57 protein-coding genes, 1 pseudogene and 1 riboswitch (1 of these 59 cut by a window edge) are annotated in these 57,671 nt (G+C 33.1%); of the genes and pseudogenes, 32 read left to right on the top strand and 26 right to left on the bottom strand.

What is annotated here, in order from left to right:
• Positions 1-380 precede the first annotated feature (380 nt).
• Together KA824_RS06630 and KA824_RS06625 are read right to left on the bottom strand one after the other, a co-directional pair.
• On the bottom strand, positions 381-1,661 hold the full coding sequence (locus KA824_RS06630) for a homocysteine synthase (protein ID WP_107504494.1): 1,281 nt from the start codon (positions 1,659-1,661) through the stop codon (positions 381-383).
• Between the two features lie 228 nt (positions 1,662-1,889).
• Positions 1,890-2,447 (bottom strand): MFS transporter, encoded by a 558-nt coding sequence (locus KA824_RS06625; protein WP_226956023.1) that lies wholly within the window; start codon positions 2,445-2,447, stop codon positions 1,890-1,892.
• Positions 2,448-2,614: 167 nt separating this feature from the next.
• Here KA824_RS06625 and KA824_RS06615 point away from each other — a divergent pair, with 167 nt between their 5' ends.
• Genes KA824_RS06615 through KA824_RS06605 form a run of 3 tightly spaced genes read left to right on the top strand, consistent with a single transcriptional unit; the run spans position 2,615 to position 5,124 of the window.
• Positions 2,615-3,319 carry an ABC transporter ATP-binding protein gene (locus KA824_RS06615; protein WP_145372648.1) on the top strand — a complete coding sequence of 235 codons (705 nt, stop codon included), beginning with the start codon at positions 2,615-2,617 and terminating at the stop codon, positions 3,317-3,319.
• A 2-nt stretch (positions 3,320-3,321) separates the two neighbouring features.
• Entirely contained in the window at positions 3,322-4,455 is a 1,134-nt protein-coding gene (locus KA824_RS06610; protein WP_181187330.1) for an ABC transporter permease, read from the top strand.
• A gap of 18 nt (positions 4,456-4,473) precedes the next feature.
• Complete coding sequence (locus KA824_RS06605) at positions 4,474-5,124, top strand: TetR/AcrR family transcriptional regulator (RefSeq protein WP_107383554.1); 651 nt, start codon at positions 4,474-4,476, stop codon at positions 5,122-5,124.
• 75 nt (positions 5,125-5,199) lie between these two features.
• Here the strand turns inward: KA824_RS06605 and KA824_RS06600 are convergent, their stop codons facing one another.
• Positions 5,200-5,670 (bottom strand): thioesterase family protein, encoded by a 471-nt coding sequence (locus tag KA824_RS06600; protein ID WP_107383555.1) that lies wholly within the window; start codon positions 5,668-5,670, stop codon positions 5,200-5,202.
• A gap of 453 nt (positions 5,671-6,123) precedes the next feature.
• Between KA824_RS06600 and KA824_RS06595 the strand changes: the two genes are divergently transcribed.
• Both KA824_RS06595 and KA824_RS06590 read left to right on the top strand, forming a co-directional pair.
• The gene (locus KA824_RS06595; RefSeq protein WP_181187331.1) at positions 6,124-7,215 is read left to right on the top strand and encodes a YkvI family membrane protein; all 1,092 of its coding nucleotides are present in this window, start codon (positions 6,124-6,126) and stop codon (positions 7,213-7,215) included.
• Between the two features lie 103 nt (positions 7,216-7,318).
• Positions 7,319-7,525 (top strand): hypothetical protein, encoded by a 207-nt coding sequence (locus KA824_RS06590; RefSeq protein ID WP_019469950.1) that lies wholly within the window; start codon positions 7,319-7,321, stop codon positions 7,523-7,525.
• Positions 7,526-7,912: 387 nt separating this feature from the next.
• On the opposite strand, the gene KA824_RS06585 is transcribed toward KA824_RS06590, so the two are convergent.
• From KA824_RS06585 to KA824_RS06555, 7 genes are read right to left on the bottom strand one after another with little or no spacing between them, the layout of a single operon-like run.
• Positions 7,913-8,755, bottom strand: coding sequence for an urease accessory protein UreD (locus tag KA824_RS06585; RefSeq protein ID WP_107383557.1), 843 nt, complete (start codon positions 8,753-8,755; stop codon positions 7,913-7,915).
• Positions 8,755-9,369 (bottom strand): urease accessory protein UreG, encoded by a 615-nt coding sequence (gene ureG, locus KA824_RS06580; RefSeq protein WP_107385730.1) that lies wholly within the window; start codon positions 9,367-9,369, stop codon positions 8,755-8,757. Before ureG ends, KA824_RS06585 begins: the two co-directional genes overlap by 1 nt.
• A gap of 13 nt (positions 9,370-9,382) precedes the next feature.
• Entirely contained in the window at positions 9,383-10,072 is a 690-nt protein-coding gene (locus KA824_RS06575) for an urease accessory protein UreF (protein WP_107383559.1), read from the bottom strand.
• The gene (ureE, locus tag KA824_RS06570) at positions 10,065-10,517 is read right to left on the bottom strand and encodes an urease accessory protein UreE (RefSeq protein ID WP_107385732.1); all 453 of its coding nucleotides are present in this window, start codon (positions 10,515-10,517) and stop codon (positions 10,065-10,067) included. Before ureE ends, KA824_RS06575 begins: the two co-directional genes overlap by 8 nt.
• 11 nt (positions 10,518-10,528) lie before the next feature.
• Positions 10,529-12,244, bottom strand: coding sequence for an urease subunit alpha (gene ureC, locus KA824_RS06565; RefSeq protein ID WP_119535418.1), 1,716 nt, complete (start codon positions 12,242-12,244; stop codon positions 10,529-10,531).
• Positions 12,241-12,654, bottom strand: coding sequence for an urease subunit beta (locus KA824_RS06560; RefSeq protein ID WP_107383562.1), 414 nt, complete (start codon positions 12,652-12,654; stop codon positions 12,241-12,243). The genes ureC and KA824_RS06560 overlap by 4 nt, the downstream gene beginning before the upstream one ends.
• Before the next feature lie 13 nt (positions 12,655-12,667).
• Positions 12,668-12,970: an urease subunit gamma gene (locus KA824_RS06555; protein ID WP_019469957.1), complete on the bottom strand. Its 303-nt coding sequence runs from the start codon at positions 12,968-12,970 to the stop codon at positions 12,668-12,670.
• A 211-nt stretch (positions 12,971-13,181) separates the two neighbouring features.
• Between KA824_RS06555 and yut the strand changes: the two genes are divergently transcribed.
• The 10 genes from yut (at position 13,182) to KA824_RS06505 (ending at position 22,204) form a co-directional block, all read left to right on the top strand.
• Positions 13,182-14,081, top strand: coding sequence for an urea transporter (gene yut, locus KA824_RS06550; protein ID WP_107383563.1), 900 nt, complete (start codon positions 13,182-13,184; stop codon positions 14,079-14,081).
• Between the two features lie 107 nt (positions 14,082-14,188).
• Positions 14,189-15,673 (top strand): nickel ABC transporter substrate-binding protein, encoded by a 1,485-nt coding sequence (nikA, locus tag KA824_RS06545; protein ID WP_394860490.1) that lies wholly within the window; start codon positions 14,189-14,191, stop codon positions 15,671-15,673.
• Complete coding sequence (gene nikB / locus KA824_RS06540; RefSeq protein ID WP_181187333.1) at positions 15,670-16,650, top strand: nickel ABC transporter permease; 981 nt, start codon at positions 15,670-15,672, stop codon at positions 16,648-16,650. The genes nikA and nikB overlap by 4 nt, the downstream gene beginning before the upstream one ends.
• Positions 16,647-17,468, top strand: coding sequence for a nickel transporter permease (gene nikC / locus KA824_RS06535; RefSeq protein WP_181187334.1), 822 nt, complete (start codon positions 16,647-16,649; stop codon positions 17,466-17,468). Before nikB ends, nikC begins: the two co-directional genes overlap by 4 nt.
• Entirely contained in the window at positions 17,461-18,246 is a 786-nt protein-coding gene (locus KA824_RS06530; RefSeq protein WP_119517593.1) for an ATP-binding cassette domain-containing protein, read from the top strand. Before nikC ends, KA824_RS06530 begins: the two co-directional genes overlap by 8 nt.
• Positions 18,239-18,931 (top strand): ABC transporter ATP-binding protein, encoded by a 693-nt coding sequence (locus KA824_RS06525; protein ID WP_119517592.1) that lies wholly within the window; start codon positions 18,239-18,241, stop codon positions 18,929-18,931. The genes KA824_RS06530 and KA824_RS06525 overlap by 8 nt, the downstream gene beginning before the upstream one ends.
• Positions 18,932-19,050: 119 nt before the next feature.
• Positions 19,051-19,965 carry an ABC transporter substrate-binding protein gene (locus KA824_RS06520; protein ID WP_181187335.1) on the top strand — a complete coding sequence of 305 codons (915 nt, stop codon included), beginning with the start codon at positions 19,051-19,053 and terminating at the stop codon, positions 19,963-19,965.
• A 416-nt stretch (positions 19,966-20,381) separates the two neighbouring features.
• Positions 20,382-20,795 (top strand): MarR family winged helix-turn-helix transcriptional regulator, encoded by a 414-nt coding sequence (locus KA824_RS06515; RefSeq protein WP_181187336.1) that lies wholly within the window; start codon positions 20,382-20,384, stop codon positions 20,793-20,795.
• 148 nt (positions 20,796-20,943) lie between these two features.
• On the top strand, positions 20,944-21,324 hold the full coding sequence (locus KA824_RS06510) for a VOC family protein (protein WP_107504483.1): 381 nt from the start codon (positions 20,944-20,946) through the stop codon (positions 21,322-21,324).
• 58 nt (positions 21,325-21,382) lie between these two features.
• Positions 21,383-22,204: a Cof-type HAD-IIB family hydrolase gene (locus tag KA824_RS06505; protein WP_107504482.1), complete on the top strand. Its 822-nt coding sequence runs from the start codon at positions 21,383-21,385 to the stop codon at positions 22,202-22,204.
• Positions 22,205-22,264: 60 nt separating this feature from the next.
• Here the strand turns inward: KA824_RS06505 and KA824_RS06500 are convergent, their stop codons facing one another.
• A complete protein-coding gene (locus KA824_RS06500; RefSeq protein ID WP_107385026.1) occupies positions 22,265-22,687 on the bottom strand; it encodes a universal stress protein in 423 nt (140 codons plus the stop codon).
• Positions 22,688-22,793: 106 nt separating this feature from the next.
• The gene (locus KA824_RS06495) at positions 22,794-23,858 is read right to left on the bottom strand and encodes a quinone-dependent dihydroorotate dehydrogenase (protein WP_181187337.1); all 1,065 of its coding nucleotides are present in this window, start codon (positions 23,856-23,858) and stop codon (positions 22,794-22,796) included.
• Positions 23,859-24,063: 205 nt separating this feature from the next.
• Between KA824_RS06495 and KA824_RS06490 the strand changes: the two genes are divergently transcribed.
• Complete coding sequence (locus KA824_RS06490; RefSeq protein ID WP_107385028.1) at positions 24,064-24,921, top strand: fructosamine kinase family protein; 858 nt, start codon at positions 24,064-24,066, stop codon at positions 24,919-24,921.
• Positions 24,922-25,129: 208 nt separating this feature from the next.
• Here the strand turns inward: KA824_RS06490 and KA824_RS06485 are convergent, their stop codons facing one another.
• Positions 25,130-25,363, bottom strand: a complete 234-nt coding sequence (locus KA824_RS06485) for a DUF896 domain-containing protein (protein WP_107385029.1) — start codon at positions 25,361-25,363, stop codon at positions 25,130-25,132.
• Positions 25,347-26,318: an LLM class oxidoreductase gene (locus KA824_RS06480; protein WP_107385030.1), complete on the bottom strand. Its 972-nt coding sequence runs from the start codon at positions 26,316-26,318 to the stop codon at positions 25,347-25,349. Before KA824_RS06480 ends, KA824_RS06485 begins: the two co-directional genes overlap by 17 nt.
• A gap of 246 nt (positions 26,319-26,564) precedes the next feature.
• Between KA824_RS06480 and KA824_RS06475 the strand changes: the two genes are divergently transcribed.
• Positions 26,565-27,332, top strand: a complete 768-nt coding sequence (locus KA824_RS06475; protein ID WP_107385747.1) for a trypsin-like serine peptidase — start codon at positions 26,565-26,567, stop codon at positions 27,330-27,332.
• A 121-nt stretch (positions 27,333-27,453) separates the two neighbouring features.
• On the opposite strand, the gene KA824_RS06470 is transcribed toward KA824_RS06475, so the two are convergent.
• Positions 27,454-28,023 (bottom strand): TetR/AcrR family transcriptional regulator, encoded by a 570-nt coding sequence (locus KA824_RS06470; protein WP_107385032.1) that lies wholly within the window; start codon positions 28,021-28,023, stop codon positions 27,454-27,456.
• A gap of 88 nt (positions 28,024-28,111) precedes the next feature.
• Positions 28,112-29,080, bottom strand: a complete 969-nt coding sequence (locus KA824_RS06465) for a DMT family transporter (protein WP_107385033.1) — start codon at positions 29,078-29,080, stop codon at positions 28,112-28,114.
• A 309-nt stretch (positions 29,081-29,389) separates the two neighbouring features.
• On the opposite strand from KA824_RS06465, the gene KA824_RS06460 reads away from it, so the two are divergent.
• Both KA824_RS06460 and KA824_RS06455 read left to right on the top strand, forming a co-directional pair.
• Positions 29,390-30,328, top strand: a complete 939-nt coding sequence (locus KA824_RS06460; RefSeq protein ID WP_181187338.1) for a nucleoside hydrolase — start codon at positions 29,390-29,392, stop codon at positions 30,326-30,328.
• A gap of 373 nt (positions 30,329-30,701) precedes the next feature.
• On the top strand, positions 30,702-31,277 hold the full coding sequence (locus KA824_RS06455) for a M23 family metallopeptidase (RefSeq protein ID WP_107385310.1): 576 nt from the start codon (positions 30,702-30,704) through the stop codon (positions 31,275-31,277).
• Between the two features lie 120 nt (positions 31,278-31,397).
• Here the strand turns inward: KA824_RS06455 and KA824_RS06450 are convergent, their stop codons facing one another.
• Both KA824_RS06450 and KA824_RS06445 read right to left on the bottom strand, forming a co-directional pair.
• Positions 31,398-32,063, bottom strand: coding sequence for a DNA-3-methyladenine glycosylase family protein (locus KA824_RS06450; RefSeq protein ID WP_107385311.1), 666 nt, complete (start codon positions 32,061-32,063; stop codon positions 31,398-31,400).
• Between the two features lie 12 nt (positions 32,064-32,075).
• Complete coding sequence (locus KA824_RS06445; RefSeq protein ID WP_107385312.1) at positions 32,076-32,429, bottom strand: DUF488 domain-containing protein; 354 nt, start codon at positions 32,427-32,429, stop codon at positions 32,076-32,078.
• Positions 32,430-32,560: 131 nt separating this feature from the next.
• Here KA824_RS06445 and KA824_RS06440 point away from each other — a divergent pair, with 131 nt between their 5' ends.
• The 5 genes from KA824_RS06440 to KA824_RS06420 all read left to right on the top strand — a co-directional run bounded on the left by KA824_RS06440 (position 32,561) and on the right by KA824_RS06420 (position 38,073).
• Complete coding sequence (locus KA824_RS06440; protein WP_107385313.1) at positions 32,561-32,992, top strand: 6-carboxytetrahydropterin synthase; 432 nt, start codon at positions 32,561-32,563, stop codon at positions 32,990-32,992.
• Positions 32,993-33,299: 307 nt separating this feature from the next.
• Complete coding sequence (locus KA824_RS06435; RefSeq protein ID WP_181187339.1) at positions 33,300-34,343, top strand: PTS sugar transporter subunit IIC; 1,044 nt, start codon at positions 33,300-33,302, stop codon at positions 34,341-34,343.
• 512 nt (positions 34,344-34,855) lie between these two features.
• A complete protein-coding gene (locus tag KA824_RS06430; protein WP_107386263.1) occupies positions 34,856-35,596 on the top strand; it encodes an aggregation-promoting factor C-terminal-like domain-containing protein in 741 nt (246 codons plus the stop codon).
• Between the two features lie 125 nt (positions 35,597-35,721).
• Positions 35,722-35,834: riboswitch (SAM riboswitch) on the top strand.
• A 62-nt stretch (positions 35,835-35,896) separates the two neighbouring features.
• Complete coding sequence (locus KA824_RS06425; protein ID WP_181187340.1) at positions 35,897-37,060, top strand: aminotransferase class I/II-fold pyridoxal phosphate-dependent enzyme; 1,164 nt, start codon at positions 35,897-35,899, stop codon at positions 37,058-37,060.
• Positions 37,061-37,074: 14 nt separating this feature from the next.
• A complete protein-coding gene (locus KA824_RS06420) occupies positions 37,075-38,073 on the top strand; it encodes a D-lactate dehydrogenase (RefSeq protein ID WP_107384340.1) in 999 nt (332 codons plus the stop codon).
• A 68-nt stretch (positions 38,074-38,141) separates the two neighbouring features.
• Here KA824_RS06420 and copZ read toward each other — a convergent pair whose 3' ends face one another.
• The 3 genes from copZ to KA824_RS06405 all read right to left on the bottom strand — a co-directional run bounded on the left by copZ (position 38,142) and on the right by KA824_RS06405 (position 42,417).
• Entirely contained in the window at positions 38,142-38,348 is a 207-nt protein-coding gene (copZ, locus tag KA824_RS06415) for a copper chaperone CopZ (protein ID WP_181187341.1), read from the bottom strand.
• A gap of 56 nt (positions 38,349-38,404) precedes the next feature.
• A complete protein-coding gene (locus KA824_RS06410) occupies positions 38,405-40,789 on the bottom strand; it encodes a heavy metal translocating P-type ATPase (protein WP_107384338.1) in 2,385 nt (794 codons plus the stop codon).
• 176 nt (positions 40,790-40,965) lie between these two features.
• Positions 40,966-42,417, bottom strand: a complete 1,452-nt coding sequence (locus tag KA824_RS06405; protein WP_107384337.1) for a SulP family inorganic anion transporter — start codon at positions 42,415-42,417, stop codon at positions 40,966-40,968.
• A gap of 234 nt (positions 42,418-42,651) precedes the next feature.
• On the opposite strand from KA824_RS06405, the gene KA824_RS06400 reads away from it, so the two are divergent.
• From KA824_RS06400 to KA824_RS06390, 3 genes are all read left to right on the top strand, one after another.
• A complete protein-coding gene (locus tag KA824_RS06400) occupies positions 42,652-43,413 on the top strand; it encodes an ABC transporter ATP-binding protein (protein WP_107384336.1) in 762 nt (253 codons plus the stop codon).
• Positions 43,403-45,289: an FtsX-like permease family protein gene (locus tag KA824_RS06395; protein WP_107384335.1), complete on the top strand. Its 1,887-nt coding sequence runs from the start codon at positions 43,403-43,405 to the stop codon at positions 45,287-45,289. Before KA824_RS06400 ends, KA824_RS06395 begins: the two co-directional genes overlap by 11 nt.
• Positions 45,290-45,442: 153 nt before the next feature.
• Positions 45,443-46,312 carry an SDR family oxidoreductase gene (locus KA824_RS06390; RefSeq protein ID WP_107384334.1) on the top strand — a complete coding sequence of 290 codons (870 nt, stop codon included), beginning with the start codon at positions 45,443-45,445 and terminating at the stop codon, positions 46,310-46,312.
• A 479-nt stretch (positions 46,313-46,791) separates the two neighbouring features.
• On the opposite strand, the gene KA824_RS06385 is transcribed toward KA824_RS06390, so the two are convergent.
• On the bottom strand, positions 46,792-46,998 hold the full coding sequence (locus KA824_RS06385; protein WP_019469992.1) for a hypothetical protein: 207 nt from the start codon (positions 46,996-46,998) through the stop codon (positions 46,792-46,794).
• Between the two features lie 139 nt (positions 46,999-47,137).
• On the bottom strand, positions 47,138-48,559 hold the full coding sequence (locus KA824_RS06380) for an SLC13 family permease (protein WP_107384333.1): 1,422 nt from the start codon (positions 48,557-48,559) through the stop codon (positions 47,138-47,140).
• Positions 48,560-48,712: 153 nt separating this feature from the next.
• On the opposite strand from KA824_RS06380, the pseudogene KA824_RS06375 reads away from it, so the two are divergent.
• The 3 genes and pseudogenes from KA824_RS06375 to KA824_RS06365 all read left to right on the top strand — a co-directional run bounded on the left by KA824_RS06375 (position 48,713) and on the right by KA824_RS06365 (position 51,962).
• A pseudogene (locus tag KA824_RS06375) lies at positions 48,713-49,908 on the top strand (DUF819 family protein).
• Positions 49,909-49,991: 83 nt separating this feature from the next.
• On the top strand, positions 49,992-50,555 hold the full coding sequence (locus tag KA824_RS06370; RefSeq protein WP_107384332.1) for a sugar O-acetyltransferase: 564 nt from the start codon (positions 49,992-49,994) through the stop codon (positions 50,553-50,555).
• Between the two features lie 390 nt (positions 50,556-50,945).
• Positions 50,946-51,962 (top strand): PTS sugar transporter subunit IIC, encoded by a 1,017-nt coding sequence (locus KA824_RS06365; RefSeq protein ID WP_019469996.1) that lies wholly within the window; start codon positions 50,946-50,948, stop codon positions 51,960-51,962.
• Positions 51,963-52,154: 192 nt separating this feature from the next.
• Here KA824_RS06365 and KA824_RS06360 read toward each other — a convergent pair whose 3' ends face one another.
• Positions 52,155-52,940, bottom strand: a complete 786-nt coding sequence (locus KA824_RS06360) for a putative hydro-lyase (protein ID WP_107384331.1) — start codon at positions 52,938-52,940, stop codon at positions 52,155-52,157.
• A gap of 225 nt (positions 52,941-53,165) precedes the next feature.
• Complete coding sequence (locus KA824_RS06355; protein ID WP_107384330.1) at positions 53,166-54,857, bottom strand: BCCT family transporter; 1,692 nt, start codon at positions 54,855-54,857, stop codon at positions 53,166-53,168.
• 172 nt (positions 54,858-55,029) lie between these two features.
• Between KA824_RS06355 and KA824_RS06350 the strand changes: the two genes are divergently transcribed.
• Both KA824_RS06350 and pruA read left to right on the top strand, forming a co-directional pair.
• Entirely contained in the window at positions 55,030-55,467 is a 438-nt protein-coding gene (locus KA824_RS06350; protein WP_181187342.1) for a DUF4064 domain-containing protein, read from the top strand.
• A 335-nt stretch (positions 55,468-55,802) separates the two neighbouring features.
• Positions 55,803-57,347, top strand: a complete 1,545-nt coding sequence (gene pruA, locus KA824_RS06345) for an L-glutamate gamma-semialdehyde dehydrogenase (RefSeq protein WP_019470000.1) — start codon at positions 55,803-55,805, stop codon at positions 57,345-57,347.
• A 248-nt stretch (positions 57,348-57,595) separates the two neighbouring features.
• On the opposite strand, the gene KA824_RS06340 is transcribed toward pruA, so the two are convergent.
• On the bottom strand, positions 57,596-57,671 hold the end of the coding sequence (locus tag KA824_RS06340; protein WP_107384328.1) for a TetR/AcrR family transcriptional regulator. 479 nt of this gene lie beyond the right edge of the window; the window shows 76 of its 555 coding nt (coding positions 480-555); its start codon lies beyond the right edge, outside the window — the gene reads right to left on this strand; its stop codon occupies positions 57,596-57,598.

Raw genomic sequence — 57,671 nt, 5'->3', positions numbered from 1 at the left:
GTATAGCTAAAGTTAGTCTTCGGGTTGTCTGAGGTTACCCTTGCGAGGTGTCTGAAAGATGGATGTTTAGCAAATTGAAGTACAAAGATTTATAGGAGTTAAGTAAGTGAAGTAAGTGAAGTAAGTACATAAAAACATATTGAATTTGTATGCTCATACAAATAGACATTATGCTGTTGAAGAAAACCAACTGTCTCAACTTCTTTAAACATTTAATTGGCAATTAAAGCCCCACTGCTCATGTTATTTGAGTTAATGGGACTTTGCATAAGCTTTAGTTCAAATGAATATTCACTAATCTACCTTATTAACGGAGTCGACATAATCGTTTTAAATGATTTAGATTTCTGTTTTCTGCACTAAAAGCAATGTATTTATTTTTATAATACTTGTAATCCCTGATCAAGATCTGTAATGATATCTTCAATGTTTTCAGTACCAATCGATAATCTTACTAATTCTGGTAAAACTCCAGATGCTTTTTGTTCTTCAGGTGACAGTTGTAAATGAGTCGTACTAGCAGGATGAATAACTAACGATTTTGAATCGCCTACGTTTGCTAAATGTGAGAATAAATTTAAAGATTCAACAAATTTTGCAATATCTTCAACTGAACCATCTACACCAAAAGTTAAAATTGCACCTTGGCCATTAGGTAAATATTTTTCGGCTAGATCATGATATGCATTACTTTCTAAGCCGGGATAATTCACCCAGGAAATTTTAGGATGTTTCTCTAGATATTGGGCAACTTTAAGTGCATTTTCTGAATGACGTTCTAAACGAAGATGTAATGTTTCTAAACCAATTAAAAATTCATGTACATTAAATGGTGACACAGCAGAACCAAGATCGCGTAATAATTGCACGCGTGCTTTTGTAATATAAGCAGCTTCACCTACATCATTTGCGTATGAAACGCCATGATAACTTGGATCTGGTTCGACTAAACCAGGGAACTTTCCATTATTCCAATTAAATTTACCACTATCGACAATGATACCACCGATGGAAGTACCATGTCCGCCTATAAATTTTGTAGCTGAGTGTATTACAATATCAGCACCATATTCAAATGGACGCAATAAATAAGGAGTTGGGAAAGTATTATCAACAATTAAAGGTATCTCATGTTCATGCGCAATATGAGCAACCTTTTCAATATCCAAGACATCTATTTTTGGGTTACCAATCGTTTCGGCATAAACTGCTTTGGTTTTATCTGTTAAGGCTGCTTTGAAATTTTCGGGATCACTTGGATCAACAAAGTGTACTTTAATACCTAGTTTTTTGAAAGTGACATTAAATAAGTTATAGGTACCACCATAAAGGTTTGAAGATGCTACTATCTCATCGCCACTTTCAACAATATTTAACAAAGCTAAGTGAATCGCAGCTTGTCCAGAAGATGTGGCTAAGGCACCCACACCACCTTCAAGCGCAGCAAGGCGTTCTTCAAAAACATTTTGTGTAGGATTCATAATTCTGGTATATATGTTTCCAGGTTCCTCTAAAGAAAAAAGTTTTCTTGCATGTTCAGTATCATCGAATACGTAACTTGAGGTCTGATAAATTGGTACTGCTCGTGATTTTGAGAATTCATCTACTACTTGACCGGCATGGATTGATAAAGTATCTAAATGCCAATTATTTTGAGACATACATTGTCCCTCCTATATATATTTGAATTTTCTGATAATTAACACTATACAAGAGCAATTTTTTATTTTCAAGTATTCTTACTAAAAAAGTAAGAATTAAGTTTACAGTTATAGCAATAATGTATGCCCACTAGTGTTAACAAATAACAAAATTAGTGGGGAAGTTTATAAACAAAGTCTTTTTTTCTTGTTTACAATCATTATTTCCTAGGCAATTTCATCCATATATTAGTAATGTTGATGATGTGTATATTGATCGTGTGTGTCATTCATACTTTCATGAGTTAAAATTTCAGCGTTTTGTTGTTGAAGTTGACTGTAATCTCCATCCGGTAGTTTGCTTTCTAGAACTTCGACTTTAGGATAAATGAATAGGGGGATGAAACCAATTAAACCGTAAATAATGAATGTATACATAAAATTGAACATATCAATGAATAAACCTGCTAATGAAGACCCAATAACTTGTCCAATAGCTAACATTAAAAAGGGAATGCCGATGCCTAAAGAGGCATTTTTAACAAATATTTTAATTCCCCAAACTAAAAGCACACCAGTTAAGAATATATAGCTTAAGCCAAATAATGAAGCTGATATAAATGGTATGATCCAAATTTTTGGCGTGAAAGCAAGGGCAATTGTTGCGAGGGCAAGTGCAATAACACCTAAATTAAATGCATAACGAAGCCCCCGTTTGTCAATAATTGCACCAGATATACCACGAAACCCATATTCATAAAATAATCGTTCAGCAGTTGATAATATATCTTGTCGCTTTTGTGACAATCGTCTCACACTTTCTAAATAGAATGACCGTTCTACTTGGAATTAACAGTTAAATAGCAAAATGTCAAAAAGCTATAAAAATAATATGATTTTACATTTAGTATATCAAAGTGTAATATAACAATAAAGTGAGTATTCACTCACTATTAGTGAGGTGAGGTGTAAAGATGATTGAAGTGAATAATTTAAGTAAATCTTTTGGTGATAAACAAGTATTAAAAGATATAAATGTTGCTTTTGAAAAAGGTGAAATCGTCGGTTTAATTGGTCCATCTGGAACTGGTAAAACAACATTAATTCAATGTATGTTAGGTATGGAGCGTATTGATGTAGGTTGGGTAACGATAGATGACGTTGAAATGCCCAATAGAAAAATTTTAGGTGATATTGGATATATGGCTCAAAGTGATGCACTTTATACTGACTTGACGGGGAGAGAAAACTTAGAATTTTTTGGCAGTATATACATAAAAAAAAGAAAAGACATCAAGAAACGTGTGGAAATATGTAGTAATATGGTGAAACTTCAAGAGGCATTAGATAAAAAGGTATCGACATATTCTGGAGGCATGAAACGTAGGTTGTCATTGGCTATTAGTTTTTTACAAGATCCTAAAATATTAATACTAGATGAACCTACCGTTGGTATTGATCCTAAACTTAGACAAGCGGTATGGAAAGATTTGGATGCGGCAAAATCAGAAGGAAAAAGTATTCTTGTCACAACACATGTGTTAGATGAAGCTACACGCTGTGACAGACTATTACTTATGAACCATGGTGAAATTATTGCAATGGGCTCACCGCAAGATATTAAAACCCAGTATCAATCTGAATCAATTGAAGAAGTGTTTTTGAAAATGGAGGACTAAATATGAATGCATTTTATATTACTAAACGAATTTTCAAACAAACAATCAGAGACATACGTACGTTGATGTTATTGCTAGTAGCACCGTTGTTAATATTAACGCTACTGTATTATATATTTACAGTTTCAGACAACTCAAATGGTGTGAAGGTAGGTGTTCATGATATTCCTGAATCACTGAAACAAGAATTACAATCACAAGACATCACGATTGAAAATTTTAAAAATCATAACAATATAGATGACAAGATAAAAGAAGATAATTTGACTGGGTTTATACACATGCAAAATCATGAGTTAGAAGTCACTTTTGCTAATGATAATCCTACAGATAAGGGAGTCATGGCTTCTACAAACCAAAAGTGGTTAACCAATCATAATATGAGTCAAATGAAAGAAAATACGAAATCATTAAAAAAAGCATTAGAGCAAGTTCAATCGCAAATACCTGACAATGCTAATACAGGTCAAAGTATGACCGAGAATCGTGAACCGATAAAAATTAATACACATTATTTATATGGGGATAAAGATGCTACATATTTTGATACGATTAATCCAATTTTAATAGGATTTTTCGTCTTCTTCTTCACATTTTTAATTTCTGGCATCGGTTTATTAAAAGAGAGAACCTCAGGAACGCTAGAACGATTATTATCTTCTCCTATTAAGCGAAGCCATATTATTTATGGCTATATTATGGGATATGGTATTTTTAGTGTTATTCAAACGTTTGTAGTAGTTATTTATGCCATATATGTATTAAATATAGCTGTTGAGGGGTCGATTTGGTTAGTTCTAGCTACAACAGTATTAACAGCACTCGTAGCTTTAACGTTTGGCATACTGTTGTCTACTTTTGCATCTTCAGAATTTCAAATGATTCAATTTATACCACTTGTAATCGTACCGCAAGTATTATTTGCAGGTTTAATACCAATATCATCGATGAATATAGGCTTACAATACTTTGCACATTTGATGCCATTATTTTATACCGGACAAGCTATGCAAGATGTAATGATAAAAGGATTTGGTGTGCAGGATATTTATATCAACTTGGGTGTATTATTTGGTATTTTTGTAGTATTACTAATATTGAATATTTTAGGAATGAAGCGTTATAGAAAAGTTTAAATATAGGTGGTATCATACATGAATCGGAATATTAAAGATATCGTGGAAGAAATTGTACCTAAATTAGAGCATTTAACTGAAAAGCAACGTTTAGTGATTGAAAGTGCCCTTATACTTTTTAGTGAAAAAGGTTATAAACAAACAAGTACAAGTGATATTGCTAAGCGGGCAGGTGTTGCTGAAGGTACAGTATATAAACAGTTTAAAAATAAAGAATCATTACTCTATGCAGGCCTGGTGCCAATTATAAAAGATAACATAGCGCCTACTGTAGCAGAGGAGTTCTTAAGTGAATTGAATCGCGCAAGCAACTTGGAATCATTTATAAATACATTTGTAGACAATCGTTCTAAATTTATTTATGAAAATAGAATGCTGTTAAAAGTATTCTTTAATGAAGCGATGACAAGTAAAACATTTCAGTCGGTGTTATTAGAAGTATTTAATAAGCGTTTAGTCTCTCATTTGAAACCAATGATCAATAAGATGATAAGTTGCAATGAAATGCGGCATGTTGAATCGGAGTTTTTTGTACGTAGTTTAATTGCTCAAACGATCAATTTAAATATTGGTTATTTAATTGATTTGAATTATAAACATGACGATGTGTATGAAAACCATTTATTATTTACAAAGGAAAGTCTTTACTACATGTTTACAGCAAAATAACAAAAAGGGTTAGTTAAAATAATGAAAGTAGAACAGAAATGAAAGTTGGATTTCCGTTCTACTTTTATTTTTTTTCTATTTTCTAGGTATGCCAATAACATGACCTAGTTGTGATGGCGCGTTAAATGGCTTTTGCATATTAAAAGCTGCTTGTATTTTCTCTAGAATAGGCTGTGGGAATGCCATGCTACGACGTGTAACTTTACTAACGCCTATCATGATCACTTCATATGTAGCAATACGCTCATCATTATTGTTGTACATTGTCAGGAATAAATGTACTCTTTTCGCATCATAATCATAAATATGTACTTTAACATAAAAGTCATCTTCTAATACGAGTTCTTTTAAAAAGGAAATATGCGCTTCCAAACTAAAAATAGTAATTTCATGTGTTTGTCGATAAGAAACATATAAGTCGACTGATTCGAAAAATCCAACGACGACATCACTGAAAATGGAATAATATTGTGCATCATGCATATGGTTATTGTTATCTATCCAAGATGGTTGCACGGTGTTTTTATAAATGTATTCCTCTGCCACAAAATCACTCCTAAAGTATAAATTTAATAGTAGCCTATATTATTGTAACAACATTAAACATTTTAAGTTAGTAATTTGATTGAATCTGTACATAATTCAATATTACTTATTGAAAATGTGGAATTGATAAACAAATTCAAGTAAGTTATCATAAAAATGTAAACGCTTGCATTTCGAATGTTTTGAGTTTATATCTTTATTTATAAATTTAAAATAAAAGGTACAGAAATTTTGAATTCAAACAAATTTCAGTATCGTACTAAGGTTTGGATGGTAAGGATAAAAGGGTACAGGATTAGGGTCCTGTGAAAATAGTATGTTAAATTCACAAACATATTTGAAACTTGCGCATCCTTTGCCAATATCAAAGATGCATGCGAGTGAAGTGATATTATAGGCGTTTGCGAATGCTTATAAATGAAATTCAATGTAACTTTAGCGAAGGGGATTTATATGAAAAGGATATTTTTAATAGGTAGTGCATTCATCGGTATTATCGTGGGTGCAGGTTTTGCTTCAGGGCAAGAAATACTACAGTATTTTACTAGCTTTGGAACGGTGGGCATACTCGCGGGTATTGTTTCTACCGTGTTATTTGCTTATGTAGGTATGATGCTAGTATGGTTAGGCAGTATATTTAAAGCTGAAGGGCATAACGACGTGATACATAAATTGACTGGTGGTACAATGTTTGGCAAAGTCATTGCTTGGTTAGTAGACATTGTGCTCATTATTGCATTATTTGGATTTGGTGTCGTTATGCTTGCAGGTGGAGGTTCAAATTTTGAACAACAATTTGGCATACCTGCTGTGTACGGTACTGCACTTATGGTTATATTAGTACTCGTATTTGGTATGTTACGTGTGGATAACGTTGTTAAAGTAATCGGTAATATTACACCTTTATTGATTATCTGTATTGTTATTGTTGCTATATATTGTTTGTTTACGATGTCAGGTTCGTTTAGCGAATTAGATGCATTGGCTAAAAGTCATACATCTGCTGTTCCGCATTGGTTTATCGCAGGTGTAAATTATGTTTCGCTTAATGTAGGATTAGGTGCATCAATGTCAATTGTTATGGGAGGTAATGAGAAAAATAGTAAAGTTGCTGCATGGGGTGGTTTAGCCGGTGGTATTGTCTTAGGGTTAATGATTATGATTAGCCATTTGGCAATTTTTTCTAAGATTGAAACAGTTGGCCACTTACCGTTACCAATGTTAGGACTAGTCAATGATATTTCACCTATTTTAGGCGTGTTTATGTCAATTGTTATTTATTTAATGATTTTTAATACATGTTTAGGTATGTTTTATTCATTAGCTACACGTTTCACTGAAATAGAGACGAAACAATTCAAAATATTTTATACGATATTTACTTTAATCGGTTTTGCAATTAGTTTTGCAGGTTTTACAGATTTAATGACATTTTTCTATCCGGTAATAGGTTATATGGGTATCATTATTATAATCGTATTAAATTATGCACCATTTAAGGTGAGAAGAATAAAAAAACAAGGTAAATCATTACAAGATTTGTAAAACATCATTTAGAAATAACTATATATTTTTTGTAGCGTAAATATTAAGATAAAATGTACGGATAAGAAATAATAACTATTGAAATCCGAAAGGAGCCAATCGCATGGTTTATGTTGCATTAATCGTATTAATTATAGCGATTATATTACTGATTTATTCTATTGCATTACTAATGGGAAAAGATGGATCATTATTTAGCTTATTTACGCATGAAGAAAAATCATTAAAAAAAGGGCAAAAGTTAGCGATTTATATCGCGACAATTTTATTGTTAGTCATTAGTATCGTATGGTTGCTAAATATTATTTAAAGTAAATGGTATGAAAGTTGTTATAACATTATAAGTTTTTTCAGACTGTCGACAAAGTCTCCGACTTTGTTGGCAGTTTTTTTGTGCACGCTTTCCACGGGCACTGCCTTAGCCTGTAGTCTTCGGCTAGTGCGCTTACCGCAGGACTCGGCCTAAATAATTGCCAATATTATACGAAGAACATTATATATATATAAATTAAATAGTGTTGGTAATGGTCTGAAAGACCACTGCTATTTGAAAAACAACTATATAAATAAAAATAAACAAACCCTACGCATTAATTTGCACAGGGTATGTCTAAGTTCTTTTTATTGAGTATAAATTGTATGTTTCATGCTCTTTGAGGTTGGAATTACTATTTCATAATATACGACATGATTAAGGTTAATATTTTCTTAAGAAATTGACTTCTCTGTCAAAGATATGCTGTGCAACGTACGTTTGAACAGCATTTAAAATGCGCTCGATAATTTGTGTTTTATTTGATAAGATTCGAATGCTGAAACCATGCGTTGGTAATTGCGTAATACCAAAACGACAATTATATAGTTTATGATAATGCTTGATGTAATCATAAACGTCATCTATAAAAGTTTGATTGACTTCAGGATGTATGAAATAGCATGAACCTAAATGTGTATAGTCTTCCATATATCCTAGGCCATCAACTTTATTTTTAGTTGGATCAAGTAACAAATTATCAAATGTTACGAGTTCATTTTCAACATAAATTTCATTAAGTAGATGCATATACGTATATGTGAAGGCTTTATCTTCTTTTGAATAACCGGGTGTCAGTATATCTGTATAGAATAGTGAACCGCTAGCACTCAAATTAAACGTATTATGTTGGAAAAACTTAGCGTTTTCAAAGGCAATAATAGGATCGCCGACATATTCAATATAAGCATTGTCTTTAATTTTAAAACTTTGATATTGTTCGACATGATCATTTAATGTTTTATAGATTTTTGTCGCACCTTGTGAAGTTAAAGTCACATTTGCATTTTCTTCTGCTGTGAAATCCATTTTGTAACGGTCACCATCTAAATAACCACCACCTACATTTACAATATAAAATGTAGGTATATCTGAGCCGTTTAAGTAGACTGGGCGTATGACTTTTAATGCCTTCTCAAAAAAGATATCACGCGCAACAGATTTTCTACCATTATTAAAAACAGTTAAATCTAATACGCCAGTCCATTTTTGCTGTGCATTTGCCATTAAGCTAAACCTTTAAGAAAGACATCCTGATCTATCCATTCGATAACCTTATCTAAGCCTTCATCTGTTTTAAGATTAGTAAATGCAAATGGTCTTTTGCCTCGGAATGTTTCAGTATCTTCAGCCATACGTTCTAATGAAGCGCCGACATACGGAGCCAAATCAGTCTTGTTAATTACAAAGAAATCAGATTTAATCATGCCTTGTCCGCCTTTGCGAGGGATTTTTTCCCCTTGAGCAACGTCGATAATATATATAGAAAAATCGACTAACTCTGGACTGAAAGTCGCAGCAAGGTTGTCGCCACCAGATTCGATAAAGATTAAATCGATATCTTCATTGCGTTCTTTTAATTCATCGATAGCAGCAAAGTTCATTGAAGCATCTTCACGAATTGCTGTATGTGGGCAGCCACCTGTTTCAACACCTATAATGCGATCTGCAGGTAACACGCCTGAATTAACTAAAATCTTTTCATCTTCTTTTGTATAAATATCGTTGGTGATGACACCTATGCTAAATTCTTTAGATAATTGTTTCACTAATTTTTCAATAAGTTGTGTTTTCCCTGCACCTACAGGGCCACCAACACCTATTTTAACTGTCTCTGTCATTGAAAATGCCCTCCTAAGATATGAATATTCTTACATTTACGTTCTCATGTTCCATCTGGTTGATTTCTAATCCGGGTGCAGTGATACCTAATTGTGACTCCTCTAATGTCATAATATGATTTCTTGTTTCTTTCATAAAGGGAATCATTTCATGGACGATTCTTTGACCAGCAGTTTGTCCTAAAGGAATCGCACGAACTGCGTTTTGTGTTAAACTCGATACATTTTGATATAAATAGTAATCGATAATCATTTCAATATCGACACCTAAATAATGACCAAGCATTGTAAAACAAATCGCCGGATGCAATTTTGCTTTTTTATTTTTGTTTTGCGTTTGATACCACTTTATCCATTCACTATCGTAAAGTTCTGCTGCTAGTTTGACCATGCGATTACCCATTTGTTTTGAACCTTGTCTGGTTTCTTTAGGCAGGTTTTGTACAAAAAGTATGCGATCTAAATACAATATTTTTTCAGTGTTATGATGATTTAGTGCATCGTAGACTAAGCGCATCGTTAAGCCGTCAGCAAATGAAAGTTGTTCATTTAAGAATAATTCAAGCCATTGTTTAAAAGATGCTTCATCATGGACAATATCTCTTTGGATATATGTTTCAAGACCGAATGAGTGACTGAAAGCGCCAGTCGGAAATTGAGAATCACAGAATTGGAATAAGCGTAAATGTGCGTGATCAATCATGTGAATGACCTATATGTCTAAATGCTTGGTTTACTTTTCTATCTTCGTGGCTGTAGGGTATGCCTAAGTCTTTCAATAAATCTTCTACGAGATAGTCATATTGTACAAGCATCTCTGTTTCTGTGAATTGTGCTGGCAAGTGTCGATTGCCCAACTGATGAGCAATGTCACCCATTTCTTGTAATGTACGTGGCTTGATAACTAATAAATCTTCTGAATTGACGTCTACAATAATCATATTTGTATCGTCTTGATATAGAATATCACCATATTGTAAATCGATTGGCTGTTTTAAACGAATGCCAATTTCATTACCATGATCTGTTGTAACACGTTGAATACGTTTCACTAAGTCAGAATTTTCAAGGTAAACTTTTTCAACATGTTTGTTTTTTTCATTTTGCGCAAGATTTGCAATATTACCTTTAATTTCTTCGATGATCATACTTTATCCTCCTAGAATAAGAAATAACGTTGCGTTAGTGGTAACTCAGTAGCTGGTTCACTTGTTATTTTCTCACCATCGACAAATACTTCATAAGTTTGCGGGTCTACATCTAGTTTAGGTGTAGCGCTATTATTTTTCATATCTGCTTTAGTTAAATTACGAATATTTTTAACTGGTCTTAATTTACGTTTTAAGCCTAAACTTCTGCCAATATCATTTTCATAAGCAGTGGATGAAACAAAAGTGATAGCAGTACTTTGCATATTACCACCTAATTGTCCATACATATTACGATACTTGAGTGGTTCAGAAATTGGAATAGAGCCGTTAGCATCGCCGTTGATTGCTGTACTGATCATGCCACCTTTAAGCACTATCTCAGGCTTAACGCCAAAGAACGCTGGGTCCCACATTACAATGTCTGCAAGTTTACCTTCATCAATAGATCCAACATATTCTGAAATACCATGTGTGATTGCAGGATTGATTGTGTACTTCGCAATATAACGTTTGATACGGTTATTATCGTTATATTCACCGTCTCCTTCAAGTGCACCACGTTGTTCCTTCATACGATGGGCCACTTGCCATGTACGTGTGATTACCTCACCAACACGACCCATAGCTTGGGAGTCGGAACTTACCATACTAAATACCCCTAAATCTTGTAATACGTCTTCTGCAGCAATTGTTTCTTTACGAATACGAGAGTCAGCAAAAGCAACATCTTCAGGGATAGAAGCGTTAAGGTGATGTGTGATCATAACCATATCTAAATGTTCATCTATTGTATTGTGTGTGTATGGTAAAGTAGGGTTAGTGGATGATGGCAAAATGTTTGAGTAAGAGGCTGACTTAATTAAGTCGGGTGCGTGCCCGCCACCAGCACCTTCAGTATGGTACATGTGTAATACACGGTCTTTAACTGCTGCCATTGTTTCTTCCATAAATCCAGCTTCGTTTAAAGTATCTGCGTGTAAGGCAACTTGAATATCGTAGTCATCTGCGACTTGTAAAGCGTGATCTAAAGCAGATGGTGTTGCCCCCCAGTCTTCATGGACTTTAAGACCAATGACACCTGCATGAATTTGTTCGACGAGGGCAGTGTGGTTAACAGCTTGTCCTTTCCCAGTAAAACCAATGTTTAATGGAATTTGTTCTGCTGCTTCCAACATGCGATGAATATACCAAGGTCCAGGCGTAACAGTTGTTGCTTTTGAGCCTTCAGAAGCTCCAGTACCACCACCGATTAATGTAGTTGTGCCACTTTCTAATGCAACGAGTGATTGCTCTGGGTTGATAAAGTGGACATGTGTATCAATGGCACCAGCAGTTATAATTTTACCTTCTGCAGCAATGACATCAGTCGTTGCGCCAATAACGATATCAACATTATCCATAATGTCTGGGTTACCCGCTTTACCAATTTTCATAATATAGCCATTTTTCACACCAATATCTGCTTTGATTACTTTGTCATAATCAAGGATTAGCGCATTAGTAATAACTAAATCTGCAACTTTTTTGTCGTCTCTTGTTACGTTAGGGTTTTGAGCCATACCGTCTCGGATGGATTTACCGCCACCGAAAGTAGCTTCGTCACCATATGTAGCGAAATCTTTTTCGACTTTAGCGAATAGGTTTGTATCACCGAGTCTTACTGAATCACCAATTGTTGGTCCATAAAGACTCGTGTATTGAGATTGCGTCATTTTGAAACTCATCTTTTATACCCACTTTCTTTATTAGCATTATCTTCTGATAAATTGGACTCATCGATAATTTCTGATTCTTTAGTGTAATCATCTGGTTTAAATACACGTGTGTCGTCTATAGGACCATTTATTTTTCCGTGGAAACCAAAAATATTACGATTTCCTTTATATTCTACTAATTGAATTTCTTTTTCATCACCTGGTTCAAAACGAACTGCAGCACCTGCGGGTATATCTAAACGTTTGCCATAGGCGTGTTCACGATTAAAATCTAATGCAGGATTCACTTCGAAAAAGTGAAAGTGAGAACCAACTTGTATAGGCCGATCGCCTGTGTTTTTTACAGTGATGACTGTGGCATGAAGCCCTTTGTTAACATCGATTTCTGTACGTTTAACAATAATTTCACCTGGTTTCATCATGTATCCTCCTTTAGACTATCGGATGATGGACAGTAATTAATTTTGTACCATCAGGGAATGTTGCTTCAATTTCTAAATCAGTTAACATATCTGCAACACCTTCCATGACATCATCTGCGCTTAATATTTGTTTTCCATAACTCATAAGTTCTGCTACTGATTTCCCATCGCGCGCCCCTTCTAACAATTCAAAACTGATGATAGCGGCTGCTTCAGGATAGTTTAATTTTAATCCTCTTTGTTGACGTCTACGTGCTAAATCGGATGCAATGACTAACATTAACTTATCTTGCTCACGTTGTGTAAAATGCACGTTGTTCACTCCTTTTCCAAAACTGTTAAAACCAATACCAATGTGTATGTGTCTACATTTTAATAATAAAGGGTTGCTAGGCTAACTACAAGAATTACACATTAAGGAAAGGTGTGGAAATAGCGAATTTAGTAAAATTTGAAAGGCTTTTAATTATAGGTTGTATGATATAAGATGAATAACGTAAATTTTATAGAAATCAGGTGACATTGTGAATGCGATTCAAATATTATTAAAAAATATCGCACAGGTTTTATTGTTGAACAATGCATGGACAGGTTTATTTATCTTAATAGGTCTATTTATAGGTAGTTGGAAAGTCGGTTTAATGGCCCTCATCGCTAGTTTAACATCACTATTATTAGCTAAATATACAAATTACTCGGACGAAGAGATTAATAGTGGTTTAGCAGGTTTTAATCCAGTATTGACAGCAATTGCATTAACGTTATTTTTAGTACCTGAATGGTATAGCTTATTGATAGTCATCGTTGCAATAATTATAACGATGCCGTTAGGATCTGCATTTAGAGAGTTTTTCAAACCTTTTGGTGTACCTATGTTAACGATGCCATATGTATTTGTAAGCTGGGTTGTTTTATTAATGTCTTTTCAATTCAAGTTTGTAAATGCAGATGTAAAAATATTGCCTAATACAGTCAAAGAAATTACATATTCCGGACATCATATCGATTTTATTAGTGCCTTTTTATCAGGTTTTAGTGAAGTATTTTTATTAAAAAGTGTTTTAGCAGGTATTTTCATTTTGACTGGGATATTTATTGCTTCAAGAAAAGCAGGACTCTACGCAATGATTGCTAACGTCATTGGCTTTGCAGCTGTTACAGTGCTCGGTGCAAATCATGATCAGATTAATGATGGTTTATTTGGTTATAATGTCATTCTTACAGTTTTAGCGTTAGGAGTGGCATTTAAAACTAGAATTCCGCGATATATGAGTATTGTGCTTGGTGTCTTACTCACGGTAGTTATACACGCAGGCATGATTACATTGCTAACACCATTTGGCTTACCTGTCTTTACCTTACCGTTTATTATTGCTACATGGATTATGTTATTCGCAGGAAATAGTATGCGTGTACAAAAATAAGTAACCTCTGAAGCATGAAGTTTAATTAAATGTACAAACTAAGTATAATAAAAGAGGGTGTGCTTTGTGGATAGATTATTATTCAATAAAAATTGTTGGAAAGAGGTATGTTTATGAAAAAAATCATCACAGTATTAGCTTCTACAGCAGTAATTTTGGCTGGTTGTAGTGGCTCTAGCAGCCAGTCTAAAGGAAAAACTTTAGATATAGAATTACCTTTGAAAACGACATCTATCGCACCATATGAAACAGATGTACCTGTGAAGGTAGGTGCTGCAGAATCATTATTTAAAGCGACAGCAGATGGTAAAGTTCAAAAGTTGCTAGTTAAATCTTACGAACAAACATCACCGACTCAATTAGATTTAATATTAAAAGATAATATTAAATTCCAAAACGGAAAAAAAGTGACAGGTGAAGCAGTTAAAGCCAGCTTGGAGAAAAGCATTCAAAAAAGTGATTTAGTCAAAGGTTCACTGCCAATCAAAGATATCAAAGTGGATGGACAAAAATTGCAAATCACAACTAAAACTGCATATCCTGAACTCATTTCAGAATTAGCTAGTCCATTCTCAGCTATTTATGATACTGAAGCTAAAGGAGATATAAATAAAACCCCTGTAGGCACTGGTCCATATCAAATTAAAGATTATAAGCAATCACAGAAAATTCAATTGGACCGAAATAAAGATTATTGGCAAGGGAAACCAAAACTAGACCACATCAATGTTACATATCAAGAAGACGGCAATGCCCGCACGAGTGATTTAGATTCTGGAAAAGCAGATGTTATTACGGATGTACCTGTTGAAAAAGTTAAATCATTAAAAGAGAGTGATAAGACGAAAATTTCATCTGTCTCTGGTTTCAGAACTGGATTATTATTATACAATCATACAAGTGATAAAATGACAAAGCAGGTTCGTGAAGCATTAGATAAAGTCATTGATCGTAAGCGTATAGCAGATAACGTTTCAAAAGGCTATGCAACACCTGCAACTGGACCATTTAATAAAAAACTGGACTTTATAAAAAATAAAGATGTGCAAAAACAAGATATTGCTCAAGCTAAAAAAATAATGGAAGATGCAGGTTACAGTGAAGCACATCCATTAAAACTGACGATATCTACGTATAATGGACGTCCAGAATTACCTAAAATTGCACAAGTAATTCAGTCAGATGCTAAAAAAGCTAATATTGATATCCAATTACGTAATGTGGATGACATACAGGGTTATTTAAAAGATAAAGATCAGTGGGATGCCTCACTTTACAGTTTTGGTACAATTCCTAGAGGGGATACGGGTTATTTCTTTAACCAAGCTTACAAACCAAAAGGCGCAATTAATGCAGGTGGCTATGATAATCATAAGGTCACAGCATTAATAGATGAGTTAAATAAAACAGTAAACAAAGAAGAACGTAATAACATTACTAATCAAATCATTGATATTACAAGTGATGACATTGCAAACAGTTATATTTCTTATAACGATAATATCGTTGGAATGAATAATGATGTAGAGAATTTAACTTCAACACCAGAAGGTATTTATCTTATTGACTATAAGGTTGATAAAAAAGAATGATATTAAAACATATACTTTCTAGAATTGGACAAATGATCATTGAATTGTTTGTCCTTTCTACTATCACTTTTATATTAATGAAACTCACGCCTGGAGACCCTGTTGATAAAGTTTTGCACTTAGATGTAGCGAATGTTTCAAGTGAACAAATTGAAGCTACGAAAGAACGATTAGGAATCAATCAATCCCCGGTAGTGCAATATTTTCAATGGTTAGGTCAGATAATACAGTTAAACTTCGGTACAAGTTATCAAACTGGAGAGCCTGTGATTAAAGAATTGATTTTTTACACACCTCCAACGTTAATCATTGCAGTATTAACGATTGTTATCGTATTTCTAGTTGCTATTCCTTTGGGGATATTAGCAGCAAAACGATATCATACATGGATAGACACTTGGATAAGAATATTGACTTCATTTACGGTGAGTGTGCCTTCCTTCTTTTTAGGAACGATATTAATTTATATATTTGCACAACAACTAAATATACTGCCTTCATCAGGTTTAGACTCTATCGCCGGTTATATATTGCCTGTAATCGCATTAAGTATTGGCATGAGTGCATATTATGTAAGGTTAATGCGTTCGACTTTAGTTGAACTATATCAATCTAAAGAAGTAGAAGCGGCTAGACTGAGAGGAATGTCAGAGCACTACATCTTATGGAAAGACTTATTTAAGCCAGCTATTGTCCCCGTGATTACTGTATTAGGTATGTCTGTTGGTAGTTTGATTGGTGGTACGGTAGTGATTGAAAATTTATTTGGGATACCAGGTCTTGGTCACTTTCTTGTAGATAGTATTAGAGCAAGGGACTATCTAGTAGTACAAGGTGCTGTTATCATGATTGGATTCTTTGTGGTGTTGGCCAATACGATTAGTGATTTGTTACTTTTATGGATCGATCCTAAACGTCGTTTTAACAAAATAAATGATACATTAAAACGTCAAGGCCAGGATGGTGATATTGAATGAGACATAAGAATAAAGGGGATTTTATTTTTTATGTGTTTGGTATTTATGTATTGTTACTCATCGTAGCCCAATTTTTTATTTCAACAGATAGTGCATTAGAGGTACATTTGAATCATACACTAGAGCTTCCTAATAGCACACATTGGCTAGGTACGGATGATTATGGCCGAGATTTACTAGCAAGAGTGATTGTCGGTGCAAGATATACATTAATCATCAGTTTAATCACTTTGTTGATTACCGTAATAATTGGTGTGCCACTGGGACTTTTAGCAGGTTATAAAAAAGGTCTTGTTGATACGATTATTATGCGTGTTATCGACATAGGATTGAGTATTCCAGAATTTGTGTTAATGATTGCTATGGCAAGCTTCTTTAAACCGAGTATATGGAATTTAGTGATAGCAATTACTATTATCAAATGGATGACTTACACACGACTCACACGTTCAATTGTAAGTGGTGAAATAAGTAAACCATATATTCAAATGGCTAAGCTATTTAATGTACCAAAACATCGCATTATTTTAAAACATTTTTTCCCACAAGTGATGCCTTCTGTGATTGTTTTAATGACCGTAGATTTTGGGAAAATTATACTTTATATTTCTTCGTTATCATTCTTAGGTTTAGGTGCACAGCCACCTTCTCCAGAGTGGGGAGCAATGTTAAATGCAGGTAGAGATTATATCAGTTCATACCCATTGTTATTAATTGTACCCGCATTTTTAATCACATTAACTATTTTATTATTTAATTTAACTGGTGATGCATTGAGAGATAGACTTTTAAAAAGAAAGCGTGATGCTGATGGCTAATAATAACCTTTTAGAAATTACAAACTTAACCATCACAGATATCAATGGTCAAAGACTCGTAGACCATCTTGATTTAACATTACGAAAAAGTAAAGTGAATGTTTTGGTAGGTGAAAGTGGTTCTGGCAAAAGTTTAACTGCAAAAGCACTCGTACAACAAGTTCCTAGTATGTTGACGACACATTTTGATTCATTAGTTTACAAAGGACAATCAATCAATGGTGTAAGCAATTTACTAGGAAAAGAAATTGGTTTTATATCTCAGGATTATACACATAGTTTTAATGATCACACAAAATTAGGTAAGCAATTGCTTGGTATTTATAAAATGCATTATAAGGTAGATAAAACTACAGCTAATAAATTTGTAAAGCAAGCACTTAAATGGGTAGATTTAGATTCAGAAGCAGTGATGACACGTTATAGATTTAATTTATCAGGTGGTCAGCTTGCAAGGGTTCAAATCGCCAGTGTTTTAATGTTAAATCCAAGCGTTATTATTGCCGATGAACCTACAGCGTCATTAGATGCAATCACAGGTTATAATGTGATGCATTTAATCAAGCACTTAGCAGAAGTTCATAAAGTGACCTTATTGATGATTACGCATAATTTATCTCACGTGCTTGATTTTAGTGATTGGATTAGCGTCATTCAACATGGCAAAATCATAGACTTTAATCATGTTCAAGCATTTAAGGATGGAAATGTAAAACCATACAGTCTTAAATTGTTTGATGCGCGTAGTCAGTTAAGGAAGGATGACATAAATGATTAAGTTGCAAAATATAAACTTTGCTTATAAAAATGCTCCTATTTTAAAAAATATTAATTTAACGATAGTTTCAAATGAAAAAGTTGGCATTGTTGGTGAAAGTGGTTCTGGTAAAACGACGTTGGCTCATGTAATGTTAGGATTATTAACCAATTATCAAGGTCAATATTCAACACAAGGACTAAGTATGCTTCCGATATTTCAACATGCATACGATAGTTTTAATCCCAAATTCAAAATACAAACCGCACTAGAAGAACCAATACGATATTATAAAGGTTCACAATCAACAGCAGATATTCGCGCAAGTCTTAAATATTTAATGTCATATATGCATTTAGAAGAATCATTATTACAAAAGTTTCCAGACGAGTTAAGTGGTGGACAGTTACAACGATTTAACACAATACGTACATTAATGCTAGCACCGGATATGTTAATCTGCGATGAAATAACTGCTAGTTTAGATGTGATAGCTGAACAAAGAATGATAAAAGTTTTGAAAGACTACCATGATCAAACAAACAAAGGAATCATTATGATTTCTCATGATATTGCTTTTTTAAATCAATTTGTTGAGCGAATTGTTGTTATGAAAGATGGAGAAATTGTCGATGATTTTCCGATTGCGTATTTATTTTCTGAAGAACGCCACCATTATACCAAAGCGCTACTTTCTATATATTAAGTTGAGTCATCATTCATGCACAATCAACAATTATTTGTGGTTCGTTCAATATAAATGAAGTATAATATATAATTAAGCTCAGTTTAAATTGTAAACATATGAAAAGGGGATATTTAGGAATGAAAAAATTATTATTACCATTACTTGCACTTATTTTGGTATTAGCAGCATGTGGTAATCAATCTGATAATGAGTCATCAAAAAGCAAGAAAGAAACAAAGACGTATGTTCAAGATTCAGGAGATAAAGTAAAAATACCTAAAAAGCCAAAACGTATTGTCGTACTTGGTGCAACTTATGCAGGTGGTTTAAAACAACTTGATGGGAATATAGTAGGTGTAGCTAACATCGTGGATGATAGCAAAGTATTAAAGGATAAATTTAAAGACGTTAAAAAAGTAGACGCAGAGAATGTGGAAAGTGTCGCAAAGTTAAAACCAGATTTAATTATTACTTATAATACTGATAAAAATTTAAAAAAATTAAATAAAATTGCTCCCACAATTGCTTTTGATTATTTGAAACATGATTACAAAGAGCAACATCAAGAGCTAGGAAAAATAATAGGTAAAGAAAAACAAGCAAATGCCTGGATTGATGAATGGGAGAAAAAGACAAAAAATGACGGTGAAACAATAAAAGAGGCTATTGGTGAAGACACAACTGTTTCAATTATCAAAGATTTTGATAAAAAAGTATATGCACTCGGTAAGACATACGGTCATGGTAGTGAAGTATTGTATGATGCATTTGGCTTGAAAATGCCAGAAAATGTTGAAAAAGCTACTGAGAAAAATGATTTAGCTGATATATCTGAAGAAGAAATTCCAGATATGGCAGGTGATTATGTCGTTACACCAGTCGCTAAAGGAACTCAATTATCTTTTGAAAATAAAGATTTATGGAAAAGTACTGAGGCTGTCAAAAATGGACATACAATTAAAGTGGATGAGGGCATTTATTGGTTAAATGATCCTTACTCTTTAGAATATGAACGTAAAGATTTGAAAGAGCAAATATTGAAAAAGCAATAAGCATAAATCGTGTTAATTTAACAAATTAAAACCATTTTAGTCACTATTAACAGTTGAAACACTAATAGAATTGAACTTATTTTATTAGTATTAATTGTTAGTACTCTAAAATGGTTTTTTGTATTATGCTCAAGATAAACAATATTATAATTATATGTTGTTGATGTATAAAAAAAGTGGAAATTGGGAGTATCACGTCTTTAGTTCGACATTTTTATCCTTTAAACTAAAAAGTAGATACCGAAACTTATAGAATATTGAATAATATAGTTTATAAAAGCAACGTATTTATATAGGTAGTCATATGAAAAAAGTGCAACACTTGGAAATAATGTTTTTTGTACAACATCATTTCAGCATTAATTAATAAATGACCTAAGAAACTTTCAAACGTATGATTAGTGGGGAGATATACAATGAAAAAAGAACAAAAAGTGGATAATTGGATTAAAATGACTAAATATATACATTATATTGAAGCGATGATTGAAAGAAAATTGAAAGATCAATATCATCTAAGTATTAAAGAATTTTATGTATTATATGAAATTTATAAGTCAGAGAATAAAAAATACAAAATCAATGATTTGATTAAAGTGGTTGACTTAAGTCAAAGTGCGATGTCTAGACTTATTGTAAGAATGGAAAATACAGAGACGCCACTTGTATATAGACAAGAATGTGTAGAAGACCAACGCGCCATGTACATTTACCTAACTGGTTATGGAGAAAAAGTAACTCAGACAGCACTAAATACTTACGATCAATTATTAAAACAAGTTAATTTAAAGAGTATCAGCGCTTTGACAAACATGGATGAGAATGGTTAGAGTCTACCGTAATTGAAAGCTAAAATAAATATTTTCAAGCTTTGTGCTATTGAAATAGAAAATGATAAAGTCATGTTTTTAAAAGTGATTTATGTTTTACTATAAGTGTGTAATACGTTGAAAAATTTGAAAAGGGAGAGGATGGCTAATGGAAATTAATGCTGCATGGCTCAATTTACCAGTACAAGATTTGGAAGCAAGTGAAAAATTTTATGATACGATAGGATTTACAATCAAAAAACATAAAGACATGATGAATAAAATGCGAGGTATTCAGACGAAAGATGGCCAAATCATTATGCTGATAGAAAAAAAGCAATTTGAAAAAGTTTCTAGACTTTCATCTATAGGTAACAATGAAGCATTAGTGTCACTTTCAGTTTCAACAAAACCAGAAGTTGATACGTTAGTTTCGTTGGTTGAACAAGCAGGCGGAAAAGTACTAGAAACAGGCACGGAACATGAGGGGTATTACGGGGCCTTATTTAGTGATATAGATGGCCATTTGTTCAATGTCATTGTGATGTAATGACTTATTATATAATCCCATCTTTTAATGATTTGTACAGGAATGGAAGGTGTAACATTTGATAAAAGCAATAGCAGTAGATAAAGACGGTACCTTTTTTAAATCGGATAATACCTATGATGAAGCTTATTTCAATAAAATTTTTGAAAGCATGATGGAAAGAGATATAAAATTTATCATTGCAAGTGGTAACCAATATGCACAATTACGTTCATTTTTTTCAGGTAAGGATCATCAGATAACGTATATAGCTGAAAATGGCGCAGTTACGTATCAAAATAACAAGTTAGAAGCAGCTGAATATTTTGATCAACAATTGGTATTTGACGTTTTAAATTTGATTATTAATCATTATCATATTGAAGATATTGTGTTAAGCGGAGTTAAAAGTGCTTATGTATTAGAAGATGTGGGTAATGACTTTTTATCATTTTTATATAAATATTATTTTAATATAACGAAAGTTTCTGACTTTAAAACTATTGAGCAAGATGAATTTGTTAAGATTGCGCTTAGAATTAAAGATCCATTACTTTTAGATGAAGTAATGAAAGGTTTGAAAGCACAATATGGTGAAGAAATAAAGCCAGTTACAAGTGGAAATGATAGTTTGGATTTAATATTACCTAAAGTGAATAAAGGTGTAGCGATTAAAACACTTTTAGATAAATGGGATATACAACCACAAGAATTGCTAGCTTTTGGAGATGCAAATAATGATATAGAAATGTTAGCTTTGACTCCAAATAGTTATGCAATGGCTGAATGTAGTCCTGAAGTGGCTGATGTCGCAAATTACAAAGCGCCTTCCAATGATGAATCAGGTGTGTTACAAGTCATCGAGCGATATTTAAAACAAGATAACGATATTACAAACTAAAATAACGACAAAAACTCATTATTCCTTAATAGAATAATGAGTTTTATTAATGATGTTAAATTATTTTATAATAAGTACAGGAATATTTGCGCTATTAGCGATTTTATGAGTAACATTTCCCAGTACATTTTTTATGTCTGGTTTGGCCCGTTTATTACTCATAACGATGATATCATAGCTATTTTCTTCGATTTCACTTAATATTTCTTGTTTAATGTAGCCAGAACGAAACTTCACTTGAATTTTTAAGCCGAGTGATTCTAATTTTTCAACAAAAGGTGATATTTCATTGCCTTTTTCTTCAGCTAATTCTTCAAAATGTTTGCCACCATAGCGAACCGAAGTTTGTAAATCACCTTCAGGTATAACGTTGAAAATAGTGATTTTTGCATTGTCAACGCCGGTAGTTAAATTTTGTAATTCTTTAGGAACGTTATTAAAAGAATTATCAAAATCATATGCTAATAATATATTTTTATACATTGTAGCGCCCCCTTCGGTAATTGTTTACCCTATATAATAAAAAATCATCATAATTTCACAATTAATATTTTACAATAAATAATTCGATAAGAAAAACTAAAATATTTTACGCATCTAATCCTATGATATCATCGATATGTTTGTATCCATTTCTTAGTAAATATTGTGCAAGCTGTTTGTTCATAGTTTTAGTTAATCCAGGCCCTTCAAATACGAGTGAACTATAAATTTGAACCAGCGATGCACCATGACGTAACATTTTGATGACGTCATTCACTTCGGAAATGCCACCAGTACCAATGATTAAAAACTGACCTTGCGTTTCTTTATAGGCATGTGCAATCAGTTTTAAATTTCGCTTAAATAAAGGTTTTCCACTTAACCCGCCAGTTTCTTTTTGATTAACGGAATGTAATTGTTCACGTTTTTGCGTAGTATTCGCTAAAATGATGCCATCAAACGTTTGTGTTATAGGTTTGAGCATTCGAGACAAACTTTCTGTACTAAGGTCAGATGTTAATTTTATAAAAATAGGTACGTTAAGATCATGTTGTGTTTTATAATTTTGTATAGCAGCACATAATTGAGAAAATTCATTTTTATCATGAAAACTTTGTAGGTTTTCCGTGTTAGGAGAACTGATATTAACGGTGAAAAATGTGACGTCATTTTTAAATGTGTCTATGACTTTTATATAATCTTGGTAACGTGCTTCATACGGCGTTGCTTTATTTACCCCAACATTTAAGCCAATAGGCGTATGGTAACTATATTTTCTTAGATTACTCAACGCTTTGTTCATACCTAAATTATTAAATCCCATACGATTGATTAGCGCGTGGTCTTCTACTAATCGATACATGCGTGGTTTAGGATTGCCAGGCTGTGGTTTAGGTGTTACGCCGCCTAATTCTAACGATCCAAATCCTACTTTATCTAGTGCTTTTGGAACTTCACAAGATTTATCAAATCCCGCAGCTAATCCGATTGGATTTTCAAAATGTATACCTTTGATGCTTTGAGATAATATAGGGTTCCTATAATGAAATAATTTTTCGAGTATTGGCAGCAATTTAGTGTACTTTTGAGGGATTTTAAGGGCATTAATCGTCATACCGTGTGCTTTTTCAGGGTCTAATTGAAATAAAATAGGTTTAATTAACTTATACATGTTGTAATCGCTCCATTTGTTTAAATTAGTAGTAGATGAAAATATATGTCTTTAATAGACTAGCATTTTAGTATTCATATGCCTAGTATAAATAAGAAATATTAATATAACCTTCAAATTATTAGAGAAGACACTGATTTTGATTAAATTTTAAATAAAACGGTAATAGTACAATGATGTGATGGAATAATGGAGGGATATTTTTATGAAAAAACAATGGCAATCACAATTACCATTAGACAATATAGAGTCTATTGTACCAGTAAGCGGTGGAGACGTTAACGAAGCCTATCGCGTAGAAACATCTCAAAAGCCATATTTTTTATTAGTACAACGTCAGAGAAGTAAAGCCTTTTTTGATGCAGAAGTTGCTGGCCTCAATTTGTTTGAAAAAGCTGGAATTACTGCGCCAATAGTCATTGATAGTGGTGAAATCGATGGAGATGCCTATCTTTTGCTAAGTTTTTTAAATGAAGGAAACCAAGGTAGCCAAGCTGAACTTGGAGAATTGGTAGCTAAATTGCATCAACAACAGCAGCCAGATGGCAAGTTTGGTTTTGATTTACCTTATGAAGGCGGTGATGTATCATTCGACAATGATTGGTCTGATAGTTGGACGACCATATTTGTTGAACGTCGTTTAGATCATTTAAAAGATAGATTAGTAGATCAAGGTTTATGGATAGAGGAAGATGTACAAACTTATCATAGAGTGCGGGAAGTAATTGTAAGTGCGTTGAGTGACCATACAAGTAAACCCTCATTATTGCACGGTGATTTGTGGGGTGGTAATTATATGTTTTTAGAAAATGGTCAACCTGCATTGTTTGATCCGGCACCACTATATGGTGATAGAGAATTTGATTTAGGTATAACTACTGTGTTTGGTGGCTTTACTCAAGCTTTTTATGATTCCTATAATAAGCATTATCCTTTAAGTAAAGGTGCCAATGAACGACTAGAATTTTATCGTTTGTATTTATTAATGGTGCATTTACTGAAATTTGGAAGTATGTATGCGGGCAGTGTAGATCGATCCATGGAAACCATATTAAATAGTTAAACGTAGAAAAGATGCTTCTTTGTTGTTATATAGTTTTGTTACACATTGCTTTCATTACAAATATTTCAGCTTAAAAAGTGTTAGAAAGCATCAACCCTTTAAAATGAAAAGATAAGTATAAAATATGATGAACAAACTCATTAATACGTTTCAATTTAATGGTTATATAGAAAACCCGTCAAGTATCATTTGCTTGACGGGTTTTTTATTAATCTAAATTTAGTGTGCCCATTTCTTCACGCAATTTATAAACTTTATCAGGTGTAACATCTTCACCTAAAGGATCTACAACTTTTAAAGTAGAAAATGTGTTAACGACTTGGCCGCGAATCATTTGAAGATATTCTTGTCTTAACACGTGTTGCTCTTGTTTTTCTTCTACACTCAAAGTTTGCACTTTTTCTTTGTTTGCTAATTGGTTAATTCTATCTAGTAGTTTCATAAATTTTGTCCTCCTGTAAATGTCGAGGTGGAAAGTGTGGAATAATTTCATTACCGACCTCTGTTAATATTTCTTTATAAGTTCTGTCGTTGGCTATAAACTGCAACATTATATGATTGGTTCCGATACGTTCATACGCTTTTAGGATGTTTAACAAAGTGTTTCTTCCTAGGCGATAACCACCTTTAATCGGCTTTACAAGTTCATTCGGATTAACTGATAAATCAATTACCAAAGGATGCATAAAGGGTTTGAATGTATTGTTTTGATGCCATTGCTGTAATAAAGCTTTTTGTTGTTGGAAAGGTTGAGGATAAAATAACCAACCATCCACATGTGTTTTTAACCAATCAATATGTTGTTTGGCGTATCCTGTTGCGAACATAGGAATATGCTTATGCTTTGGTAATACTTGTAAGCCAGAATCTTCGTACAGTTCAAATAAAGTATTTGACGTTTGTGGTGATGATGATTGCCATAATTCTTTTAAAGATGACACAGCTGATTGAAAATGTTGACTTAGATCGTTTGGATTGATTTTAAAAGTTGGAAATTCAAATTGACGATCTCCAGTAGCAATCCCTAATAACAATCGCTCGTTTGATATTAAATCAAGAGAGGCAGATGCTTTAGCAATATGCACAGGATGACGTAATGTTGCAACAATACTAGATGTTCCGAGAGCGATTTTGGATGTGTTGGCAGCGATGAAAGTTAAAAACACAAACGGATCGTAGTTTGTCGTTACATTACCAAGGTGCGGACTATATAAAGGATTATCTCGCACAAATAAGCTTGTGAATCCAAGTTTTTCAGCATATTGAACTAATGCTATTTGTTGATCAATTGGCAATGCGATATTTTCAGGATCATCAAAGGGTAACATTAATCCTAAGGTTAAATGTTCCTGTTGAAAAGTTCTTTGAAAACCATTGTGTGTTTGAATTGTTGTCACGTCTATCCCTCCTCTTCAATTAAATTAAACAACGACTGTAAACTAAGTAACACTTGTTGTTTAGATAAATTATATGGCATGATTTATTATAATGCAAACAACATGTTTATAAATTCATTGTATAAGCGACAAAGTGAGCAATATGTTGTTTAAATCACATAATTAATGTACTAAGTAATAATTGATTAAAATCTTAAAATTCTGTAAATTTAAAAAGTAATATTTTTTAATAGGAGGTAGGTTTTGTTGAAAAACATATTAGTCGGCATCATTATAGGTACATTATTATTTTTATCAAGCACTATCAATGCTGAGGCACAAGCACAAAATCAAAATGATACTATGAAAAGTTCGCAACAGACTAATGAGAGGAATCAAATAGGTACTGCCACACCAAGAGTCATGCTACCAGGTGAAAATAGACATCAAATTGAAAATACTCAATCTGGTCATTACCAATCCATTGGCTACATAGAAAAAGGAGAAACAATCGCTACTGGTGTGGTTGTTGGTAAAAATACAGTATTGACGAATAAGCATGTAGTAAATAACGGTAATGGAAAGCTATCATTTGCACCTGCTGCTGAAAATGAAAATAGTTTTCCGTATGGTACATTTACAGAAAAAGAAGTGGTAGCCTATCCTGGAGATGCTGACTTAGTACTAGTTCATTTTAATAAAAATGGTGAAGGGCAGTCAGTTGGAGATGTTGTGACACCTGCCACAATTGGTGAAACTAGTACTGTGTCTAGTAATGATCCAATAACAGTTACAGGTTATCCAGGTGACAAACCTTTAGCAACGATGTGGGAAAGTTCGGGTAAAGTCATAAGTAATAATGACAGTATATTAACATATAGTGCCAGCACATTTGGGGGAAACTCAGGCTCGCCTGTCTTTAATGCAAATAATGAATTAATTGGTCTACATTACGGTGGTATAGAAGGAGAAAGCAATAATGCAGTAGCGATTACAGGTGAAGTATTGGAATTTATCAATGATCACAATGTTTAAACATTTATTTTACTTAAATAAATTAAGCCCCTCGTTAAATAAGTTACGATAACTTATTTAACGAGGGGCATATGAATGATTAAAGCATAACTATTTTCATTGTCCAAACGCATTGTGCGAATTATTTTTGATTTGAAAGTTGGGATGTAATGAAGGGTAATGACTTGTTGATGTATGATTCAGCAGGTAAATTACTCGAATGGAACCAATGTTTAGCGATGCCGTATAATCCCCATGATAGAAAACGTGCACTTGTAGCAAGTGTCTCTCTATCTATATCTTTGTGTTCATCAGACATTAATTTTAAAAAAATATCTTCTAATTCTTCTTTAATTCTTTTCTCGACAATTTCCCCATATGCTTCACTATTTAGACGGCACTCTTCATGAGTATCTTGGATATAACTAGTAATTGTAATAAAACATTGGCACAGTGCTTTTTCATTTAATTCTGCAACCATATTGAGCGATTGATTTAAATTTTTTAAGATTGTTTCAGACAGTGTATATTCCATGATGTCATATTTATCGTAAAAATGAGCATAAAAGGTAGCGCGATTGACAGTGGCACGTTCGGTAATATCTTTAACCGTAATTGATACTAACTTTTTTTCTTTTGCAATTTCACGAAAAGCGTCCATTAATAATTTTTTAGTTCTTATAATACGGGGATCTATATGAGTATGAGTCAATTAATTACACCTCTATATTTGTTATTATCATTAGACAAATTATCTTGCTTTACGAACAAGTTGTCAATTAACATAACTGGCTTTGATTTTATTTCAATTCTATTTTACGATCATTTATTTTACTATTTACAAAACAATAAATGATGATACCTAATATGATGATCATAATACCAACAATACTTAACATATTTGGTAACGCTAAGCCTAAAAGTAACATTTCGCCAATTAATGTAAAAACGATTTCCATCGCTTGTGTCGCTTCAACAGCAGCTAACTTAGTTTGGTTATGTTTCACTATATTCGTTGCATAGAAGAATAATGTTGTTGCTATGATACCAGAGAAAATCGCAACTAAAAAAGTTTGCGTGATTTGATTTGAAGAGGGTAGCCCTTGAGTAGCTACTCCAATCAGAAAAATAATCAACCATAATGGTAAGGTGACTAAGGTCATGCCATATATCCGTTCGATCGTATTTAAATCGTTGCCAACAACCACCATCATTTTACGATTGCCTAAAGGGTAACAAAATGCTGCAATCATCAACGGTATGACAGATAATAGGAAAATATGTAATTCTATATTCGAAATGTGCGGAATTTGTACAATGATAACACCTAATATCATAATGCTAGATGTAGCAAGTGAACGCCACGGGATACGTTCTCTCATTTTGATTGTGGATTGTCCTTGTTGTATATATGTGTAGAAAAATGGAGCTGTAAAAAGACCGCAAATAATGGTTAATTGCCATGTCGCAGAAATAAGCCAACCTGGGCTATAATTTGATACAAAAGTTATGGGTACATAAAAAAAGACAAAACCAAGTGAACTCCACAATAACCACCTGAAAAAATTTTGCTTAATATGCAATAAAATAATATGGTGACGCCCTTTACGGTTCCAAATAACCATCATTAACAAAAAAGGGAACATAAAAATAAAGCGTAGTGACGCACTAAAAAGCCAACTGCCACCTTCACTAGACATTGCATGATTTAGTATGAATGTAATAGAAAAAAAGAAAGCAGCTAATATACCAATTAAAATTGCTTGCATTAAAGACCACCTCAAGTTGTGTAATGATACTAACTTACCAGTTTTTTTAAATGCAGCAAACATAATTCATACAAAAAATGTGATATTTCTATAAAATTATGTGAATTTTCGGAAAATAAAAAGCAAAACCATTAGAAAAGTAGTATGATAAGTTTAACAGTAGTAAAAAAATAAAGCTTAATAAATGAAACAATGCCGTTGTAATTAGAGTAGTGATGTTAAATGATAAAATATTTACTACAAAATAATACTTAGATAAAATTGATTTTATTCATATTTAATATACATAAGACGATTGGAGTGTGTTAAATGACTAAAAAGATAATCATGGATTGTGATCCAGGTCATGATGATGCGATAGCTTTAATTCTAGCAGGTGCGAAATATAGTACACTTGATATATTGGCCGTGACCACTGTAGCAGGAAACCAAGCAGTTGAAAAAAACACCAAAAATGCACTTAATGTATTAGAAGTTATGGGAAGACGAGATATTGAAGTATCTGTAGGTGCTTCGCGTCCACTCATAAAACCTGCTTCCTTCGCTTCGGAAATTCACGGCGATTCGGGATTAGATGGACCTAAATTACCTGAAGTGCCATCGTTGAAACCAACTCAATATCACGCTGCAGATGTAATTATTAAGACATTAAAACATAGCGCTGGTCCTGTAACAATTGTTGCAACAGGTCCACTTACAAATGTTGCGACTGCATTAATCAAAGACCCTAGTATTGCTCAATCAATTGATTCTATTACAATTATGGGAGGTGGCACTTTCGGAAATTGGACGCCTACCGCTGAATTTAATATTTGGGTGGATGCAGAAGCTGCTAAACGAGTATTTGAAAGTGGTGTTAACATAAATGTTTTTGGGTTAGATGTGACTCATCAGGTCTTAGCAACAGATGAAGTAATTCAAAGATTTAGTAGCATTGATAATAAAATATCTAAATTTGTTGTTGAACTACTAGAATTTTTCAAATCTACTTATAAAACACATTTTAATATGGATGGGGGTCCTATTCATGATGCGTGTACAATTTTATACTTATTGCAACCTGACTTATTTACTATGCAGCAGACACACATCGACATAGAACATCAAAGTTCGCTCACATACGGTACAATGTCAGTCGACTTAAATAATGTCACAAACAAAGAAAAAAATGCATATTTTGCTACGGCTGTAGATGTTGAACGTGTTTGGACTTTGATGGAACATATGTTAAAAAGTTATAACGTGTAAGCTGAATTATGGATAGCCATTATTCTCTAAATTTTGAAAATATTGATTTGTAACATTTGTAAGAGCTTAGAGATAAGTTTTTTTGAATTCTGTTAATACGATAAAGAAAAGTATGGAATATAAGTATTTGTCACTAAAAATAAACGTCAATTTCTAGCACAGCAATATAGAAATTGACGTTTTCTTTATGTTAATGATATAAAATTTTCGTGTTTGACTTGAGTAAATCTATATTGCAAAAGTTGTTTTAATATTTTCATTACAGTTATTTAATACGAAAGTATGAGATGATTTTAAGTTGAATAATTAGCAAAATACAGATAAAAGCATTTATTATGATATTAATATCATAATTTAAAAGGTGAATCGGATAGTGAAAAATACATTTAAAACGATATTATTATTAGTTATTGTATTAGTGCCGTTAATACTATTATTAACAAATATAGATACTGTACAACGATATGTAAGAGAAAATTTAGTACAACAAAATGATGGAAATAAAGATAGTGGAAAGAAAGATAGAAGCATTTTTAATATAAGTAGAGAGACTGAATCTTTTGGTGATTATAAATATAATGACTTCGACGGTAAACACTATGGCATTGATTATGGCATAGCTAAAAACACGCCAGTAACTGCAGCGACAGATGGTAAAGTAACCAGAACTTTTGAAAATGATTTAGGTGGCAAAGTAGTGCAGATTATGGAAGAAGATGGTGTACATCATCAATGGTATATGCATTTAAATGAATTTAAAGTGGAACCTGGTGAAAAAGTTAAAGCTGGAAAAATCATTGCACTTTCTGGTAATACTGGTTCTCAAACTTCAGGGCCGCATCTACATTTTCAAAGAATGGAAGGTGGCGTTGGAAATGAGTATGCGGAAAACCCTAGAAAATTTATAGAATCGTTACCTAATGGTGAAGAGAGTCTGTATAAGAAATAATTGTTGAGAAAATGTATTATTCCATCCACGCTTTATCCTAATAATGCGATGTTACCGTAGTGATAGCGTAACGTAATATAGAATGATTTTAGTTATAATTAAAATATTAAGCTCAACGTATTACGAAGATGATTCGTCTAAAAGTGAGTCAATAGAGTCGTAATTTAATAAATTTTGATGAATTGCTTCCCATAAATAAAACGCCCCATATGAAGCATATGGATGCCATCGTTTTGCACATAGAGAGAGTTGTTTTTTTCTTTCAGCGTTTGAAGTTTGATAAAGCCATTGAGCAGCTCTCTGTAACCCCACATCAAAAATAGGCAGTATATTGTCACGCTTTAATGTAAATATTAAAAATATTTCTGATGTCCAACGACCAATACCTTTGACCTGTGTTAAAACTTGTTTTACAGTTTCATCATCTAATTCATGTAAATTAGTAAAATCGAGTTTATTTTGTTCTATATGCACTAGCAAATTTTGAATGTAGTTTATTTTAGTTTTAGAAAGACCTATGTGTTTCATTTGTGCTTCAGATAAATTTAACACCGATGCAACACCCCATTGATTGTGGATTGCTTCCGAAAATCTTTGGAAAATTGCTGAAGCGGCAGTATTGGTAATTTGCTGTCCAATGATAGAACGAATTAACGATTTTAGCGGATTAGGGCGCAGTGTTATTTCTACATTGCCAATTTGTCTTATAAGTTTTGCAAGGGTCTCGTCTTGGCGCATGAGTGTCTGGACAGGTGAATCATTTATGTCGATATGCCATTGAGCCATCATATTCACACCTTATTGTAATAATTGTTGTAGCACAACCGCTTGATTATGTTTTTCATCTTTTGCACCATAAAGCAAAATGACATCTTGTTTACTGTTAGCAACAATATCTTGTAATTCATTAAAAGCTTCTTTTTGATCGTTATTTTCACGCAATTCTTTCTCGTATTTTTCTTTAAATGCAGCGTAAAGTTGAGGATCGTGATTAAACCATTTTCTTAATTCGGATGTTGGTGCAATGTTTTTTAGCCAATGATCTAAATTAGCTTGATCTTTTGAGATTCCTCGTGGCCAAACGCGGTCTACAAGTATGCGTACGCCTTCTTTAAGTGGTTTTTCATAAATACGTTGTATTTGAATAGTCATAAAAAGCTCCTTTACTCTTAATAATTCAATTATTTTTCTATAGCCTAAAACGTAATATTAAAAACATTAGAACTCATATATTTTAACTGAAAGGGTATAGATAAATATAATGTTGAAAAGGAGATTTTAATATGACAAATTTTGATCAAGTTCAACCACCTGAACAATTTAAATATCGCAGTAATGCAGTACTTATTAAAAATTATTATGAATTTACTTGTGATAATCGAATATATTTTAGTCAAACAGCGCACAAAGATTTAGCCAATCAACACTATAAGTTCAATATTGAAATTTTATCTAAAATAAACGATACTGGATTGGCATTAGATTTTAATGAAGTCGATAAAATATATAATAAACAAATCGCAACTTATTTGGATGGTCAACTCGTTAATGAAACATTACCATCTATGAATACAACAGCCGAAAATATTGCCTTTTGGATATGGGAGCAATTTGAGCAACACTTGCCAGAAGAAAACACACTTCAAAAACTAGAATTTTTTGAGAATGCAACGCAAGGTCTCGTATTGACGCGTGAATTGATGGAAGCAAAATAAAATGTTTTTAACAATATGATTTAACAAACACGACGTGCGTATTGGAACATAACAATTACTTTCGACATTAGCGCTAAATATTATTTTAAAAAGCAATGAAAGTCTACGGATAGACAAGTTCATTAAAAAGCAATGGACGTCTATCCGTTTTTTTTTTGCAATTTTTGTGTTTAGTGGACATAAGGAATGAATTGGAAATTGTAATGATATGATTAACTGTATTTTTTATATAAAGTATACAAAATAAATATTCTGAAAATTGCGATAATATGGTATATTTTATTTATCACAACATAGGAGGCACACAATGATCAAAGTAAGTCCGAAACAATTTATTAATAATGTATTATCTGGCGTAGCAATTGCAATTGTTGCTGGGCTCATACCTAATGCTATTTTAGGTGAGGTATTTAAACTTTTAGCGCCGAAATATGCTGTTTTTGAATCTTTACTACAGGTTGTTTTAGGTATTCAATTTACAGTTCCACTATTGGTAGGAGCTTTGATTGCAATGCGCTTTAGTTTAACGCCTTTAGCGACAGCTGTAGTTGCTAGTTCGGCTTTTGTCGGAAGTGGTGTGGCACAATTTAAAGATGGTGTGTGGGTACTTGCCGGCGTGGGAGATTTGATTAATACAATGATAACAGCAGCAGTTGCGGTATTTTTAATATTGGTAATCGGTGAACGTTTTGGTAGTCTAACATTGATTATTTTACCGACAATCGTTGGTGTTATTTCAGGTTTGGTTGGTTTGACGTTATTGCCATACATACAATTAATTACGACTGGTATTGGTAACTTAGTTAATACATTTACAGAATTACAACCCATAATTATGTCAATGCTTATTGCACTTGTCTTTAGTTTTATAATCATTTCACCAATTTCTACAGTGGCTACAGCACTAGCCATTGGTATTAGTGGTTTAGCAGCAGGTTCAGCCTCATTAGGCATTGTAGCATGTGAAGGTGTTCTCGTCGCAGGTACGATGAAAATAAACAGATCAGGCGTACCTATTACAATATTTTTAGGTGGTGTTAAAATGATGATTCCCAATATGGTTCGACACCCTATTATTTTATTACCCATCTTCACCAATGCGATTATCACTGGATTTTTTGGCGCGTTGTTAGGTATTGCTGGTACCAAAGAATCTGCTGGTTTTGGTATTATTGGGTTGGTAGGTCCCATCAGCGCATTTAAACATATGGAAGCCCCATTACTACTTAATCTATTATATGTATTTATCGCATTTTTTGTCGTTCCGTTTATGATAGGTTTCTTAATTCATATATTCTATATGAAAGTTTTGAAATTATATGATAAAGAAGTATTTAAGTTCCTAGCATAAAATAAGTGAAGATATAGATTTGCTTATTGTAATATATTAAAAATGCGCATTATCAATATATAAGTAAAAAGATTAAAAAGGCCTCAAATCAAAGGCCTTTTTAATTTTGCACAAAATAATTTGCAAGTATGACCCCAATATATAAAAAATGTATCGAAATATATTGTTACAGTTATGTAACAATAAGGTTGTTTGTAATTTTTCAGACTATATAAAAAATGAAGCAAATCAAGAGATAACATTCTTTTATATCAATAATTATAAATAATAAAAGCAAAATTGATTATTTGAGAATGTTGTATAAAGCAATTACAAAAGATTGCAATGTTACAAATCAGAATAATTTTTGTAAAGTTTTGTTATGTAAGTGTAATATGATTGATAAAAATATATGGTATATTAACTATGGTCAAAAAACAAAACATAAAATTTAAAGAATTTTAGCAAATACGACAAAAAAATTATCGAAAATATATTTTATTAAAAATTAAATTTGGAGGATTTATTTTATTATGAAAAAATCAATTTTAGCTTCATCATTAGCAGTAGCATTAGGCGTAACAGGATATGCAGCAGCATCTGACAACAATCAAGCTCACGCTTCAGAACAAAACATCGACAAAGCACATTTAGCAGAATTAGCATTAAATGGTTCAGCTGAATTAGATCAAAAACCATTACACGCTGGTGCATATAACTACAATTTTGTACTAGGTGGTAACGAGTTTACTTTTACATCTGACGGTAACACATGGTCATGGGAATACCATGCAGTTGGTGCGCAAGCTTCAACACCTAATACTACACAAGATGTAAGTTCAGAAGTAAGTGTCAACACAAATGAAAAATCAGCAAGTGAAGTACGTTCACAACAATCATATACTGCTCCAGCAGCAGTAGAAGCACCAAAAGCTTCAGCAACTACAAATGTTAAAACAGCACAAACAAGTGCAGCTACGCAAACATATAAAACAGCTCAAGCATCTGCGGCTTCAACTGGTGGATCAGTTAAAGCACAATTCTTAGCTGCTGGTGGATCAGAAGCTATGTGGAATTCAATTGTAATGCCTGAATCAAGTGGTAATCCAAATGCGGTTAACCCAGCAGGATATAGAGGCTTAGGTCAAACTAAGGAATCATGGGGTACTGGTTCAGTAGCTGATCAAACTAAAGGTATGTTAAACTACGCTAAACAACGTTACGGTTCTGAAGCAGCAGCGTTAGAATTCCGTAAAAACCACGGTTGGTGGTAAAATCTATAGCACTGAACGTGTTGTGTTTGGTGATATAGATAAGAGTGACTCGCTTGAGTCACTCTTTTTTTATATTGACATGTTAGAATATTCTGATAAAATTAATATTAATTTAATTATAAAGTGACTTATCCAGAGAAGTGGAGGGACTTGACCCGTTGAAACTTCAGCAACAGACTTATCTATAATCATAAGTACTGTGCTACATTCAACAAGTGGAATACTTGATAGATAAGTGTCATGTGAGAGCTATATGTCACTTATGAGGCATATAGTTTTTTATTTTAAGGAGGACTTTTAATGGTAATATCAGATCGGTTATCACAAATTCCGGATAGTTACTTTGGTAAAACGATGGGACGTAAAATAGAGCCCGGGCCATTACCGTTGATTAATATGGCCGTAGGTATACCTGATGGCGCAACGCCTAAAGGTATCCTTGATTGCTACGCAGAAGCCATCTATAAACCTGAAAATCAAAAATACGTCGCTTTTCATGGGAAAGAAACATTCAAACAAGCAATCTTCGATTTTTATAAAAGACAATATGATGTTGAATTAGATAAGGATGAAGAAGTCTGTATTCTATATGGTACGAAAAACGGCTTAGTCGCTTTGCCTACATGTATCGTTAATCCGGGTGAAAATGTGCTGCTTCCCGATCCAGGTTATACAGATTATTTAGCAGGTGTATTGTTGGCAGATGCTAAGCCACAACCACTTGTGTTAAAGCCACCTTATTATTTACCACAATGGCATATGATAGATAAAGACGTCTTATTGAATACACGCTTAGTTTATCTAACTTATCCAAATAACCCTACAGGTTCAGTTGCTACAAAAGATGTATTTGATAAAGCAATTGCACAATTTCAAGGCACAAAAACTAAAATTGTTCATGATTTTGCCTACAGTGCATTTGGCTTTGATTATAAAAATCCAAGTATTTTACAATCAAAGGGTGCTAAAGACCTAGCAATAGAAGTGTTTTCTTTATCAAAAGGATATAATATGTCAGGTTTTAGAGTTGGTTTTGCTGTAGGGAATAAAGATATGATACAAGCATTAAAAAAATATCAAACACATACGCATGCTGGTATGTTTGGTGCACTGCAAGACGCGGCTACATTTGCTTTAAATCATTATGATGATTTTCTTGTGAGACAAAATGAAATTTTTAAAGTCCGCAGAGATAAGTTCACAGCTAAATTGAATGAAGCAGGTATCCCATTTGAGCCGATGAATGGTGGCATATTTTTATGGTTAAAAACACCTAAACATTATGATGGTGAAACGTTTGAAACATATTTATTAAAAGAAAAGTCCATTTTGGTTGCGCCAGGTATTCCATTTGGTGAACATGGGCAGAACTATGTACGTATTTCATTAGCAGTGGATGATGATAGCTTAATGGAAGCGGCAGAACGCATTCAATCATTAAAACATTTATATGAAGCAGAATAGGAGTGAAATGATCAATGAAAAGCATTAAACTTTTTGGTGTCAGAGAAGAAGATATCCCTTTTATTAATGAATGGTCAGAAAAAAATCAGGTGAAAGTAGATTTAGATAGTGACATATTATCTTTGGAAACAGTAGATCGTGTTAAAGGTTTTGATGGGGTATCGTTGTCACAACAAATTGAATTAGATGAAGTAGTGTATCAGAAATTACATGATTATGGTATTAAGCAAATTGCTCAGAGAAGTGCTGGCTTTGATAGTTATAATCTTGAGTTAGCTAAGCAATATGAACTAGTTATAACCAATGTACCTTCTTATTCTCCGCATTCTATCGCTGAATATACTGTGTCTCAAGCATTAAATTTAATTAGAAATTTTAATGATATACAAAATAAAACTGCAGCATATGATTTTAGATGGCAACCGAGTATTTTGTCACGTTCTATAAAAGATTTAAAAGTTGCAGTTATTGGTACAGGTCGTATTGGTTCTATTGTAGGTAAGATTTTTGCAGAAGGTTTTGGTTCAGAAGTAGTAGCATATGATATTGAACCTCAAGTCTCATGTGAAGCGTATTTAACATATAAAGAAAGTATGAGTGAGGCGATTAAAGATGCAGATATTGTAACTGTACATATTCCAGCGACAAAGGAAAATACATATTTATTTAATGAGGCAGTATTTACAGAAATGAAAACAGGTGCCGTGTTTATTAATTGTGCGCGCGGTACGATTGTTGATACAAAAGCCCTTATAGATGCATTAAATAGTGGGAAAATAATAGGTGCAGCATTAGATACTTATGAAGGTGAGAAAGGGCTATTCCCAAGTGATCAACGCAATACACAATTAGATGATGCAATATTAATTGAATTGATAGAACGACAAGATGTCATTCTATCTCCACATATTGCTTTTTATACAGATGCAGCTGTAAAAAATCTTATTGTAGATGCGCTAGATGCAACATTAGAGGTAATATATACTGGTGATAGTAAGCTTCGTGTTAATTAAATATGTAATATAAAAATAGGGCTAAGACGTTTGATTTCGTCTCAGCCCTCATTTTTTGAATGTGCAGGTTATTTAGCATCATAGCCTTGATCTTCGATAGCATCTTTCATGCTTATCATTGTAACTTTATTATCGTCAAAATCAACTTCAACATTACCAGCATCAAGGTTCACATCAGCCGTTGATACGCCATCTAGATTTGTAAGTGCAGATTCTACTGCCTGTTTACAATGATCACAGCTCATGCCATCAACTTTAATTGTTTCTGTTGCCATAGGAATCACCTCCTTAAATCAAGGATGTTTATTATTATTATTATTACAAAGTTGCGTTATAATTTCATTCGTTTTAATCTGAGTGAATTTGTTACCACACTTACTGAGCTTAATGCCATTGCTGCGCCAGCTACCCAAGGTGCAAGTAAACCTAAAGCTGCGATAGGAATACCAGCAACGTTATAGCCGAATGCCCAAAATAAGTTTTGTCTGATATTACTTATCGTTGAATTACTGGCTTTGATTGCTTTAGGAATTAATAATAATTCTCCGCCTAAAATTGTAACATCAGCTGCCTCTATTGCTACTTCTGTACCTGTTCCAATAGCAATACCGATATCTGCTCGAACTAGTGCTGGTGCGTCATTAACGCCATCTCCAACCATAGCAACAATTTTATCATTATCTTGAAGTTCTTTGATTTTTGAGGCTTTTTCTTCTGGTAATACTTCTGCAATTACAGCGTCTATACCTACTTGTTTAGCAATTGCTTGTGCTGTTCGCGCGTTATCTCCTGTAAGCATTGTTACGGAAATACCTAATTCGTGCAATTGTTGAATCGCTTCGTTGGCAGAATCTTTGACTGTATCGGCGACGGCAATCACACCTTGTAGTGTTTGATTAATAGCAATGAGCATTGCCGTTTTACCTTCGTATTCATATTTGACTAAATTATCTTCATACTTTGAAACATCAATATGAGCAGCTTTCATGAATTTACGTGTGCCGACTAATACGTCTTGGTTATGAATCATTGCTTGAATACCATGTCCTGGCACTGCTTCGAAAGATGCTGTTTCTAATAAATCGATGCCTTTATCATTTGCATAACTGACGATTGCTTCAGCTAGTGGATGTTCAGAATCTTTTTCTGCACTAGCTAAAAGTTGTAGTGTTTCATCATTACCATCAAAGTCCGTCACAATTGGTTTACCGTTTGTGATAGTTCCTGTTTTATCAAGAACGACTGTATCAATTTGGTGTGTACGTTCTATGTGCTCGCCACCTTTAAATAAAATACCATTTTCAGCAGCCTTGCCAGTACCCACCATAATTGAAGTAGGTGTTGCGAGACCTAATGCACATGGACAAGCTATCACTAATACAGCGATTGCTGCTACAAGTGCAGGTTCGAATTGACCAGTTTGGACAAAAGCAATCCAAATGATAAATGTGAGTATAGCAATACCTACGACAATAGGGACAAAGTAGCCAGAAATCGTATCAGCTAAACGCTGTATAGGTGCTTTTGAACCTTGAGCATCTTCAACTACTTTAATAATAGAAGATAAAGCAGTGTCTTTTCCTACTTTCGTTGCTTCTATTGTAATGGTACCATTTTTATTCATTGTTGATCCTATCACATTATCGTTTAATGTTTTTTCAACAGGAATAGATTCACCAGTTAACATAGATTCGTCTATCGCAGTCATACCTTTGATTACTTGTCCGTCTACTGGTATTTTTTCTCCTGGTTTTACTTGTATATAATCTCCGACAACAACTTCACTTAGTGGCACCATTTGTTCTTTGCCATTTCTGATTATACGTGCTTCTTTTGCTTGTAAACTTAACAATTCGCTTAAAGCATTTGTAGTTTGTGTTTTGGCACGGCTTTCCAAATATTTACCGAATAAGATAAGTGTTATTAATACAGCACTCGTTTCAAAATACAGATGAGGTGTATCATTTGTATGGTTCAACCATTTTATCATTTCATAAATACTATAAAAGAATGCGGCACTCGTACCTAACGCGACTAATACATCCATATTGGCTGAACCATTTCGCAGATTTTTATAAGCACCTACATAGAACTGCCAACCAATAATAAATTGAACAGGTGTAGCTAATATGAATTGAAACCAGGGATTCATTAAGAAACTAGGTAATGGTAGTCCGAATAAATGGATAAACATCGTCAATAGTAAAGGTAAAGAAAGTATGGCTGAAACAATTAATTTGTTTCGTTTTCCTTTTAACTCTTGTGCTTTTCGTGAATTTTTTTCTGAAGGGGCTACTTTGGTTTTTGCATCATAGCCGATGTTTTGTATTTTTTTTATCAATTCATCTATAGATGTCACTTCTGGATTATAATTAATCGTTGCATTTTCGGTTGTGAGGTTGACGTTTGCTTGTTCAACACCGTCAGTGCGGTTAAGTACTTTTTCAATACGATTTGAACATGCGGCGCAAGTCATACCAATGACATCTAAATCAGCTTTTTCAGTGACAACATCATAACCTGTATCTTTAATTTTTTGAGTTAAAGCATCTAGTGAAGTATTATCTGAATTATATTCAATCGTTGCTTTCTCAGTTGTAACATTGACATTTGCTTTGACATCTTCCATTTTATTTAAATTCTTTTCGATGCGGTTCGCGCATGCAGCACAAGTCATGCCTGTAATACCTAATGTCGTTTTTTTGTTGTTATCCATCTCAGTGAATGCCTCCTTTTGCTTCATAGATTTATAATGAATCGTTATTTGTATGTCATCTGTTAAATTTAATATACCCCCTGTAGGTATAAAAGTCAATGTGTTTGTTTGGAATAAAATAAGCTAACATCAGTATGTATGTAACAAGTGATGTTAGCTTATGATTTAAATCAAAGTTATATTAGATGCTGCTGATTAACTTTGCTGAGTTCAGAAACAATTTTACGGCTGTCTTTATTAAGATGTTGTACATAAATCATATTGTTTTTCTTTTTATAATTTTCTATCAAGGTATCTACTGCATTAACAGCTGAATCATCCCATAAATGTGCTTGGCTAAAATCGAGATAAATTGTTTTATCGCTTATTTCTAAATCTAATTGGTTCATTAAGGAATCGATAGATACAAAGAAAATTTGACCTTCAATTTTATAATAGATGTGATGATCGCGTTCCTCATATTGAACAGAGACATTGGATATCTTTGTAGCAAAACATAATGCACTGACAATAACGCCAACGATGACGCCGAGCGCTAGGTTACTTGTGAACAATACGATAACTACCGTTAGCATCATCACAAATGCATCAGAACGTGGGGCTTTTTGTATAAATTTAAACGATTGCCAATTAAATGTACCTACAGAAACCATCACCATAATGCCGGCCAAAATTGGCATTGGAATTTCAACAACCCAGTCACCAAAGACCATAATCAAGATGATTAAAAACACACCCGCTGTAAATGTGGAAAGACGTGTGGTTGCACCTGAACGCACATTAATAACCGATTGCCCAATCATAGCACAACCACCCATTGCACCGAAAAAGCCTGTGATAAAGTTTGCGATACCTTGTCCACGAGCTTCTTGGTTTTTATTACTATAACTATCAGTCGCTTGATCGACGATGCGTGACGTTAATAAACTTTCTACAAGACCTACAATTGCCATTGATATGGAATATGGGAATATAATTTTAAAAGTTTCCATGTTAAATGGTACATCGGGGATTAATAAATGCGGTAAACTTTTTTTGATTTCGCCTAAATCTCCAACTGTTTTAACATCTACACCAGTAACTAAATAGACGATCGTTAATACGACGATAGCAATTAATGGTGCAGGTATACGATTGAACACACGAGGTAATAAATAAATAATTAATAATGTGATGATTACAAATAAATATGTAGGTAATGAAATACCAAAGATATGTTTAAGTTGTGTCATAAATATCATTATAGCTAGTGCATTCACAAACCCAATCATCACAGAGTTTGGAATGAATTTCATCAGTCTACCTATTTTTAATAGACCAAAGATGATTTGAATGATGCCCATTAAAATGGTTGCAGCAAGTAAATATTGTATACCATGATCGCGTACTAATGGCACAATGACTAAAGCGACAGCACCTGTAGCGGCGGATATCATTGCGGGTCTACCTCCAACAAATGAAATGACGACAGCGATGATAAATGATGCATATAAACCGACCATTGGATCTACCCCTGCAATAATAGAGAATGAAATTGCTTCAGGAATTAATGCAAGTGCCACAACAATGCCTGCTAATATATTTGTTCCTGGTGCGGTGAGCCATTCTCTCTTTAATTTATTTAGCATAATTTGTGCTCCTTTATTAAAAGTCAATTTTAATAGTATAGCACATAGCATAAAAAAAGTTTATAGTACTTTATGACAAAAAAATTCAAAAATTATAATTTATTACGAAATAAAAATGTGACAGTTTTGTTATTTGAAATTATGTATTTGTTAGTAAAATCAAACGAGGAAATTAAATAAATTCGCTATGATAAAAATATAAATAAAAGTAAAGTGATTGAAGGAGTGTAATACATGTCTATTCTAAAAGTTGAAGGATTAACGAAAAATTATGGCAATAAACATAGAAAGCAAGAAGTACTAAAAGGTATAGATTTTACAATTGAAAAAGGTGAATTTGTAACAATCATGGGACCATCAGGTTCTGGTAAAACGACATTACTTAATGTGATCAGTTCCATTGATTATATAACGAGTGGTACAGTGGAAATTAATGGTCATCAAATTAATAAAATGAGTAATAAAGCATTAGCAGACTTCCGTAAAAAAGAAATAGGTTTTATTTTCCAAAATTATAGTGTACTTAATACATTAACTGTTAAAGAAAATATTATGTTACCACTATCTATTCAAAAATTATCTAAACAAGAAAAAGAACAAAATTATGACGAAGTTACTCAAGCATTAGGTATTAGTGAATTGGGTCATAAATATCCAAATGAAATATCTGGAGGACAACAACAACGTACTGCTGCAGCAAGAGCTTCAGTACATAAACCAGCTATTATTTTTGCGGATGAACCAACAGGTGCGTTAGATTCAAAAAGTGCACAAGATCTATTGAACCGTTTGGAAGAGTTAAACCAAAAAACAAATGCTACTATCGTTATGGTCACACACGATCCCGTTGCAGCAAGTTATTCAAATCGAGTCATCATGCTGAAAGATGGGGATATACATTCTGAAATATACCAAGGTGAGGATAGCAATCAAGCATTTTATAAAAATATCATTCACATGCAAACTGCCTTAGGTGGTGTGACAAATGAATTTTAATCAAATCGTCATCAAGAATTTAAGGAAAAATATTAGACATTATGCCATGTATTTATTTTCCTTAATTGTCAGTATCGTTTTATACTTTAGTTTTGTAACTTTAAAATACACTGACAGTATTAATAATGAACAATCATTAAAGACAATTCAAAAAGGTTCAGAAATTGGGGCAGTATTTTTATTCTTTATTATTGTTATATTTTTAATGTATGCGAATCAACTTTTTATTAAACGTAGAACAAGTGAATTTGCACTGTATCAATTGATTGGTTTAACAAGAAATAACATCATGAGAATGTTAGTCATTGAGCAAGCGATGATGCTGTTATTAACGAGTGTGATTGGCATGCTTATAGGTATATTTGGTTCGAAATTACTGTTGATGATTGTGCTCAAAGTATTAGACATTAATATGAGCGTATCATTAGCGTTTCAATTGCCAGCTGTAATGCAAACATTGATGCTTATTGTTGTGTCATTTATACTCATACTAATACAAAGTTTTATATTTTTACGTAAACGCAGTATTTTAATGATGATGAATGACAATGCACGCACGGAAGCAACCAAGTCTCAAATTACTGTGATGGAAATTATTTTTGGTGTATTAGGTATTGTGATGATTGGTGTTGGCTATTATATCTCTACAGAAATGTTTGGGAAGTTCATCAATATGATCGTCTATTCGCCATTTATCATTTTATTGTTAACGGTATTAGGTGCATATTTATTTTTCCGCAGTTCTGTTTCACTTATATTTAAAACGTTAAAACGTTCAAAAAGAGGTAACGTGTCAATCACTGATGTAGTGTTTACATCATCTATCATGCATAGAATGAAGAAAAATGCCTTATCATTAACTATTATTGCAACTATTTCAGCAGTAACCGTAACAGTATTATGCTTTGGTGCGATTAGTAAATCAACGATGGATGAAAATACAGAGTTAATGGCACCCCATGATTTAAATTTTACAGATAGTAAACAAGCAAAACAATTTGAAAGTAAATTAAAACAAGCAGATATAGATGTGACAAAAGATTATAAAGAAGTAGTGCGTGGTGACATATTAAAAGATCAAGTATTTCAAAAATCCAATATGGGGCGCATGGATAGCTTATTTGTAACGAGTAACCAATACTTTAACGATAAAGCAGTGACTGGAAATAAAGCGAAATTGATTAATTTAGCAGCCGGTAATGGAATAGTAAAATATGACTTAAATAAAGAGATTCAGTTGAAGAATAGCGATAAAGAAACATTTAAGGTAATTGGTGATAGTAGCAAAGCGACATTTATGAGTGAAATAAGTTATGGTGGTCCCGTATTACTCGTGAGCTCTGACAAATATGAGGAAATTAAACAGAGCAGTAATGAGACAAATAAGCAATATGGTTATGATTTGAAACATCATACGGATTTGACTAAAGCAACGAAAATTGCACAATCGATTGAACCAAGCATCCAATCACAAGGTATGATAAAACAAGAAATGAACGAGAGTGTCGGTATTTTATTATTTGTAACTTCATTTTTAGGTTTAGCATTTTTAGTGGCAGCAGGATGTATCATCTATATTAAACAAATGGACGAAACTGAAGATGAAATACCGAGTTTTCGTATTTTAAGAAAAATTGGTTATACGCATCAAGATATGTTGAAAGGACTAGGCTTAAAAGTTATTTTCAACTTTGGCTTACCTTTAGTTGTATCACTGATGCATGCATATTTTGCAGCAAAAGCTTTTATGGGACTCTATAATGCAACGAGTATGACACCTGTTTATATTGTCATGATTGTATATTCAATTGTGTATTGTATATTTGCAATTATGTCTTTTATACATTCAAGTCGAATAGTAAAACACTCAATTTAAACAATATAAAATTTAATAAATCATTTTAAATAAAATGCTGTGGATTAAGTTATGAACATATGACGTTATTCACAGCATTTTTTAAATATGTTTGTTGTTGTCTATTTGTGGTATGTATTACACGATAGAATTATTACACATGGGGGTATAATGATGAATTTATTAGAATTTCATAAGCAAATTAAAGGATATACACAAAATAAACAACCAGGTATCCAAAAAGATATGGATCCACAACCTATAACGGAAATGGAAGGATATAAAAGTGGTGGCAAATTAACAGGTAAAGTTGCTCTAATTACTGGTGGTGATTCTGGTATTGGACGTTCTGTAGCGATGTTATTTGCAAAAGAAGGGGCGAACGTTGCCATTGGTTACTATGATGAACATGAGGATGCTCAAAAAGTAGTGGATGATTTGAGAAAGATAGGCGTGAAAGCTAAAGCTTATGCACATGATTTAAAGGTAGTATCAGAATCTCAAAAATTAATTGATCAAGTGGTTAAAGATTTTGATGGCTTAAATATTTTAGTGAATAATGGTGGTGTTCAATTTCCGCAAGATAGTTTTCAAGAAATTACGCCAGAGCAAGTGAAAGAAACGTTTGAAACTAATATTTTTGGCATGATGTTTTTATCTCAAGCAGCAGCGCCTCATTTAAAAAACGGTGATGCCATTATCAATACTACTAGTGTTACCGCTTATAGAGGATCAGCGCATCTCATAGATTATTCAGCAACTAAAGGGGCAATCGTTGCGTTTACGAGATCATTAGCGACGAGTCTGATAGAACAAGGCGTACGCGTAAATGCTGTTGCACCTGGCCCTATATATACACCTTTAATACCTGCTACATTTTCAGATGAAAAAGTAGCACATCAAGGTGGAGAAACACCTATGGGTCGTCGTGGACAACCTGCAGAACTTGCACCGTCATATGTATTTTTAGCATCTTATGCAGATAGTTCTTACATTACAGGACAAGTCATTCATGTAAATGGTGGTGATTATATTACTTCTTAAGCATAGTTGGCATCTTAGCTATGATGGTTTAACGTAATAATATATTTTTCTATAACATTGATTGCAAAGCTTACACTATTAAATTAGTGAAGCATGTCTGACGTTTTCTCTTTTAACAATCTTGAAAATATGTAATTAGGCATTATCATTTGATATTCCATAAAGATATACACCTTGATAGTGCCTTCTAGTTATTTTAAAAAAACACTTTCATATAAATTCATTTAATAACATGAATTTAATGAAAGTGTTTCGTTATATTTTATAGTAATTGTAAAACTATATGAAAAATGAAAGTAGTTTTGCAATGTGTGTAAAGTCTTTTAGTTGAGCGTGTATTGTTCATATTATATTTAACATAGAATGTTTTGATCTAGCCATGTTTTGAAAAATGATAGACTACATGAGCAGATAAATCTAAAAGGCATTCCTATTATTTATAACTAAGGTATCAAGTTTGATGCATACGTTCTAGCCTGCTAAAAGAAATCTGAAGGAATGAAGTCATCGACATTTATATTTTTCAAAGAGTCAAAGTTAACATTTTCAATATTTTGTAGTATTTCTCCTTCTTTGAATTGTTGATAATAATTTGTAGTTTCTGCTACGATATCGTGATCTTGAAATGTTTTTACAACACCTAAGATCAAGAGGACAGCTATTGCACCTTTGATGATTGTTTTCATAAGTAATGACTCCTTTTAATGATAATACATATATTATATATGAAAATTCAGACTGTGACATGCGTCCATAGTATTTATATATCATCGTACCTTAGTTGTATACGACGTGCTTATGAAAATATATAGTCATCAACTGTAATTAGAGACCAAAAGCAATCGGTAACCAGAAATAAACAAATAATGATATGACAATAATAGTGAATAAATTTAATATAAATCCAGCTTTTACCATATCTTTCATTTCTAATTCATCAGAACTGAATACAGCTGCATTTGGTGGTGTTGAAATGGGCAACATGAAAGCACAAGTCGAAGATACTGCTACGATACCCATAATTATGAAAGGGTCTTGGCTGATAGCTGCAGCAAAACCAATACTGATTGGCATTAACATATTTGATACAGCCGTATTAGACATCACTTCAGTAAGGAATAAGATACCAGTTGTAAGCACGATAACAATTAAAATGAGTGGTAAAGGTTTTACAACACCCAGCATACCTCCAAACCATTTTGTTAGACCAGAGTCTTCAAAAGCAGCAGCTAATGAAAGGCCTCCACCAAACAATAGTAAAATACCCCAAGGGAGTTTGCTCATATCATCCCAAATAAGTAATCCACCTTTGTGAGACTTAGCAGGAATTAAAAATAAGAGCACTGCGCCTGTCATTGAAATAATGGTATCAGATAAGTGGAGACTAGCTGGAAGAAGACTACCACTGATCCATAAGACACTGACAAATAGAAATACAACACCGGTTAATTTTTCTTCTAAACTCATGGGTCCTAAATCACGTAATGATTTTTTGGCAAAGTCAGAAGAAATTTTATCTGCATCTTCAATTTTAAAGAGCCATTTTGTCATTAACAAGTATAATATGATAAGCAATATAATTGTTAAAGGTAAAGCGAAAATCATCCATTGTGCAAAAGAAACTGTTCTATTTAAGCTTGAAGCAGCGATTGCTGCAAACACTGCATTTGGTACTGAACCAATTAAAGTTGCGAGACCACCAATAGAAGCGGAATAAGCGACTGTAAGCAATAATGCTTTACTGAATTTATGTGCTGACTCTGGTTTTAAAAATTGTGCGCTTTGAATTTCATGTATTAAAGCTAATGCAATAGGTAGCATCATTAAAGCTGTTGCAGCATTAGAAATCCACATCGATATAAATGCTGTTGCAATCATGGTACCTAAAATAATACGATTGCTATTAGATCCCATCATAGCAATAATCGTCATTGCAATACGTTTATGTAAGTTCCATTTTTCAATTGCCAAAGCAATGATGAAACCACCCATATACATAAAGACTATCGGATCAGCATAAGCGCTTGCAGCCACTTGCTCATCTGTTCCACCACTTAAAGGTAATAGAATGAGTGGAATGAGTGACGTTGCTGGGATAGGAATCGCTTCTGTAATCCACCATGTGGCAACAAATAGTGTTACAGCAAGTACAGCCCTAGGAGCGTCATCTAGACCAGTAAGTCCAGGAATAAAATAAAATATCAAGAAAAGCAACGGTCCTAGGATCAAACCAATTTTTTGTTTCATAAAAAATCCCCCTTGTTTGTACCCTTGCATTAGTTAGAATATCAATTTGGAAAAGTAATGACAATTTATTTTTCAGAAAATTGTAAAAAAAGAGTGGTTTATTGTTAGAATAAGTTTAAACTTGTGCATTTAAGATATAAAGGGAGTGATTTTATGATATTGGGGACACTGGTAGGTAAAGATGATACATGGGTATTATGGGCAATTATTATAGTGTGGGCCACAGTAAGTATCTTTTTAGAACAACGCTATCAATGGGCAAGTACGATATCAGGGGCGATTATTGCACTGGTAGGCGCGATGATACTTTCTAACTTTAAAGTTATACCGACGAGTGCGCCAGTTTATGATACGGTGTGGGATTATATTGTTCCTTTATCTATACCATTACTACTTTTTAGTTCGAATATATTAAAAATTTGGAAAGAAAGTCGACGATTGTTGTTTATTTTTTTAATTGCATCAGTAGGGACCATGATTGGAACAACTGTAGCTTTTATCATATTAAATCATTCAGTACCTTATTTATCTAAAATAGGTGCAATGATGACCGGAAGCTACATTGGTGGCGGCGTAAATTTTGCTGCTTTGAGTTCCAAATTAAAAACACCTGGAGAAATGGTTTCATCCACAGTTGTCGCAGACAATAGTGTAATGGCATTATATTTTCTGCTATTAATTGCGATTCCATCGATACCGTTTATTAAAAACACTTTAATACACATTATAAAAGTGATCATTCACCAGCATCGCAAGCATCATTTTGGCAACCTAAAAAAATTCAATTATTAGATATTGCATTTTCAATCGCTGCAGCAATCGCAATCGTTGCGATCAGTTTTAAACTTTCTGAATTCATACAACAAGTCGTACCTCAAAGTAATTTGGTCTTAACTATACTTGTGTCATTTTTTGGAGATTTCTATCTTTTGCTTACAACTTTAACACTTGTCATTGTTGCCATTTGGGGAGATTTCTTTGAAAAGTTAGCAGGTGCTTCTGAAATTGGAACATTTTTAATTTATATTTTCTTTGTTGTCATAGGTACACCGGCTTCATTTGTTACGATTGTTAAAACGGCACCGCTGTTGTTTATCTTTGTAATGATTATTTTAATATTTAACTTAGGGCTAAGCTTGTTGTTAGGCAAGTTGTTAAAATTCAATATAGAAGAGATATTATTAGCAAGTAATGCAACCGCTGGAGGGCCCACTACTGCAGCAGCATTAGCGATAGGTAAAGGTTGGACTGATTTAGTCGGACCTATATTAATTGTAGGCACATTAGGTTATGTGATTGGTAATTATGCTGGAACGTTAATGTACCAATGGCTTTCTTATATCGCTTAGTGAAAAGGCATTTATTTAGAAATATCACGACGAGATGATATAGTTAATCTGATAAATTAGTGAAGACGAGTGAGGGATGAAATTTGAGTGAAAAAGAAAAAATGTTAGCTGGACAATGGTATGATGCAAACTATGATGCAAATTTGGACAAAGAAAGAAATATAGCAAAAGATTTATGCTTTGAATTAAACCAAACTAAACCCAGTAATAAAGAGAGACGCCAAACAATTTTGAAAGCATTGTTACATGCTGAACCACATCACTTAGAATTATTAAGTCCATTTTATGTTGATTATGGTTATAACCTTTTTTTAGGTGAGCAGGTGTTTATTAATCATGACTGTTATTTCATGGATGGTGGTAAAATCTTCGTGGGCAATCATGTATTTATTGGACCGAAATGTGGTTTTTACACTGCGATACATCCCTTAGACTATCAAGTTAGAAACCAAGGATTGGAACAAGCGCTACCAATACATATAGGAGATAATGTTTGGATTGGCGCAAATGTTATAGTTTTACCTGGAGTTACAATTGGTAATGGCACAGTTATTGGCGCTGGAAGTATTGTATCTAAAGATATTCCAGAGAATGTAGTTGCAATAGGTTCACCGGCAAAACCAATAAAAACGATTGATAACAACTAAGCGACTTTATGAGCTTAAATTATATATTGAACTTTTTTAATAGGAGTTAGTAACATGAATCAACGTTTGCAACGGATGATGTTACTGCTCCTTTTTATTTGCTACAAGATAAATAAAATACTATTGTGTGAAATTTTAAAACAAATTAAATTTGTTTTAAAAAATGTTCAGCGGAGCTTAAATAGAAAATAATAAAATTGTTCGGAATATAATAAAAATTTGTGTTAGAATGTATAAATATGGAAATTGAAAAGTTTATATTTTGTTAATTACAAATAATTTAATATTTATTTGTTGCAAGTAGCTTTAGCATCCATATATAGAAAGGATTGAACTATTTATTTCACAAGTTTAAAGAGTGAGTAGTTCAAAGAAAGAGGAGAATTATTCATGGACATTTTAATAGGAACCTTGTTTTTAATCGTTGTCTTAGTGTTATTTACATTATTTACATATCGTGCTCCTAATGGCATGCGTGCGATGGGAGCATTAGCCAATGCAGCGATAGCAACATTTTTAGTAGAAGCTTTTCATAAATATGTTGGCGGAGATCTATTTGGCATTAAATTTTTAGGAGATCTTGGTGATGCTGCTGGTGGACTAGGCGGCGTGGCAGCTGCTGGTTTAGTTGCTTTAGCAATAGGTGTTTCACCTGTTTATGCTTTGGTTATTGCAGCAGCTTGTGGTGGTTTAGATTTAATACCAGGGTTTGTTGCTGGTTATGCAATTGGTTATTTAATGAAGTTTGCAGAACATAAAGTGCCAGACGGCATAGATTTAATAGTAGGCATTTTGATTATAGCGCCACTAGCAAGGTTAGTAGCTACTGTAATCACGCCATTAGTAAATAATTCATTATTGAAAATTGGAGACATTATCCAAAGTTCCACAGAAATTAACCCGATTATTATGGGGCTTATACTTGGTGGCGTCATTACAGTAGTTGGGACAGCACCATTAAGTTCCATGGCGTTGACTGCATTATTAGGTTTAACCGGAATGCCAATGGCAATTGCGGCAATGGTTTCATTTGCGTCATCTTTCATTAATGGTACGATGTTTAATAAACTAAAACTTGGAGATCGCAAATCTAGAATTGCGGTTTGTATTGAACCATTATCACAAGCAGATGTTGTATCTGCAAATCCAGTGCCCGTTTATACTGCCAACTTTATTGGGGGAGCTTTAGCAGGTGCGGTTATAGCAACATCTGGTATGATTAATGATGCTACAGGTACAGCTACACCGCTCGCAGGTTTCCTTGTTATGTTCGGTTTCAATAACCCGATAAAAATCATTATATATGGTGCTATTGTAGGTATTATAGGTTTAATCGTAGGTTATGTTTGTTCTGTTTGGTTTAAAAATTATCCAGTCGTTTCGAAAGAAGAGATAGAAGCACGATAATACTGAGTAATAGATAAACGATATGAAAGATCAATTTAAAACCATCGTATGTATTTTACACTTAACATAAAGTCAATTATATAAATGAAAAAGTAGCAAAATGGCATCCATCAATATTAAATGGATGCCATTTTGCTGTGTTTTTATTTTTATAACATTAAAAATATGTGTTTAAACAAGTTCAAGTTTATATTAATTACTTAGCTGACTATCTGGGACATCAGTGATAAACATATGTCCAGGTGCATGTGTAATCATCAATTCTGGCTTAGCATCTAACGCAACAGATTGTGGAGTAACTCCACAGCCCCAAAATACAGGGACTTCATTTTCTTTAATCGTGACAGGCTCGCCAAAATCAGGGTTTGTTATGTTTTCGATGCCAATTTCTGATGGATTACCTATATGAATTGGCGTACCGTGAACATTTTTAAAATGGGTTGTAATTTCTGTTGCTTTTATAGCTTGTTGCATGGTCATCGGCCTCATACTTACAGTGATATTTCCTGAGAAATGACCACTTGATGCGGCTGGAATATTTGTTATATACATTGGAACATTGTGCTCTTCTTCAATGTGACGAATTGGTAAACCAGCATCCAACAAAGCATGCTCAAAAGTAAAACTGCAGCCAATCAAAAAACTCACCATGTCATCATTAAATAAATGAGCTATGTCAGTAGGAGACTCCACTAATTCTCCATAACGGTATACTTTATATTGTGCTACTTCATTTGTGATGTTAGCATCTTTACCATAAGTAGGAAAAGAAGTTGATCCTATTTCTGATACATCTAAAAGCGGACATGTCTTAGGATTTCTAAAACAGAATTTTAAAAAATCATATGCATAGGCAGAGGGTAATATGACTACATTGGCTTGGACATAACCTTTAGCCATTCCACTTGTATGACCAGTGAGTTCACCTTTACTTATCATTTTTCTTAAAGTACTCGGGTGTTGGTTTTGTAAATTCATTATGTGTTCATCCCCTTAAATTAGCTTCTTAGATATATTTTAGCAAAAATCAACATATAAGTAGTACAAATTGTTCGGAATATTTAGAAAAAATAAAAACAGACGTAGTATTGAAATCGAAATATCGTTAATTTCAATACTACGCCGCTATCAAGTTGAGATTTTTTAAACACGTATAAACATTAATGATTGAGCTAGTTTGATAATTTCGAACAACATGGTCAATTAATCATCTTTGTCTTTGGTATCTGCATCATGGTTTTTATTTTTCGCAGCATTGTGATTTGATTCATTTTCTTCTACTGAAGCATCAGCATCAGTTTCTAAATCATTTGTTTCACGTTCTTCTAACGGTATAGAATAATCTTTATCATCATTGATGTAAGTCATTTTAAAGTGTTCAGTTGGTTCTCTTCTTAATGCGCGCATTAAAGAAAAAATCATGAGTAATAAAATAATTGAGAATGGTAGACCTGTAACAACAGATGCAGTTTGTAAACTTGTCAAACCGCCTGCAATTGTCATAGAAACAGATATAGCACCAATTAATATCCCCCAAATAATTTTATGTTTGATTTTAGGGTTGGCGATCCCACCAGTTGCCATACCTGCAACAATATGTGTGGTAGAATCAGCGCTCGTGATGATAAATATAAAGATGAGTGCAATTGCTAATGCACTTGTGATGTCAGCGATAGGAAACTTGGATAATAATTCAAAAAGTGCAACAGTATAATCCTTGTCGACAATGTTTGCAATGTTGTCGTTACCATTTAATGCTATTTTCACTGCTGTACCACCAAATCCAGCTATCCAAGTAAACGAAATTAAAGGTGGGATAATTAATACACCAACGACGAATTCTCTAATCGTTCTTCCACGAGATACCCGAGCTACGAAACCTCCTATAAATGGCGACCATGAAATAACCCATGCCCAATAGAAAACAGTCCATTGTTGTATCCAGCTATTATCGCCAGTATAAGGGCTGATACGTAAACTATATTCAATAAAATGACGTAAATAATCACCTATTGCTAATGTATAAGATTCTAAAATAAATTTAAAATCACCAAAAATAAACATGAAGATAAGTAATATTGCACCTAAGCCAATATTGATATTACTTAACCATTTTACCCCTCTATTTAAGCCAGTAATTGCTGACGTTAAAAAGATACCTACCATTAAAATAGTGATTGATATTTTAGTGACATTATTGTTAGGGACATTAAAGACATGTTGAAGACCTCCACTAATTTGCATAATACCTAAGCCAATAGATGTGGCTATCCCCATTACTGTAGCTATGATTGCTAATACATCTATTATATTTCTATATGGTCGTTTATAAGATTCACCAAATACAGGTTCCATTGCGGTTGAAATAAGACCATCACGTTTTTTTCTAAATTGGAAGTACGCCACTGTTAAACCGGCAATTGCGAAGATAGACCATTGAGAAATACCCCAATGGAAAAAAGTATAGCCCATAGCAACACGAGCGGATTCTGCAGAGGCGTCAGGCGTTTTACCAGGAAATGGCGAATGTAAATAATGGGTTAATGGTTCTGCTACACCCCAAAATACAATGCCGACACCCAAACCTGCAGAAAAGAGCATTCCAATCCAAGACATCATAGAAAATTCAGGCTCTTCATTATCGTCACCCAATTTAAAACGACCGTAACGTGAAATGGCTAAAGCAATTAAAAATATATCTAAAATAAAAATAATTACTAAAAATAGCCACCCAAAACTATTTGCTATATAATCGTAGACTTGTTGTGCATGACTCCCAAAATTTTTAGGGAAAATACCTGCTATTAATGTGATAAGTACAATAATTGCAACAGATATCATATAAACAAGATTTCTATGTTTTTTCTTTCTGGCGTGTGCATTCTTGTCATTCATAATAGTATTAAATCATCCCTTTGTTTTAATTTATATTAAGAAATTACCCTATTGCAATGACACTATTCATTGAAAATTCTGATAAAAATTATTATATTGATTAAGTTGCATGATTCATATTTTTATGGGTATAGAAAATATGAAAATTTATAAATTGCTAAGGAGGTTGCATATGAAACGTACATTAGAAAAAGTACTAGTTTGGCTAGGAATTTTCATACAATTTGTACTAATTTTTTTAATGGCTATTGCTGCACCATTTTTAAATGATCTAAGTTTTAAGCGTTCATTAATGGACTCTTTTGAAAATCAAGAAGCTATTAGCAATAATTTAACTCAAACAGAAACTTCACAATTGTTAGATCATATAAGCCAATTATTTATTGTTGCTTTAGGTTTAGTTATTGTAACGACAATCTTAGCATTAATTTTTGTATTATTAATGAATAAAATACCAAAAACAGCAGGTGTGATATTTATATTACTTGCTATTGTCAGTGTGTTTACATTAAATATTATTACGGCTTTGTTATGGTTAATTGCAGGTATTATACTGTTAGTTAAAAAACCACATAAACATAATAAAAGAAAAAAAGTACATAAAAATTAAATATTGTTCGTTGTCATGATAAAAATGGTCATTTAACAATGAATTAGATGAACTTAGAAACAATTTTAAATCGTCATCATATGAATCATACACTTTCTTTAAGTTCATAATTATATGTATAAAGAAGTTAAAGAAAGTGTTCTTTTAAAGTAATTTGAGCAATATTGAAAAAAGAGAAGTAAAATCGTTAAAAAGATAGATATAAAATGCGATTTATTTTCACAAAAGTTTTTGTAAGCGATTGCATTTGTTGTGTGATACCTATACAATAAAAATAAGAATGGAAGTTTTCCATTTTAGTTTTCTATTTACAAACTTACATGGGGGTAGAAAAAATGGTTGTCAACTATACAAATGAACCAGGCATTGACTTTACTGATAATAGCAATGTCGAATCATTCAAAGAAGCATTAAAGAAAGTTAAAGGTGAATTAAATCAAAAACTTCCGTTAGTGATTAATGGGGAGAAAATTTTTACTAAGGATACATTTCAATCTATCAATCCTGCAAACACTTCTGAAGTTATTGCTGAAGTATCAAAAGCTACAACAAAAGAAGTAGATAAAGCTTTTGATGCGGCTAATGAAGCTTATAAATCTTGGAAACGATGGACACACAGAGATCGTGCCGAATTTTTAATTAGAGTTGCAGCAATTATTAGACGACGCAAAGAAGAAATATCGGCAGTGATGGTGTATGAAGCTGGTAAACCATGGGACGAAGCAGTTGGTGACGCAGCTGAAGGTATTGATTTCATCGAATATTATGCTAGATCAATGATGGAACTCGCAGATGGTAAACCAGTATTAGATAGAGAAGGAGAACACAATCAATATTTTTATAAACCAATTGGTACTGGGGTAACAATCCCACCATGGAACTTCCCATTTGCAATTATGGCGGGTACTACTTTAGCACCAGTTGTTGCTGGTAATACAGTTCTTTTAAAACCTGCAGAAGATACGCCGTTAACAGCGTATAAATTAATGGAAGTATTAGAAGAAGCAGGTTTACCAAAAGGTGTTGTGAACTTTGTTCCTGGTGATCCAAAAGAAATTGGCGACTATCTTGTTGATAGTGTGCACACGCACTTTGTGACGTTTACAGGTTCACGTGCGACAGGTACACGCATCTTTGAAAGAGCTGCAAAAGTTCAAGAAGGACAACAATTTTTAAAACGTGTTATCGCTGAGATGGGCGGTAAAGATGCGATTGTAGTTGATAAAGATATAGATACAGACTTGGCAGCTGAATCGATTGTTTCATCAGCGTTTGGCTTCTCAGGTCAAAAATGTTCTGCTTGTTCACGCGCAATCGTCCATAAAGATGTATATGATGAAGTTTTAGAAAAAGCTGTTAAACTTACACAAGATTTAACTTTAGGAAATACAGAAAACAACACATACATGGGACCAGTTATAAATCAAAAACAATTTGATAAAATTAAAAATTATATCGAAATTGGTAAAAAAGAAGGTAAGTTAGAACAAGGTGGTGGTACTGATGGTGCTACAGGTTACTTTGTTGAACCTACAATTTTCTCTGGTCTTAAATCAAGCGATCAAATCATGCAAGAAGAAATATTTGGACCTGTTGTTGGTTTTGTAAAAGGAAAAGATTTTAATGAGTTATTAGAAATTGCTAATGACACAGATTATGGATTAACAGGCGCAGTTATTACGAATAACCGTGAAAACTGGATTGAAGCTGTTAAAGAATATGACGTTGGTAACTTATATCTAAATCGTGGTTGTACTGCAGCAGTCGTTGGCTACCATCCTTTCGGTGGCTTTAAAATGTCTGGTACAGATGCAAAAACAGGTAGCCCAGACTATCTATTGCACTTCTTAGAACAAAAAGTTGTTTCAGAAATGTTTTAATTATAAAAAATGACTAGGAAATCATCCTAGTATCAAAAAGCCCGTAAATGAATTTTCTGAAATTCATTTACGGGCTTTTTATATATCATATTGCCTACTTACCATATTTAAGGAACTGCACGGTAAGCAAGTTTAGTTTGCTTAGAATTACTTTGTAATACTCACTTTTCATACTATTGTATTAAATACTTACTAAAAATTAAATTAACGTTGATGCAATTCGTCAAAATTATTGATGTGCTAATTTTTTATTCATCATTAACTTGAATATTAATCATTTTATGAAAAAGTGCATCAATGGCTTGAGGTGACATATTGTTACTA

The sequence above is a fragment of the Staphylococcus sp. GDY8P198P genome (assembly GCF_017891615.1).
In the GTDB taxonomy this organism is placed as follows: Bacteria; Bacillota; Bacilli; order Staphylococcales; family Staphylococcaceae; genus Staphylococcus; species Staphylococcus cohnii.
Note: the sequence above shows the minus strand (reverse complement) of the source record. Positions and strands in the feature narration are given on the sequence as shown.

What these genes read in the sequence shown, in the direction of transcription:
- KA824_RS06630 (WP_107504494.1), bottom strand. Translation starts at nt 1,661, where the DNA reads ATGTCTCAAAATAATTGGCATTTAGATACTTTATCAATCCATGCCGGT.
- KA824_RS06615 (WP_145372648.1), top strand. Translation starts at nt 2,615, where the DNA reads ATGATTGAAGTGAATAATTTAAGTAAATCTTTTGGTGATAAACAAGTA.
- KA824_RS06610 (WP_181187330.1), top strand. Translation starts at nt 3,322, where the DNA reads ATGAATGCATTTTATATTACTAAACGAATTTTCAAACAAACAATCAGA.
- KA824_RS06605 (WP_107383554.1), top strand. Translation starts at nt 4,474, where the DNA reads ATGAATCGGAATATTAAAGATATCGTGGAAGAAATTGTACCTAAATTA.
- KA824_RS06595 (WP_181187331.1), top strand. Translation starts at nt 6,124, where the DNA reads ATGAAAAGGATATTTTTAATAGGTAGTGCATTCATCGGTATTATCGTG.
- KA824_RS06590 (WP_019469950.1), top strand. Translation starts at nt 7,319, where the DNA reads ATGGTTTATGTTGCATTAATCGTATTAATTATAGCGATTATATTACTG.
- KA824_RS06585 (WP_107383557.1), bottom strand. Translation starts at nt 8,755, where the DNA reads ATGGCAAATGCACAGCAAAAATGGACTGGCGTATTAGATTTAACTGTT.
- ureG (WP_107385730.1), bottom strand. Translation starts at nt 9,369, where the DNA reads ATGACAGAGACAGTTAAAATAGGTGTTGGTGGCCCTGTAGGTGCAGGG.
- KA824_RS06575 (WP_107383559.1), bottom strand. Translation starts at nt 10,072, where the DNA reads ATGATTGATCACGCACATTTACGCTTATTCCAATTCTGTGATTCTCAA.
- ureE (WP_107385732.1), bottom strand. Translation starts at nt 10,517, where the DNA reads ATGATCATCGAAGAAATTAAAGGTAATATTGCAAATCTTGCGCAAAAT.
- ureC (WP_119535418.1), bottom strand. Translation starts at nt 12,244, where the DNA reads ATGAGTTTCAAAATGACGCAATCTCAATACACGAGTCTTTATGGACCA.
- KA824_RS06560 (WP_107383562.1), bottom strand. Translation starts at nt 12,654, where the DNA reads ATGAAACCAGGTGAAATTATTGTTAAACGTACAGAAATCGATGTTAAC.
- nikA (WP_394860490.1), top strand. Translation starts at nt 14,189, where the DNA reads ATGTTTATGAAAAAAATCATCACAGTATTAGCTTCTACAGCAGTAATT.
- nikB (WP_181187333.1), top strand. Translation starts at nt 15,670, where the DNA reads ATGATATTAAAACATATACTTTCTAGAATTGGACAAATGATCATTGAA.
- nikC (WP_181187334.1), top strand. Translation starts at nt 16,647, where the DNA reads ATGAGACATAAGAATAAAGGGGATTTTATTTTTTATGTGTTTGGTATT.
- KA824_RS06530 (WP_119517593.1), top strand. Translation starts at nt 17,461, where the DNA reads ATGGCTAATAATAACCTTTTAGAAATTACAAACTTAACCATCACAGAT.
- KA824_RS06525 (WP_119517592.1), top strand. Translation starts at nt 18,239, where the DNA reads ATGATTAAGTTGCAAAATATAAACTTTGCTTATAAAAATGCTCCTATT.
- KA824_RS06520 (WP_181187335.1), top strand. Translation starts at nt 19,051, where the DNA reads ATGAAAAAATTATTATTACCATTACTTGCACTTATTTTGGTATTAGCA.
- KA824_RS06515 (WP_181187336.1), top strand. Translation starts at nt 20,382, where the DNA reads ATGAAAAAAGAACAAAAAGTGGATAATTGGATTAAAATGACTAAATAT.
- KA824_RS06510 (WP_107504483.1), top strand. Translation starts at nt 20,944, where the DNA reads ATGGAAATTAATGCTGCATGGCTCAATTTACCAGTACAAGATTTGGAA.
- KA824_RS06500 (WP_107385026.1), bottom strand. Translation starts at nt 22,687, where the DNA reads ATGTATAAAAATATATTATTAGCATATGATTTTGATAATTCTTTTAAT.
- KA824_RS06495 (WP_181187337.1), bottom strand. Translation starts at nt 23,858, where the DNA reads ATGTATAAGTTAATTAAACCTATTTTATTTCAATTAGACCCTGAAAAA.
- KA824_RS06490 (WP_107385028.1), top strand. Translation starts at nt 24,064, where the DNA reads ATGAAAAAACAATGGCAATCACAATTACCATTAGACAATATAGAGTCT.
- KA824_RS06485 (WP_107385029.1), bottom strand. Translation starts at nt 25,363, where the DNA reads ATGAAACTACTAGATAGAATTAACCAATTAGCAAACAAAGAAAAAGTG.
- KA824_RS06465 (WP_107385033.1), bottom strand. Translation starts at nt 29,080, where the DNA reads ATGCAAGCAATTTTAATTGGTATATTAGCTGCTTTCTTTTTTTCTATT.
- KA824_RS06460 (WP_181187338.1), top strand. Translation starts at nt 29,390, where the DNA reads ATGACTAAAAAGATAATCATGGATTGTGATCCAGGTCATGATGATGCG.
- KA824_RS06450 (WP_107385311.1), bottom strand. Translation starts at nt 32,063, where the DNA reads ATGGCTCAATGGCATATCGACATAAATGATTCACCTGTCCAGACACTC.
- KA824_RS06445 (WP_107385312.1), bottom strand. Translation starts at nt 32,429, where the DNA reads ATGACTATTCAAATACAACGTATTTATGAAAAACCACTTAAAGAAGGC.
- KA824_RS06440 (WP_107385313.1), top strand. Translation starts at nt 32,561, where the DNA reads ATGACAAATTTTGATCAAGTTCAACCACCTGAACAATTTAAATATCGC.
- KA824_RS06435 (WP_181187339.1), top strand. Translation starts at nt 33,300, where the DNA reads ATGATCAAAGTAAGTCCGAAACAATTTATTAATAATGTATTATCTGGC.
- KA824_RS06430 (WP_107386263.1), top strand. Translation starts at nt 34,856, where the DNA reads ATGAAAAAATCAATTTTAGCTTCATCATTAGCAGTAGCATTAGGCGTA.
- KA824_RS06425 (WP_181187340.1), top strand. Translation starts at nt 35,897, where the DNA reads ATGGTAATATCAGATCGGTTATCACAAATTCCGGATAGTTACTTTGGT.
- KA824_RS06420 (WP_107384340.1), top strand. Translation starts at nt 37,075, where the DNA reads ATGAAAAGCATTAAACTTTTTGGTGTCAGAGAAGAAGATATCCCTTTT.
- copZ (WP_181187341.1), bottom strand. Translation starts at nt 38,348, where the DNA reads ATGGCAACAGAAACAATTAAAGTTGATGGCATGAGCTGTGATCATTGT.
- KA824_RS06410 (WP_107384338.1), bottom strand. Translation starts at nt 40,789, where the DNA reads ATGGATAACAACAAAAAAACGACATTAGGTATTACAGGCATGACTTGT.
- KA824_RS06405 (WP_107384337.1), bottom strand. Translation starts at nt 42,417, where the DNA reads ATGCTAAATAAATTAAAGAGAGAATGGCTCACCGCACCAGGAACAAAT.
- KA824_RS06400 (WP_107384336.1), top strand. Translation starts at nt 42,652, where the DNA reads ATGTCTATTCTAAAAGTTGAAGGATTAACGAAAAATTATGGCAATAAA.
- KA824_RS06395 (WP_107384335.1), top strand. Translation starts at nt 43,403, where the DNA reads ATGAATTTTAATCAAATCGTCATCAAGAATTTAAGGAAAAATATTAGA.
- KA824_RS06390 (WP_107384334.1), top strand. Translation starts at nt 45,443, where the DNA reads ATGAATTTATTAGAATTTCATAAGCAAATTAAAGGATATACACAAAAT.
- KA824_RS06385 (WP_019469992.1), bottom strand. Translation starts at nt 46,998, where the DNA reads ATGAAAACAATCATCAAAGGTGCAATAGCTGTCCTCTTGATCTTAGGT.
- KA824_RS06380 (WP_107384333.1), bottom strand. Translation starts at nt 48,559, where the DNA reads ATGAAACAAAAAATTGGTTTGATCCTAGGACCGTTGCTTTTCTTGATA.
- KA824_RS06365 (WP_019469996.1), top strand. Translation starts at nt 50,946, where the DNA reads ATGGACATTTTAATAGGAACCTTGTTTTTAATCGTTGTCTTAGTGTTA.
- KA824_RS06360 (WP_107384331.1), bottom strand. Translation starts at nt 52,940, where the DNA reads ATGAATTTACAAAACCAACACCCGAGTACTTTAAGAAAAATGATAAGT.
- KA824_RS06355 (WP_107384330.1), bottom strand. Translation starts at nt 54,857, where the DNA reads ATGAATGACAAGAATGCACACGCCAGAAAGAAAAAACATAGAAATCTT.
- KA824_RS06350 (WP_181187342.1), top strand. Translation starts at nt 55,030, where the DNA reads ATGAAACGTACATTAGAAAAAGTACTAGTTTGGCTAGGAATTTTCATA.
- pruA (WP_019470000.1), top strand. Translation starts at nt 55,803, where the DNA reads ATGGTTGTCAACTATACAAATGAACCAGGCATTGACTTTACTGATAAT.